This window comes from Peribacillus sp. Hz7, assembly GCF_042136355.1.
GTDB classification, from domain to species: domain Bacteria; phylum Bacillota; class Bacilli; order Bacillales; family DSM-1321; genus Peribacillus; species Peribacillus asahii_A.
On record NZ_JBHHJV010000017.1, the window covers coordinates 1 to 57,671 of the forward strand.

Below are 57,671 nucleotides of genomic sequence, written 5' to 3' on the forward strand. Positions count from 1 at the left end.
TCTGGCCCCTCGGGCCAGATACCCTAAACTCCTAATCCTCCCCTAAATATGGAAATAACTCAGAATGAAGTGGCTCGCTTTTGAAGTGATCGCTCTGGCTCAAATCAATATTGACAAAAACAGAAGAAGGCTTAGGTAAATGCAAAGCATGAACACTAAGACTTGTTCTTTTATCATTAAATGCTCTTTCGATATTATAAATTAGTGCTACTCCTTTAGCGTTATCAGATATGCCTTTAGTTGGTTCAAGTACCGTTGAACAAGGTGGAAGCTTTTCAAATACGTTTTCTGAATATGTTTTGGAAGGAAGAATAGCAAAAATAAAGACCATAACAATGCTAAAAATGAGCTTTTTCGTCTGCACACTTTGGATTAATAAATTCAATCTTTTTTCCCGCCTTCACATCTTTATCAATTTTTATCCATCCTTTATCCGTTCTCTTAAGTTTTACCATCACATTTCGACTTGATGTGTCTTTATACAAAAGATAGGAAAGATTCGGGTCTCCATTGAAAAAATAAAGACGTCTATCCCCCCTGCTACCGCCTTCGAAATATTTATATAAGCTATCAAGTTGTTTTTCTCTTTTCCCCAGTAAAACTTTGATATCGAACAAGCCCTGAGATGTAAAATATATTATATTATCATTGTCGTTTTCTTTGTTCAAATCTCTGTAAGAGTTTAATACATCTTTAAACATCTTATTATTATATTTCACATAATTTCTCTGTATTTTTTGTTCGCATTTATTAGATAATCTATGTGCCTCAACATTAGCACTACTGGTGGTAAATGTTAAAAAAATAAGCATGAAATATACAGAAATCCCGTATTTCATCTGTTTGTCATCACCTCTATCTTTAAGATGTCTTCAAAAGGGCTTCTTATGTATTTGATCCTATCTCTTCATCCCACTAGACTGCCTCATTTATTGAATAAAAAAGCGACGCCCGTATTCAAACATCGCACTCCTTTAATTGAATAAGTATTGAAATGAATGAAATATTACGTTTAGGTGATTATAAAAATATTAAAAAGAGCTTTATTATGTTTTTTACTAAAGGATGATTGTAATTATGAAAATTATTAAAATGTTTCTCATTGGTGCACTGAGCTTATCCATCGCTCCACCAACATATGCAAACTTTGATCATGATGAAACACAAAAAGCTATGTTTGATTTAGGTTATCAATCCGTTTATGATGCCATAAAAAAGAGTAATATTTATTTTAAAAATGAAATTGCATTACCCGTACAGATACCTCCCCTTCCATTTACTCATGTTTTAGGAAGGTTTAATCAAAATAAAGATCCAAAAAACAGCAGTCTTGAGATTGAATATTTAAATCAAAATGCTTCTCCTTATAGAATAACCATTTTCCCTAAAAAATCTGAATTACAATGGAATTATACAACTCAAACTTTTATATTGAAGGATGGTAGTGCAGCCCATTATTTCACCACGAAATGGCGGAATTATTTTTATTTTGAGCAAAATAAATGGAAGTATCTTATAAGTGTGCATCCCAATGTTTCGAACGTAGTAACACCAGAATTATTAGTAGAAATCGCAAATTCTATTTATTAAAATCGGATAGCAAAAAGCTTTACCTCTTCTTGAAGTAAAGCCCACATTACTTAAATAACAAACTACTTTTTAATATTCGACTTTTTCCTAAAAACAAAGGTCAAAAACAATAAAAATATAGGTATTAGTGCAATCAATCTCCAACCATTATTTACCCCATTAAAGTAATAGGCTATTGGCAGAAATGTTATAAAACTCATTAACAGTGAAATCCAAGAATTTTTTAATATACCGTAAAGGAAGGTAATGACTGAAAAGACTAAAAACAGTTGCCATAGAAAAACAACCCAATTAAATGTATTCATTCTGCTCCCTCATCTTACTAACTTCACCACAAAAGACTAATCCAAATACATTAAACTGCATTGTTACTTGAATAAAGAAAAAGCAATCTTGTTTATTCAAGAATCGCACCCGTTAGTGAAGTTAATCTAAATGCATAACAATTTCAAGACCTGTTGGCTTTTCCTTTAAGGCTTCACTATATTCTTTAAATACTAAGTCAAGCCCTGAAATATCGTCGGGTAACGGTGGTGAAACAATGAAATTACATGTATAATGCCCTGTTGAGCCTCTTCCTCCGTCCTGCCGACAATCATATTGTTCCCCTAAATCCAATTCAAAAAAATGATTATTCTTTCTATTATGCAAGTCTATTGGCAAATCTGTTGTACCATCCCAATCAATATGAAGTTGTATAACACTAGCATTCTCATACTGTTGAATAACAGTAACCGAAAAGAAACGATCACCAATTTCAATAGATTTTAATACAGGTAGATGCTTTCTAAATCCAGTCGGTTCAATACGAGCCTTAAAGATGCTCTCATATCTCATTGTCCCAAATAAGTTATATAAGTAGTCTTCATAGAGTTCGTATTTTGCAGCCCAGTTAGAGATAACATCATCAGATGGAATACCTGGATTATTGTTTGAAAGGTCTTTTCTTTGCTTTAATAAAGCACAAATTTGTTCGTCAATAGGGAGAAGCTGTTTATCATAATGGTCTGTTGGACGGGGGTTTCGCTTCATTTGGTCCTCCTCTTTTAAAAAGTTAAGAATTATCATCACTCTTAATTTAACATAAAGAGGTATATTATGTAATTAATACCCATTTTACTAACCTCCCGTTACTTTCTGTACATTTCTTCACAATGTTGAAGTTCAAACCTTTTCGATTCCCATTCCAGTAGCAACAAAATGAGGACTATTATCTTTTCGATTAAAGAACCTCCAGTGTTCACTTTGTTCATCGTCTTCCGAACTATCAGGAAATGCTTCTAATTTATAACCATCTGATAAAAAGATCTTTATTCCACTAACCTCATCGGCTTCAATTTTCTTTACCTTAAGTTGCCCTTTGTTCTTTATAAAAGTTTTAATTCGTTCATCAAATCTATTGTTACCATGAATATCCCAATCGAAGTCCTCAATGTCTCCATCCCATTCCGAACTTGGAGAATAGAAATCCCGTGAAGCTATAACAATTTTGTTATTCAAGGTAATTCTCCACGAACATTGAATATGTAGCGCGTATTCTGCTGATTCTTGGGTTTTTCCTCTTCTAACAATTTGAATTATATCGCCAAACCCCAACCAAAATAGGTTAGATGCTCTTCCTGCATCCTGTAATTTTAATCCCACTAACTTGCCTAATTCAGAAATAATTACTTCTTTCATACACGTTCTCCCTGTATTGGATTATTATTTAAGGAATGCCCCCGTTAGCCATCCATGTAGCGGAAAAATCATCGCTGCACCACAGAAAATGAAAATATAGTGAACTGTCCATACTGGTTCTTAATCCAGTCAATCCATAGATTGATGAATTGTGGTTATCTCCATTTTTTAAACGAATGAGAAGGACCTTCTTTGGTATTGTCTTTTTCGAAGTTACAGAAGTTTATTTTCATGGTAATTCAATAAGATAAAATTAGTTAAATAAATCTATTCTTAACTTAAAGAGCCAAATGACTTACTTAAACCAAGAAACCCTTGGAATTTCTTGTATCTTAAAAAGAGGTAGTTAAAAAAGCTACCTCAATCCTGTTCAATATAATTGATCTCAAAATCCTGAATTTTTTTATCCTGATTAATGGTAAGGGTAAAATCAATTTTTAAATCAATCGTGTCCGTTCCAAGATAGAAAAAGTCATCATCGCCTGGTTCCCAGCATGGGTTATACTGACTCACTTCAAATTCGGTTTCGGCAACAAAATAACCGTTAATGATTACATGGTCTAATACAACTTCTACTTTTACATTATTGCCATGTTTTAAGGTTATATCGGTGGCTTCCAATTTGACTCGGTCATAAGTTTCATAATCAACAGGAATGCGATGAGAGTTATTGTACACATAATCCCAGCACTCATCAAATACCTTATCGATCGTGTTCTGCCAAGCAATCAAATCAACGATTTCATTAGGATGCCTCTCGAAATCTTCTTCCTCTACCCAGTTAACGAGTGCCAGTACCTTTTGAAGCTCTTTGACTTCAGGACAATTTTGAATGAATTCCTGAGCATTTTTATAGAAAATAAAGTTTGTTGAGTCATCTTGTAAATCAGGATGAATTTCTCCGTTTAAGGTAAAATCATCAGTATTATTTGTAATAAAATAGCAAGGTCCCAATCGTCCAACTCTTGGTTTTACATATTGGACATAGGAAAACCAAATAATCGCATCACGAAACTCCTGCTTTTTTTCGGTGAAAGGCTTTTTTCTCTTAAGAGAGCGTTCCACAAGTTCTGGTAGCATATTATTATCAAATTCTAAAATTTCAAGATACCCGTAATCCTCAAGTTCTTCTATATGATTTTCAAGCTTATGTACATATTCTTGTACTGTATTGGTCCACTCGATTGGAGGGCGGTCATAATCGCGTAGCAGTTTTTTGATTTTACTTTCGTATTTTTGGATTTCTTCAAACTGCTTGGTAAGCTCTTTTTCAAAGTTATTAATAACTTCCTTTTTCACCACTTCAGACATGTACAAGGTGATGAGCTGTTTTTCAGCCAGTTCAATAAGCAAACGGTTATTGATATTTTTCTCCATAAAGGGATCGGTAAAGCAGACATTGGAGTCTAAAAAAACATGTAACATGTGAGCATCTCCCATATAATAATAGAAATCTATTAAATTTTATCATATTAGAAGATGACCTACATAAACCATGCCTTCTTGTCGAACTAACCTGCCCTTTAACACAATAAGAAAATCTTCTCCACTTGTTGTAGAAACGCTACCCGTTTTATTGGAGAAAAAATGCTCTTCTTTATCCAAGTAAGCTATCCTTTTAACTATGCTTCACCAGAGAATACATAAGACAATTACATTCTTACATGGCGGTTCCATTATGAGGTTTTGTAATAGTTATTTTTCTAAATGAAGTATTTCTTCAATAATCTCAGCAAAAGCATCTGCGGTTCTATACTCTTCTTCTAATGAATTTTCAACTCCACCAATGTATAAAAGGGCTGAGTTATCAAAGAGGTCTTGATTGTAGGTACTTTGTTCATTTAAATTTGATTTTGATTTAATAACTATCCCTCTTGATAGATCAGGGTATTTTTCCTCTATTTTATTGTGAAGGAGTTTTGCAAATTTCATATTTTTATCGTAATTTTTACTTGAACGGGATATAACAAATTCAATCCTTGCATAATCCGTTCCTTTTATTTTTATGGTTGTAGCATTTCTCTTTTCTGAATTCCTGTGTATATCAAATACCATTCTAATGCTGTTATTATTCCCCAAAGTATCTTTTAACGATTCTCTTGAAACTGAATATGAGTAATTAAAAGGCAGTTCTTTCTTCTCTAAAATCCCCATAATATCTCTGTGATCTCGGACATTGTTAATGTTTTTTTCCTTTAATTTCTGACTAAGTCTTTCTCCCACTAATGTAATATTCTTTGATTCGTGAGAAGCATCCTTTGATTCTTTGACCTCAATTTCTGGAATAAATGATTCATGATTATGTGAATGATAAATAAAAATGAGTGGTTTTTGTTTGTTGGCTGCGGATGAAGAGTTGATTTCATTAGGAGAGGACTGAGTATTATTTATCCCCCCTTTGCCACTAAAAGACAAAATCGATAAAATTACTATAACACATAAAATTAATCCACTAGAAACAACTGACAACCGTTTAAGGTTTCTTGTTCTATTTAACTTTCTTGCGGCTTGTCTAAGTTTAGCTTCTGTATTTGAAACAAAATCTGCCCTTGGATTAAGAGGATACGCTTTTTTAATTAGGTCAAACAAATCTTTATTATTTTGCATTTCCAAGTATCTCCTCTACCTCTATATTTAATTTCTTTTTAAGTTCTTTTAAAGCTCTGTGATAATCTACTTTAACTTTGGATTCACTACATTGAAGAATTTCCGAAGTTTCTTTTATTGAAAATTCGTTTATTCCTCTCAGTATTAGCACAGCCCTAAAATTTGGTTTTAATTTTGAGATAGCCATGTGAATAATTCTTTTTATTTCATTTTGTTCAATTAATTCACTTGGTTCCTTCTCTGTTGATACTATCTGTTTAAAGAATCCCTCCTTGAAGACAGAGATAAATTTTTTCCTTCGATAATGGTCGATAGCTATATGTTTTGCAATGGAAAATATCCAGGTTTTTAAATTGTTTACTCTGTTAAGGTTAGATAAGCTATTCAAGACACGAATAAACACTTCTTGTGTCAAATCCTCTGCATCATTTTGATTTCCCGAAAAACAAATAAGGAACCTATATACATCCAAATAATAGTGGCGGTAAATTTCACTAATCCTGTCTTCTGCGTTCTCTAGATCAAACAAAAAATCCCCCCTCAATTCTGTATTCATATATTAATCGTTTGAGCATTAGGAAAAGTTACAAGAATTTAATATTATTTTGATGACCACGAATAACCAGCCCGAATCTTCTAAGAAATGACGATTACCATTGTTCAGCAATCACAACCCAATAGTTCAAAACTATGCTGTTACTTTAGTTTAATAAGTCCTCTTACTTTAACCATCCATCAAGAACAGAATAATTCATGCTAATTCGGGAAAAATATGTCCAACTAAGACTAGGAGGGAAATGTGATAATGAACAAAGTATTTGCAATATGTCTGCTATCTCTTTTATTCATATCCTCTACAACTTTAGAGACAGCAGCTTTAACATTTGATAAATTACCGACAAAACGGACAACCAAGCAGTGGTCAGTTCAAGTAGACGAGGCTAAACAAGGTAAAGGGCTAATAAAATCAAAGAAAGGAATCTTCCATACTTATTCTTTAAAGGTTGATAACATTGGTAAAGATGTCTTATCTGCGGAAATTCATATGTTTAGAAATGAACCTAATTCTACAACGAAATATGCACTATTTGGCTGTCCTAATGAAAAGGATTGCAATAAAGACCACTTTGAAAGATCAATTTCTTTAGCAAGACAATTAAATGATGGAATCCCTTATCAATTTCACAATTTTGCTTTGGCTGAAAAAGCGACTGAATTAGAAGTAGAAATTGTTTGGACTCAAAAAGGAAGCGAAGGCAGACCATTAAAAGAAAGATTTATATTCACTGCTGAATAATAAATCAATGAAGAAGACCTATTTGTGGTCTTCTTCATTGATTTATTAACCTACATTGTTGAATAAACCCACGATTAGAGTTAATCCAGCCACCATTGATACGATTCCAAAAGAATTCAATTCAAATACCCAAAAAGCATTAGGCAAAAATGTTGCATTGGCGAAAAAGGTGGATACCGTAGGCAGATAAAATGAAATGATAAAACAAGGGGCGGTCACGCACAGCAATAATGGTTTGTTTATTTTAAACGACCACTTTTTTACGAAAAGTAGGGAAATGTAAGCGCCAAATAAAAAAGGGACAATTGAGTAAAACCAATATAGAGGCAATACATTAAAAGTTTTGTTAGTGTTTTGTTGTGTATATTGTTCAAAATGATAACCCGTAAGTATTAATCCAACTAACCCTACAATCCATATTAATTTCAAGATCCATATTGACCATTTTAGATTCATCATAAAACCTCCTTTTCAAAGACTTTAAGGAAACATTTCTTTGAGTATATCAACCTTTTTATTTCAATTATTAAATTATTGTGTTATTACCTTTTTTCTAAACTATTCTGAAACATTTGTTGAATAAGAAGAGTGATGCCTGTATCCAAGCCTCGCACTCCTTTAATTGAATAATTTCAACAGAAACGAAAAAACTAAGAAAGAGAGACATACTGTACAGAAAGGAATGTATAATCATCAGAAAGTTACCATTGTTCATTTTAATTATTTCATTCTTTCTTCTAACTGGATTCGATGGGGCAAATCAGTTAGCGCTATCAAACATTGAAACCACAATTATACAAGCGGAGAATATTCTTCGTTATGATATTAAATTAAAAAATACAGGTACTGCCCCATTTAAAAGTCATTTTGATTATCCAGGACATAACCCTTTAGGGCTTGAAGTAGTAATAAGACCCAATAAAAAGTTAGCATCTAAAATGGAAATGGATAACAGCAGCAAGTACATAAAGATGATTTCAATAGGTGGTGGAAGCGATGGATTTATTGCTCCTGGGGATGAAGGTTCTTTTCACCTTGAATACAAAATTAAACATAAAACAGACTTGAAAGACATCGAAAAATTAGCTTTTGACTCTACCTTAATAGTTTTAGATGGTATAGATATCATAAAAGAATTTCCTTTAGAAAAAATAAAAGAAAACTAATAGCACAATTCTCCTTAATATATCAGGTATTAAGGATTTTATTTTTTATTTCGTTCACTTTGAAGGCTAAACTATTCATTACAGGAATACTGCCCGTTACTTGAATAAGAACATAGCCTTATTCCTTGCTGAAGTAAAGCATCCCGTTAGCATAACAAATGATTTTAATACTGATTTTCTTTCAATAATGAAGAACTACACATTTCAATATAAAGATGTATTATCTTTGATTTCTATGTCAAGTTTTCCATTTACATCAATAGATTTTATAGTTATTACAGCATCTCCAGAATAGCCTTTTTCAAAATATCCAATAACATATTCTGTGTGTAAATTCCCTTCGTTATCCTTATACTGAAGTTTCATTGCGCCCTCATCGAAATCCTTAGCTGAATCCTCAATTGGATTTACGTTGAATTTATAATCTTTACCTGATGCAATTAAAGGGATCTTAATACCCGATTTAATATTATCATAGGTTAAATATAAACCTGATATTTCTTTATTTGTTTGATTTTTCACCTTAATATCAAATCCATCTTGTGCAAGTATATAACTTACAACTCCTATTATCATAACCGTTGTTACAACTAAAATTTTTTTCATTTATTTACCCCTTTTAGCCTAAAAATTTTTTCATTTGATATGTCTTCTGCGGGTAAATATTCTGCTCCTTATTTAAAAATCCTTCAACGTTGGTCCAATAAGAAAAGGCTACCATAATAACAGCCTTAGCCTTCAACTTCCCACCCCGTTAGGAAAAGAAAAATCATTATCATTTCTTATTACGTCGTGTAATATATACAACAATCAATAATAAGATTACAATTAGCAAAATAATATATATCTGATTATTTACTGAGTCTTTAGAGGATATCTGGTCTTCAACCATACTAACATCTGAATCAATTGATACTTGTTCAGTTGGTTTTTTACCTTTCCCTAATTCATCAAGATCCTTTTTAGCTGTCGATAAAGAAGTGGTTCTTGAACATAAACTCACTCTAAGTGCTCCATCAATCTCATGTGCATATACCAAATATTCTTTATGTAAAGTAAATTCATAGCCACAACTGGCTGAACTTCTTTCTGTATAAACAATAACCTGTGTTTGATCTAGACCCTTCCACGTTTCTTCCACTTCAAACAGAATAGCAATGGAGTCAGCAGAAGATTGCATTGACTTATTTTTGTTCTCGTCTACAATTTCAACAACTTTCCCTGAGAAAACTGCTGAATTACGCTCCAATTCTTCTTTTACAGAATCGGGCTGAACACATGAACAAGCATAACTATTATTAGCTGAATAATTCAAAAAAAAGATAACAATTATCATAAACAAAATTGCAAACTTAACTTGATTCGTTATTACACTTATTTTTTTCAAAAACTACATCCCCCCTTCGCATTTTTTTCTTCTTTTTATTTTAATAATTCTAGAATAAATAACCCAACATTATAAAAAATAACAGTTATAATCCCCCGCTAAAAGTCCCGCAAACAATCATTTTCCCCTTATTTTACCACAAAGCCCACAATCCCTTGTTAAAGTAATCTGCACTGTTGATAAAAAAGCGTCTCCACTTATTGTAGAAACGCCCCTTTTATCTTAATAAGTTAAGTAAATAATACTAAAGAAAATTTTAACCTTCATGTTATAAATACCTTATCCCCTTACTCTCATATACGCTTGTTTGGGATGATTAATTTGATCTGGATATAATAATTTTAGTTTCTCTTCTTTAACTAATTTTGAAAGATACTTTTTTTGAAGTGGATCAGGTTTCCTATTTAACAATTCACTTAATTCTTTTAGTGTCAAAGGCTTTATTTCACAAAGCCTTAATATCAAATCATTCATTTGCAAAGGATTCAACCTTTGTTTTTTCCGTGCCACTTCCGATATTTCCAACAATTCTTGCTCATTAAGTACGGAGTTCTCCTCGTTAGGTACGGAGTTCTCTTCGTTAAGTACGGAGTTCCCCTCGTTAGATACGGAGTTCTCTTCGTTAGGTACGGAGTTCTCTGCATTCTGTTGACTTTTTATAGCTAATGTATAAAAAGCACCACCTCTTGTACCATTTTGTATAATAAGCCCGTCTTGAAGTAAATATTTTAATTCCTTCGTCGCAGTTACACTATCGATGCTATTCAACTCTTGATACTCCCTATTGGTAATTCGACCGTTATTTCGGGTATAAACAAGAGCTGCTACTTGGCGGTCATTCATTGATATATCACTAATTGAGTTTAACCATTGAATCGCTTCATCATCAATAAAATTATGGTTTTTAAATGTAACAATAAAACTATTTCGCGTTTCCTTGAACTGTGGGGGTTCAAGGTGAGCCGTTTTCATTGTGTGAATCATTGTATCAATCCCTGAACCACGATTTTCAATAACTTTAAGATCTTCCAATAATGTAATGATGACGCTATTTCTCGCTTTTGAACTAGTTACTAGATTGTTAATTGTTACATCGCCATACAATGTTCCTGGGCTTTCAATCTCAATTCTATCAGGGAACATTCGTACTTGAATGTAGTTAGATTGCATTAACTCACTATAATCACGATGAATGACTGCATTTCTTACCGCTTCCCGTATTGCGTCTTCTGGATATTCCCAAATGTCTAAACGGCTTAAACCTTGAATAATTGTCTTTTGTTTCATATTACGCAAAATAAGGGTTTCTACTTCATCAATTATTTCAGGAATATTCCCCTCAATTTTTTTATTATCTAAAAATCGTTCGCCTTTCGGTCCAAGTATCCCCATCTCTTTGTGTGGAAGGACTAAAAAGGTTACTACAAGTGAAGGGAAATATTGCTGCGGATACAAGCCAAAAACAAGAAGTCCAGCTAAAGTAGGAATGAAACGTTCTCCATCCTGTTCAACTAAATTTAACTTTTTGAGTTTATGTTCATATGGAATATCTTTTATCAGCCGATAAAGTTTGGGCTTTGCAATCTTTACTTTTTCAATTAACTTCTTAATCGCTTCATGATCTAGATCTTCAAGTGTAGCATCGAAAACCAAGGCTTTATCTTCCTTTGCCTGTCCTCGCGATACAACCAAGTTATAGATTTCGTAATCATTCATGAGTTCATCGGAATCTGCCACTCGAATATACGAACCTTTGCGCATCCCTTTTGTATTTATAAAGCATGGTTTTAAATCCGCAGGACATTCTGGGACAACTACGGCAAGTACAAATTTCCCCTCTATGTCTAACGGAATAAATTCTGCCCTAACCTCGGGCTGCATCTGTTTCGTCTGATTCATTATCTGTTTTTGTAAGTCCTCAATATCATATACGCCAACAGTGTCGTAATCTTCATTTTCATCAATCCCAAAGAAAATAATGCCGCCTCCAACTTTATTGCTGAAAGAAGATAGTGTGTCCAGAACTTTTGGTGCACCTTTATGACCAGCTTTCAGTTCAACGTGATCAAATTCGCTCTTAAACGATTGTATATCCTTAATTAAATCTAATAGTTCTTCTCTATCCAATTATGGCACCTCTCTTCATTTAAGCACTTTGGCTTTATTCATTTTCAATTATGTATGCTACTAATTCTACACGAAAACATAAAATCATTTAAGCAAATAAAAAAAATCACTCATTCAAGTGATTTTCCTTATTTTTATTAAGCACCTTTGCGATACAAAGTCCCTTTTTACTAACCTTTTTTTATTTTCAACATTGAGTTAGCATTTATTTGAAATTCATACGGTACTTTCACTTCTTCAACTGTACAGCCACTATCAGCCAGATAATTTATTAATTTATCTAAATGCTCATATCTTTTTCCCTCTAAATCAACTAAAGGAAAAATACGGACTTCTTCTTTCGTAACCCTCAATAACTCATTTAACGTTTCGATGTGAAATTGATAATCTAATCTATCCGCATACATAAATAGAAAATGTGCAGAGAGAAGAATATCAAATTCTGCATTTTTAAACGGTAAAAAAGGTAAAGTGACGGGAATGTATCTTTCACTGAATTCCCTCATGTCGTTAGCACAATCTTGTAAGGCGCTTAAACGATGCTTTCTGAGACCTTCTATATCATTAAAATAATCCCATTTATAATTGTTTTGGGCTTTTTGCATATGCTCCATCGCGTGTTCAATATCCCGAAGACCTTTATTTTTTAAATCCTCGCTCGAATGATAATAGGCAATATCGCAAGCTGTTACATCTAAACCTGATTTGTTACCAATAGCAGTAAATGAACAAGCTCCTGCTGGACAATCAAGTATTTTCTTTCCTTGTAGTTCTTTCACTGAAAGCGAGAACATATCCAAATACTCTCTAAAGGTTCTACCAATAAAAACAATTCGTTCTAAATCTAACTTTGTACTCTGCTCAACTCTACTCAACTAAACTCACCTCTTCTAAAAGATTACGTTCATATTATCACAAATAATTAGTAATAATAACCTTTTTTCTTGTTCCATTAACCCACTTCTCTACTTGAATAAGAACAACTGAATTCTTTGTATAAGGAATTCACTAATTAATAAAATTTTATTGCAATATCAATGGTGGATATCCTGCTTCCCCTAAAAAGTAAGCAAAAATTGTAAAAATCAAAATAAGAACTGAAATAATGATAACTACAATGGGCAGGATTGACTTTTGTTGCTTAAACGATCGTATGCCAATGAATAAACTTAATAAACCGACAAATAAACAAATAATTGCACCTAATACATTATTTATTTTTGGTAAGATAGCCCCAAAAAATAAAATAAAGAACAATACTTGAAGACCTACTCCAACTTTCAGGAAATTATAAGCCAACAAAATCACCCTTCCACATTTTTTATTCATAAAAATCCTTGTTCCACTATTCTGCTTCGTTAGTTTAAGTGCATTCTTTCACGAACTTTACAAAAATGAATAAATCGCAAAGGACAACAGCAAAAAGCCACCCTTTTACAAAGGACGGCTACATTCAGTTATTTCATTTGACTTTAACCTTCTTCTTTTGAAATCAATAGCCTGCCACTCGATGGTTTTTACATTACTAAAAGTGATTGTCACTAAATCATATGGGGGATTGTGAGCACCTTCAAATGTTGTTGCCTGCACGGTGACATTAAATGAGTAACCGCCTTGTGGCGGCTTCTCAATTTGGATTATACTACCACATTCAATTTGTTTAATTTCGCCATATTGCTTCTCCAATTCCTGTTGAATTGAGGGATAAAGCAAAATGAAAATCAAGTCATCACGCAACTGTATATCCTTTTTAGTTACGGTTTCGGCTTGGACTGGAGAATAAGAGAAAAGAGTTAAGAAGGCAATTAATATTAAAAGGTTTTTTTTCATAAAGAACCTCGTTTATAGACTTTTTCTTATTTTGCCTCACTTTACAAAATTGTATTTATGTAAACCCCACCAAAAAAAGACTGTATTTTTTACAGTCCTTTTTTCATTAACGCACCGTTAGTTGAAGTACATTTGTTCACAATACCAGGTCTATAATCCTGATTTATTTATCCCATTATATCTTTAAGCCGATTATTTTGTTTCTTAAAGAATAGCCAAAATGCCAAAAGGATAATAAACAAAGTAAATAGTAATATTGGGGTTTGGAAAATACTCCAAGTGCTTGGTCCGTAATAGGTTAATTGGTGATGTCTCTCAATAGTCTGTTCATACGAACTTTTATATTCATATTGAATAACCCACCGATTATTCGCCATTACCACAGTTCCTAAATCATACCCACTAGGAGTAATATTGTTATTTTCCCTGAGTATCCCTTCGCTCCCAATGACTATGGCAGCTTTATTGTACTCAATAGGATAGATAGTTGTTGGTTTCTGTTTTACAGAACCATTTTCCCTTAACCAATCCTTTACATCTTCTGCTGGAAAAACAGCTAACAATTTAAGTTTATCACTATATTTTTTATAAATGGTAAGGAGTTGTTTTTGTTCATTTTCATTCACTTCTGTTGAAGAACCAAGAATATGGAATACATCATCCATAATGTCTCCTTTTTCTCGGTCTACTATTTCTAGCTTTGTTGCTTCGTCTTTTTGTTCACTATACTTTATTACAGAGTGGAATAGAAAAATTACTCCCATTACCAAGGAGAGCAGTGTAGCTAGAAGTAAATAATCCGCAAGTTTCTTTTGACCATTGAAGAACCTTGATACTTTTTGGAATGGTCTCTTTACTTCCACTTTATACACTTCATCTATTTCATCATTAAGGTCAACATCATTTTTCATACTTTCTAATACTTCTCTACATTCGGTACACGAATTTATATGTTCCTCAATAAAAACTATACTATCTTTGCTACACAAGTTATCGATATAAGATGGCAGTAAATCTCTCACTATATTGCACTTATTGCCCATTTTTATCCTTACCCCTTTCCCTTAATTTCATCTTAGCCCTGTAAAAAGTAACCCTCGCCCAGTTTTCATTTTTTAGTTGAATTTCACCAATTTCTTTGAAGCTAAGACCACCCAAAATTCTCAAAAGTACCACTTCTTTGTATGGTTCTTCAAGTAAGTGTATTATTCGGTATAGGGCAATTTTGTCTTCCGAATGAATAAATTCAGCTTCAGGAGAAGTATGTAATGTCTCATCTCGAAACATATGTCTTTGTTGTTTCTTATTACGTTCAAGATGCTTATAATAGGAGTGCTTCGCTATTTGACAAAGCCAAACTGACATTTTACATTCACCATTATATCTATCAATAGATTTTACAGCTTGATAGAAAGTTTCTTGTGTTAGTTCTTCTGATAAATCTGCGTTGTGACAAAGACACATTAGAAATTTGAATACTTCTTCAGCATAATTGCTATAAATTTCATCTAATTCTCCCAAGCCTTTTCCTCCTTTCGTCTATATATCCGATTCAAGTCAATTTCGTTACAAGAAATATATTTATTTTATTAAATTTTTTATTGGCAACAGAAAACCGCCTAACAAAATGGCGGCTAAAGTATTAACATTCAACATAATCTAAAAAAAACCTGCTATTGAACTAACCTGCCCCGTTACTTGAATAAGAAAAAGGCTTCACTCCGTATTGAAGTAAAGCTACCCTTTAGCTGGAGAAAACTATTGTTTCTATACACCTTTTAAACCACCATAATGGTCAACAATCTTTTTTAACTCCTGTAATGTAGATTCCAAATAACTTTGGTCACTTTCAAATTCAAATTGTAGAATGTTTTCTTCAGAGGCTAATTCCTGAAAATATCCTTGTATGATAATTTGACCTAACTTATTAAAATCAAGTGCAAGTTTAAGAGTTGTCTCTGAGTTAGAAAACATCGCCTTTCCTTTTAATTCACGATAACATTTTTGTAGTTGCGTGTAGAACTCAAATACCTGACCAGTAGAAAACCATAGTTCGCCATTAACATAATAGTTTCCACTCTTTATGTCGATTTTTCCTTTAACATCATAACCGCCCAAATAACTTGTTTCATTAGGAAAACCATACACTTCGTTTAATTCAATTTGTATAAATCCCTGTTTACCATCAATTTTAAATTCATGCACTTTATCACTCATTTCATCCAGAAACATTAATTTAAGGATACCAAAATCGCCCAAAACATAACAGTTCCTTCTTCCACTAACCTGCCCGTTCGTATTAGCAATATAAGAAATTGCTGTTGAATAGCATAGAGTTCAGTTGTAATGATGCTTAACTTCCATTTTATCAAGATCATTTAAGCAAATAAAAAAAATCACTCATTCAAGTGATTTCCCTTATTTTTATTAAGCACCTTTGCGAAACGAAGCCCAGCCTTCATTCATAATTTTCGTTTCTAATTGCGGCCAGAAATAAAGCATTTCTTCACGAATCATCGTCATAATATCGCGCTGCCAATCCGTTAATTCACGACTGTAGTGTTCAATAAATAGCATGATATCTTTCTCTGGTTTTGGCGGGATTTTCTTACGTCTTTTCACAGGTAACTTTTTCGGCTTATTAGCTCCATCTAATGACCATAGCTCATCATACGGAGTTGGAGACGGCTTAATTTCTTCCTCTTCCTCCTCATCATCGATTGACCAAGAAAGTTTAGGTCTCATGAGCGATGGATCAATATGCTCTTCAATAGCCAGTACCGCATCAAGAAACGTTTCAACCTCTTTTTTGCCATGAAGAATTTCGTATTCACGAATACGGTCGGCAGTCGCTGCCATACTTTCTACCATATCGCGCTTTGTATTTTGAAAACGAATATTATTTTTGAAAAAATCACAATGAGCAAGTACGTGCGCCACAATTAATTTGTTTTGAATGAGTGAATTCGAGTCTAATAAAAAGGCATAGCATGGGTTTGAATTAATCACGAGTTCATAAATTTTACTTAACCCGAAATCATACTGAAGCTTCATTTTATGAAATTGTTTTCCGAAGCTCCAATGAGAAAATCGAGTAGGCATCCCATATGCCCCAAACGTATAAATAATTTCCGATGGACAAATTTCATAACGCATCGGGTAAAAATCAAGTCCAAACCCTTTTGCAATCTCCGTTATTTCACTAATCGCATATTCTAGAGCTCTTTGCTCCGTCCGATTCATGCAGATCCCCCTCGTCTTTTCGCCTTACCATAATGTATGACCAAATAGTAGGAAAATGACGAGAATCCTTACATAAGATATCTATCGCACCTCTTGAACCGATAAATTCAATAGCTTATTATTAGATAAACTATGCTTAATTTTGACCCTTACATTAAATTCTTTTCCCTGCTCCTTCACTAAAAATAGAAAACGATCTTCTACCGTTCCTTTTTCCAGAACTTTTCGTCCTTCATATTGATAATCCGTTACCTCATCGCCCGGATAATCTGCTTGCACGACCGCTATAGCAATCCTTCCATATTTCTCATAATTGTTACCTTGTTGAACAGATATAAAACCTGCTTGAGTCAGCATCATAAACATTAACACAATAAACGACCATTTTTTTAACACTGTACTTCCTCCCTTTAGTTTACTTACGGATAGTATCGGAATTACTCACTATTTTATTCCACTGACTGCTTCCTTAACGAGCATCATTCCTACCAATCGATTGCGTTTCCACTCTTCCGGAAAAACTGATAGCGGCGGATTCGTTTCCTCCACTAAATAACTTAATTCAATGGTCATGGCCGGCCGTTCAAATTCGGTTATAAACCAATCGGTAAAACCGCTTCCAACAGCATGCTTCTCAGGCTTTGAAAGCTTATATCCGGTCAATTCCGCCGTCTTTTTTGCCAATTCATAATCTCTTGCCATATGCTCCTGTTTATTATGGTAATGCCAAAAGATTTCACGCCCTGATGTATGATAACTAACTGCAACGAGCGGTTCTATACGATAGGTGAATTGGGCTAGAGCCTGAACTTCGACTGCTTCAAATGGTTTTTTCCCTTTATAAAATTGATAAAATGGTTGGGAGACATCTGTCTTCACTTCATCCCATCCAGCTGGATATTGACGATTTAAATCGATTCCCTTTGCATTAGCTTTCCATCTCGTCCAATCCATACTGTAATTATTTCGCTGCCACGTTACTATTTTTTCATAATGAGAAAAACCGGATAAATTACCTTGTTGAATCGATACACCATCGGGATTTATCATCGGTATGAACCAAATGCTTATCTCATCTAATAATTTCGTTGAATACTCTCCAAGTTGTTTCCCTTTTTCATAAGCCGTCCCATATTGTTCAAGCATTTTCACTAATAGATGTGTCGTTAGCCATTCTCGACCATGATGAGCACCTACCAGCAAAATAGACTGCTGCCCTTTCCCAAGCTTTACTGCCCAAATATCTCTTCCTTTTTCAGATTTCCCAATTGAATGCACCTCAATAGGAAGCGTTTGCTGCAGCCTCTTTAAATCCGCTTCCATCATTTCAAAGCTATATAAATTTTTGTCTTCATTCACGACTTTTGCCATTGCATGAAACGGGAAAGCAAACAAGCTGACCAAACATACTAAGATGATTCTTCTCATATCCTCACCATATTTTTTTATTCAGGTAAATACAAACAAGCCTATCTCTACCGTATCACCACATTTTGTCTGAAAAATTTTTATCCGAAATGAACAACATACGAATAGCTCCTTATTAAGGAGGAACTTTTAATGACAACTTCTATTTACGATACAGCTTTATTTTATATCCATCGCTCAGACTGGGATCAACTACTCATTTTAATGGTCCGGACCGAGGATCAGTTCTTGTCAAAGAAGATTGAACATTTCTTACACGCTTATCATTTCGAACACGATTATCAAATTATTGAAGCAAAATTGTACGCCTTATTGCGCTACCTGGATCATGCATCAGAAAAAACAATGTCCCACTATTTGCATGAACTTCCTATCTAAAATTCATCAATAGTGTTTACAGAACAGGACATTTTATACAATAGGGATTTTACTATGGCTGGTAACCCTTATAGCGAAAAAAAGAAGGAGCAAACACAAGTATGTGTCTGCCCCTTCTTTTTATGAACTGATTATAGTAAATAAAACCTATTATTTTGTCACGGCTTGAAACGCTTTTGCATACAGGTTAAGCTCGTCAATTAATTCAGCAACAGATTTTGCAGCTGCCTCATTTAGTCCATCATGTTCATAGTCGAACTGATCTGGATCTAACGCTAATTGTTTCGGAATAACATTCGCATACACACCGCGTCCAACGGTTCTCATGGAATTTAATGCGTTAATTCCGCCTTTTCCGCCACCCGCTACTGCTAGTAAAGCAACCGGTTTATTTGTAAACTGCTCAGCACTTAAGAAGTCTAATGCATTTTTCAAAGCACCGCTCATAGAATTATGATATTCAGGAGTGGCTAAAATCACGCGATCTGCTTCTTTGATTGCTTGTTGTAATTGTACAACCTCTTCTAATTGATATTGTTCCGCTTCACCTTTATATAATGGTAATGAAGATGTGCTTAAATCAATAAGTTCCGCTCCGTATGTTCTTGAAATAAAGCGAGATGCAATACCTGTACGTCCTTCTTTACGTGGTGATCCATTAATGATAACTAATTTCATATCCAAACTCCTCCAACTTGGCCATTGCGTGAACAACTTTCATGCAACCATATAAGTTTTAATGAGATGAAGAAACATAGTTCCTCATTCATTACAATGTTCTCACTTATAAAGTATAAACAAATAAGTTAATATTTCAAAATAATAGGCTTACAAAAAATAAATAAGAATATCCAGCTGCCAGTAAAACATGTTCATAAAAAGACGAAGAGTGTATCACCCTTCGTCCGCACTTGAACAGTAAGCCCTATTAACAGAGCCTGCTATTTAAATAAGTTCTTCAATATTTTTCATGAAAATATCGGTAACCTTCGAAAGCTTTTCTTTAGCTTCTTCCATCGATTTTCCTTGAATGCCGAAGTAAAATTTAATTTTTGGTTCCGTGCCGGATGGACGCAGGCAAACCCATGTACCGTCTTCCAAAATATACTTTAGTACATTGGAATTCGGAAGTTCAATCGTTTCCTCCATTTTTGTTTCCATTGATACTCTTTTTCTACTCTTATAATCCTCTTGAATAGACACCTTTTGTCCAGCAATCTCAGTCGGAGAATTTTGGCGGAAGTGTTCGAGAATTCCTTGAATTTGTCTTCCTCCTTCAATGCCTTTCAATGTAAGCGAGCGTAACCCTTCTAAATAGAATCCATATTTTCCGAAAATATGCATTAACCCTTCATAAAGTGTCATTCCTTGCTTTTTGTAATAGGCACACACTTCAACAGCCAATACAGCCGCTTGAATGGCATCTTTATCACGCGCAAAGTCTTTAATTAAATAGCCATAACTTTCTTCATAGCCAAATAAGAAGGTATTAGAACCGCTTTCTTCATATTCATGAATCTTCTCAGCAATAAATTTAAACCCTGTTAACACGTCAACCGTAGTCAAACCATGTGTATCTGCAATCGCTCGACCAATTTCTGATGTAACAATTGTTTTCAATACAACTCCATTTTTAGGAATTGCCCCTTTTGCTTGCTTTTGTGTGAGTAAGTAATCTAAAAATAACGCTCCTGTTTGGTTCCCCGTTAAAACTACATATTCCCCGTTTTCATTTTTTACCGCAATTCCAAGACGGTCAGCATCCGGGTCCGTTGCAATTAATAAGTCCGCATCCACTTCATTCCCTACTTCAATTGCTTTTTCAAACGCAGCATGCTCTTCAGGATTCGGAGATTTCACCGTTGAGAAATTCGCATCAGGCAGTTCTTGTTCTTTAACAATATGAACATTTTGATAGCCTAAATCATGTAATGCACGACGAACCGATTTATTGGCTGTACCGTGAAGCGGAGTGAATACAAGCTTCACATCTACTTCCTCGGCAAGCTGCGGATTTTCTGGCACTGTTAATAGCTGCTGATTATACGCTCGGTCAAGCCCTTCTCCGATTATTTCAATAAGCCCTTGTTGTTTAAGTTCGTTAACCTCTCTCACTTGAATAGAAAGCTCATTTTCAATGGCTTCTACATATTGAATAACAAGATCAGCGGCTGTTGGCGGCAGCTGCGCCCCGTCTGGTCCATACACTTTATATCCATTATATTCAGGAGGATTATGACTTGCAGTAATGACAATACCCGCAAAAGCCTGCAGCTCGCGAACAGCAAATGAAAGTTGCGGCGTTGGGCGCAATTCATCGAATACATACGCTTTAATCCCTTCTGTTGCTAACGTTTTAGCTGCTTCAAACGCAAACTCCGGCGATTTATGACGTGAATCATATGCAATCACAACACCGCGCTTCTTTGCTTCCTCTCCAAACGATTGAATATAGTCGGCTAAACCTTTTGTTGCTTTGCGAACGGTATACACATTCATTCGGTTTGTTCCAACACCAATTTCTCCTCGCATACCGCCTGTACCAAACTCTAAGTTTTTATAAAAGGCTTCCTCTAATTTTGCTTCATCGTGTTTGATTGCTTCTAATGCATTTCGTAATTCTTCATCCAGATTTGAATCACTTACCCACTTTTCAAATGTTGATTTCCATGTCATATACCAACAAGCCCCTCTCCATGCCTTTAGTATTAATTCTCTTATAACTAAAATTATCATAATATTTCCAGCAAATGAAGTGAATAACCTTTAAAGGCTTTATTATATTATTATAATTTTTTCATTTTTAGACTTCACTTTCATTTATAGAGACAAATCTTAGTTCATAAAAGAACATATATTTTACACAAGCGCTTTAAACATACTATAATTTCAACAGAAAAGAATAAAACAAAAACATAAAAGAGGGTCTTATACTGAGCTATATAGTAACTTCCATTTTTAGTTCTAACGGCATTTTTCATCCTCTATCGTTATATCATTTGGAACAAATCTAAGGAGGCCTAAGCTTCATGAAAAAAATGCTGATTCTTTCAACGGCTCTGATTGCCTTTACTGCCGTTATCTTAATTACAAATACAAAACAAGAAGAACAATCCACTAGCAACCCGTATGGTAAAAAAGAACTTCATCCTGCGACTATTAAGCAATTAACAGATCCTAATTATCAAAATTTAATTTTACCAGACGAATTAGCAGCGGATCTTCACAACAAAAAAAATAAGACCGTCTATTTCTATAGCTCTAAAGATTCTCATTCTCAACACATAACACCGATTGTCGCTCCACTAGCTGAGAAAATGGGAATTGATTTAGTTCAATTTAATCTATTAGAATTTAAAGAAAGTCAAGACGACTATCATATAGATATACTGCCAACAATCGTGTATTTTAAAAACGGAGTTGAAGTGGAACGTATAGTAGGCTCTAACGAGGAAGCCACCTTTCGAAAGTGGTTTGAAAAGAATGAAATCAATTAAAATCCAGGGTTTGTTAACGATTATGGTTAATAACACGTTCTCACACAAATGAGCCCCAATCTAATACAGAAAGAGCCAGCTTATATGAAAGAAGGACAAACCTTTCCCATTCATATAAACTAGCTCTTTCTTTAACATTTAAATTAAAAATTCGTTATCCGGCTGAGTGTACATCATATTTGTATTTTCAGGACTTTCCTTTTGAATACGATTAAAATGTTTATAATAAAAAGGAAAGAAAATCCCGTATTCATTCAAAAGTGTAATATTTTGCTCAAATTGTTTAACTAACTCAGAATCAACTGAAGAAACATCCTGTTCTTTTTTCTCAAGAATAACAATCATTACTTGTAAACATGCGATAACTTGAAAAGCCGCTCTTAACGTACCGCTATACGGAAAATCACTCTTATTCACTTGTAGTACACCAATCTCTTGAAAGTGTCGAATCTCTTCTTCTGTAAAAAATTTAGGAAACACAGAATCATAGAGATACGAGACAAGGTTAGCAATTTCTTGTTCCTGTTCTACCGTTGAAGAAAGTACAATCTTCATAAAAACACCACCTTCTTTAACACATTAGACCTATAGCCATATGTATAGATAATCTGTGTAACAATGCTTTCTCTAGAATAACATAATAACTGTAAAAAAACTGTGGGAATTATCCCCACAAACAAAAGAACAATAGGTCTAACGATAGGATAAAAATCCTTATATTGTTATCGGTGTACCTGCATTCACCAAGCTATCCATATTATATTTTGAAAGTAGGAAGAAAATTGATTCATACTAGTAAAAAAGCCAACCACTTACTTATAGAGGTCCCGGAAAAATGGAGTAAACTTACAATCGAGGATCTTTTTAAACAATACTGGCAAGCTCCCAAAAAACTCATACATGAGTGGAGAATGAGTAAAGAAGTAACGATAAATAACGAACAAATGCCTTGGTCAACGAAGCTTGTAAAAGGAGACGAATTGAGCATCCCTCTTTTTACAAATAATGCAACAGAAAATGTTCCCCCTACAAATTTACATATTTCTATTTTATATGAAGATGATCATATTTTAATTGCTAATAAACCCGCGCAAATGGATACTCATCCTTCTCAAGAACATGATCATAAAACATTGATTAACGGTGTTGCTTATTATCTGCAACAAACGGGCCAAAACTGTATGATCAAGCATATCCATCGTCTAGATAAAGACACAACAGGAGCAGTTCTTTTTGCCAAAAATCGTCTTGCCGGATCCATGTTGGATAAAATGCTGGAAGAACGGAAAATCAAACGAACATATTATGCTTTAGTAGAAGGAATTATGAAGCTAAACCAAGGAACCGTTCAAGAGAAAATCGGCCGTGATCGCCATCACGCTACAAGACGCAGAGTTTCACCTACAGGTCAAACCGCCCGAACAAACTATCAAGTGTTACAGCGTTACCCAGATCAAAATAGAACGCTCGTTAGCTGTACATTAGAAAGCGGAAGAACACATCAAATTCGAGTCCATTTCAGTTATATTCACCACCCTTTAGCAGGTGATACATTATACGGCGGAAAACGAACATTCCCCCGACAGGCTTTACATGCAAGAAAAATTGAATTCATCCACCCTATTACCGAAGAAAAAATTGTATGCATAGCTCCTTTTTTAGACAAACCAGCTATCTTTCCACATATATAAAGATAAAAAGAAGAGCATCCGCCAATGAAGCGGATGCTCTTCTTCCATTATGATACGTGATCCTTTTTCTTTTCTGGTTGTTTATAACCATTCGCCCAGAAATCAGCGTTCTTAATACCGAGTTCCGTCGAGTTAAAAGTAGGATCCAGTCCTTGCTTCTTCTGTTTCTCATAGTCTCTTAATGCGATAAACGCTGGTTTAGCCAATAGAACACAGGCAATTAAGTTCAACCATACCATAATTCCAAGTCCTATATCCCCTAATGTCCATGCTAGGGCAGCTTCTTTTACAGCTCCATAGAAAACAGCTGCTAAGAAAACAATTTTTAATACTACTGAAGCTATCTTACTACTTCTACCTTTTAATAAATAAGCTACATTGGTTTCAGCAATATAGTAATAAGCCATAATTGTTGTAAAGGCAAAGAATAGTAGAGCAACGGCTACAAATCCAGATCCAAAGCCAGGGAAGATTGTTTCAATAGCTTGCTGTGTATAACCAGGTCCTTCTTCTACACCTTCAATATTTTGAACAATATATTCTCCAGACTTTTCATCAATCGTATTGTACATGCCTGTAAATAAAATCATAAAGGCAGTCGCTGTACAGATTAAGAATACATCAAGATAAATCGAGAAAGCTTGTACTAAACCTTGTTTAGCTGGATGAGATACTTCAGCTGCCGCCGCCGGGTGAGCACCTGTACCTTGTCCAGCTTCATTAGCATAAATACCACGTTTTACTCCCCAAGCAATCGCAGAACCAAGAATACCACCAAACAACGAATCTGCTCCAAAGGCACTGCTAAAAATAAGACCGAACACAGTTGGAATTTGAGAGAAATTCATAATAACAACAATAATAGCTACAAGAACGTAAGCACCAGCCATAAACGGAACAACATATTGTGCAACATTAACAATCCTTTTTACTCCACCAAAAATAATAAGAGCTAATATGACAATAATAACAATACCGACCCAAAGTTTATTGATATGAAAGGCATTGTCAATAGCTACAGCAATTGAATTGGATTGTACTCCAGGCATTAGCACCGCCATCGCAATTGTAATAGCAATGGCCATAATGACCGCAAACCATTTCAACCCTAACCCTTTTTCAATATAATACGCGGGACCACCACGATACTCTCCATCTTGCTTCTCTTTATAGATTTGAGCTAGCGTCGACTCAACGAATGCTGTCGCTGCACCTAAGAATGTAATCATCCACATCCAAAAAACAGCCCCTGGTCCACCGAACGCAATCGCTGTTGCTGTACCTGAGATATTCCCTACCCCAATACGACCAGAGAGCGCCAACGCTAATGCTTGGAAAGATGAAACACCGGCATCAGAACTTTTCCCAACAATCAACAATCGCACCATATCTTTTACATGACGAATTTGTAGAAAACCAGAACGTACACTGAAATATAATCCCACTAGCACACAAAAGATAATCAGTGGTGGGCTCCATAAAAACTCACTAATTTTCGTTACTAATTCTTCCAAAGAAATCCCTCCCTTAGCCTATTCATGTTTTATTTATAAAATCAAGTATAAAGTATATCATTATATTAATTCAATATTTTTTTCAAAAATTAACAAAATTTTCTGAAATTTTTTTCCCTTAAATTGCCTTTTATCTCCTTATAAACGAACGTTGTTAATGAATAAGAGGCGAATATTCGCCAAAATTAGACACCCTTCAATATGTAAATGAGTAAATTGAACGGAATATGGATAAATATGTATCATAAGATATCATCAATGCTTTCCGCATCCTTTATTTAATCAAAAATAACTAAAACTATTTACTGAACGAATAGAATAGTAGATACATTAACCAATAATCAATCTATTTCTACGATTATTATTTTAAAAATAGTTTTTTCTCTAAATATTCCCTTTAAAAAGCATGGATTGTACATAAATTCGGCTCCCTTCAACAATGCTGAAAGGAGCCGAACTATCCACTCATATCATGCTTTAAAAAAGCAGCTCATCTGGATTGCTTCCAACCCGTTCATTTGCATGTAATCCATCAATTTCCTTCATTTCTTCAACACTTAACTCAAAATCAAATACTTGAGCATTTTCTTCGATTCTTGCAGGTGTCACAGATTTTGGAATCACGACAATCCCATGCTGAAGATGCCATCTAATAATAACTTGAGCTGAAGTTTTACCATGTTTCTTTGCAATCTCACCAATCGTTGGATTATCTAATAAAACTCCGCGTCCTAAAGGAGACCAAGCTTCTACCTGAATATCATGCTTTTGGCAAAACTCACGAATTTCCACTTGGGTTAAACGCGGATGAAGCTCAATTTGATTAATAACCGGTTTCATTTCACTAGACTTCAACAAGTTCTCTAAATGATGAATATGAAAGTTACTCACACCAATCGCTCTTACTTTTCCTTCTTTATATAGCGTCTCCAACGCTCTCCATGTGTCTACATATTTATCTTTACCCGGCCAATGAATTAAGTATAAATCTAAATAGTCTAGCCCTAATCGTTTTAAACTAGCGTCAAAAGCGGCTAATGTCGATTCATACCCTTGATCCGTATTCCATACTTTAGACGTTACAAAAATATCTTTACGTGGAATGCCGCTCTCTCGAATCGCTTGTCCTACTCCTTCTTCATTTTGATAAATCACAGCTGTATCAATGGAGCGATATCCTACCTCTAAAGCTTTTTTCACAGATTGTACTGTCTGACTTCCATTCTCTACTTTAAATACCCCAAAACCGAGCTGTGGAATTTCCACTCCATTATGTAAGGTGATGGTTTCTTTTATATTAGAGATCATTCGAACCCCTCCTTTTTTATTTTCCAATTATATCATAAAGGCCCTTTATATCCCAACTATCCAACTTGGGATTGATGACTCATCTCCACTTTTATTAATTTTGTGTGGAGAATATTTATCCCCTTTTGATTTTTTGTAAAGTTTTATTAAGATTTTGTAAAGATTCATTAAAATCTCTTCATGTTCGATAATGTATTCGCTACAATGATTTAGCAAATACTATTGATACATAGCATTTTGCTTATACGTTTTACTAATTTTAGGGGGCTTTTAAATATGGCTTTTAAGAAAAAAGATAAGTTTGCAGTAATGCTGCTAGACATTGCACACAATATTAAAGAAGGAGCAGACTATTTCGCAGACTATAAACTACAAAATATTAGCGATTTAAAGGTATTTTCTGAAAAGATGAAAGAGTATGAACATAAAGGAGACTCTATGGTTCATACAGTCATTAAAGAATTAAATAATGCCTTTATCACACCAATTGAACGAGAAGATATTCTTGAATTAACAATGAGAATGGATGATGTGCTAGATGGCCTTGAACATTGTGCTGCTCTATTCGAAATGTATTCAATTGTAAATGCAGACGAATACATGCTGAAGTTTGTTGAAGCGATTAAACAATGTGGTGCTGAAATTGAAATAGCTGTTGATAAGCTTTCCACGAAAAAGCTAGCAGCGATTCGTGAAAACGCCATCAAAATTAAAGATTTAGAATCAGTTTGTGATGGGGTTCAACGCCAATCCATTAAAAGCTTATTTACAAATGAAAAAGATCCGATTCGCATTATTCAATATAAAGAAATTTATGAAAGTCTTGAAGACATCGCTGATGATTGCCAAGCCGTTGCCAACACATTAGAAACAATCATCATGAAAAATGCGTAAGGGGTCTTCCTAAAACATGGATACTTTATTAATTTTAACTATACTTATTGTCTTCTTTGCTTTGGCATTCGACTTTATTAACGGATTTCATGATACAGCGAACTCAATTGCTACTTCCGTTTCAACAAAAGCGTTAAAACCGCGTCACGCAATTATTTTAGCAGCTGTGATGAACTTTGTCGGTGCAATGACATTCACTGGCGTAGCAAAAACGATTACGAAGGATATTGTGGATCCATTTACTTTACCTAATGGTTCATATGTTATTCTTGCTGCCTTAATTGCGGCAATTGCATGGAATTTAATTACTTGGTATTACGGAATTCCAAGTAGTTCTTCACATGCCCTAATTGGTTCTATTGCAGGTGCAGCTATTGCAGCAGCCGGCTTCGGTGCAATTAAATGGGAAGGATTTCTTAAAATTGTCCAAGCGTTAATTATTTCACCATTACTTGCTTTCGCTGTCGGTTTTCTTGTATACAGCATCTTTAAAGTCATCTTTAAAAACAACAACTTAGCAAAAACCAATAAAAAATTCCGTATGATGCAAATTGCAACAGCCGCTTTACAATCGTATACACATGGTACAAATGACGCTCAAAAAGCGATGGGGATTATTACAATGGCCCTTATTACTAATGGATACACTACAACAACAGATATTCAACTTTGGGTTCAAGTATCCTGTGCGCTAGCTATGGGTCTTGGGACATCTGTTGGTGGTTGGAAAATCATTAAAACGGTCGGCGGTAAAATTATGAAAATCCGTCCTGTTAACGGGGTTGCTGCTGATTTAACCGGAGCAAGCGTTATTTTCGGGGCAACAGCAATTGGGGTACCAGTAAGTACAACCCATGTTATTTCATCTTCTATTCTTGGGGTAGGTTCCGCTCACCGTGTAAAAGGGGTTAAATGGGGCACTGCACAAAGAATGATTATCACATGGTTTATTACATTGCCGATTTCTGCTACTATAGCAGGGTTGACATATCTCATCATTAATTTCTTATTTTAAGTAAAAAATCCTTTCTAATTCTTTTTAGAAAGGATTTTTTTGTATGCGTAAGTATGGTAAAATCAACTAAAATTTAACTCGATAGTATAGAACGCGAGGGGCAAAACGTATGACAGAATATATGAACAACAGACATATTTTCAAAGATCTATATGGAGACTTAATGGAATTCGCTGACCGAATCAGTTCTGTTTTAGGCTGCCCAATTACAATAGAAGATGGCAATCATCGTTTACTCGCCTACAGCACCCATGAAGATACAACTGACCAAGCACGAATCTCCACGATTATCGGTCGCCGCGTCCCAGAAAAGGTCATTAATAGTTTATGGAAAGATGGCATTATTCCCGCTCTTTTAAAAGATGATACACCGATAAAGATTATGGCTATTCATGAGGTTGGTCTTGGCAACCGTGCAGCCGTCTCTATTCGGAAAAACAACGAAATTCTCGGTTTCATTTGGGCATTAGAAGCTAATAAACCATTTAACGAAGAAGATTTAAACTTCCTACAGTTTGCCGCAAAAGAAGCAAAAAACCAACTTCAACAACTTCAATTAAAGAAAAAAAGAACAGAAGCCAGTCAACAAGAATTTTTATGGCGTTTAATCACTGGACATTACCAAGATGCAGCAGAAATTACCGCTAACTTCAAGAAACTTTCGCTTTCTACACCACAAAATTTCGCCATTATCGTCTTCGAATTTCCACAGGACATTACTAGGGAAAGCGAGCGTTATATTTCCTATATGCTAACAACTTCTCAAAAAATAAAAACTTTTTTATTTACGGTTGACCAAAACAAACTCATTATTTTAACTGGCACAGAACGAACCAATGATGCTTCCCTCTCTTCATCTAGTTACGAATTTATCCCGTTTTTTATTTTAGAAATGAGGAAGCGCTTCGGTGTAGAACCTATTCTCGGGGCATCAGGTCATTGCTATCAACAGATTGAAAATGTCCGGCTTAGTTATGAGGAGGCACTATACACATTAAAATTAAAACAGATTTTCCCACTAGAATTAGCTTCGGTTCTTCACTACGAAGAATTGGGTATTTTTCAATTACTAGAAAAACTAAGCAACAAGAACGATTATCTCCCTCATCCGTGCATTCGCAAATTACAAGAATATGATGAAAAACACCAAACAGTATTATTGCATACCCTGACTGTATATTTAGAAATGGATGGAAATCCAAATGATGCATCCAAGCAACTTCATATACATGTCAATACACTTACTTATCGTTTAAAGCGCATAACGGAAATCGGGCATGTTCGACTGAAAGACCCTCTCCAAAAGATGTCGATCTTTTTAGACCTAAAGCTTGTACAATATCAACAGGCCATAAAAAAAGAGTCTTTGTGAAATTCCACAAAGACTCTTTCTTACGTTCTTTCTTTTTCACAAACACGCCTTCCTCATTTCAAGCTTATAATATTTATATTAAGAATATTCAGAACAATAGGGGGACTGAAAAATATGCGTATAGGTATTCCAAAAGAAATCAAAAATAATGAAAATCGTGTAGCCATCACTCCAGCCGGTGTCATCGCATTAGTCAGTGCCGGTCATGAAGTATTCATCGAACAAGATGCTGGACTGAGTAGTAGTTTTACAAATGAAGCTTACCAACAAGCAGGAGCTGTACTTGTTGAGGATGCGTCTAGTGTTTGGGCAAGCTCCGACATGATTTTAAAGGTAAAAGAACCAATTGCAGAAGAATATCAATATTTCCGTAAAGATTTAATTCTATTTACTTATCTGCATCTAGCAGCTGATCCAGCATTAACACAAGCATTAAAGAACAGCGGCGTTATGGCCATTGCCTATGAAACAGTATCCGTTAATCGCACCCTGCCGCTATTAACGCCAATGAGTGAAGTAGCAGGACGAATGGCAGCACAAATTGGCGCTCAATTTCTTGAAAAACCAAAAGGCGGAAAAGGGATTCTTCTCGGAGGAGTTCCCGGTGTCAAACGTGGAAAAGTCACCGTTATTGGCGGTGGAGTGGTTGGAACAAATGCAGCTAAAATTGCGATTGGCTTAGGTGCTGACGTGACGATTCTTGATTTAAACCCAGAGCGCCTTCGTCAGATTGATGATATATTCGGAAATCAACTGACTACTTTAATCTCCAACCCTTATAATATTAGCGAAGCGGTAAAAGAAGCTGACTTAGTCATTGGTGCCGTCTTGATTCCAGGAGCCAAAGCACCAAAGCTTGTCACAGAAGAAATGGTCAAATCCATGTCTCCAGGTTCAGTAATCATTGATGTAGCCATTGACCAAGGAGGCATTTTTGAAACGGTTGACCATATTACGACACACGATCATCCAACGTATGTCAAACATGGTGTTGTACATTATGCGGTTGCCAATATGCCTGGTGCAGTTCCACAAACGTCAACGACTGCATTAGCCAATGTAACCATCCCTTATGCCTTACAAATTGCTAATAAAGGCGTTGTGAAAGCGATTCTTGAAAATGAAGCACTTTCACAAGGAGTAAACGTAGCGAATGGCGAAATTACTTTCGCTGCAGTCGCACACGATCTTGGTTATACGTACGTACCTGTTCAAGATGCAGTAAATCCGAAAAATATTAGTGCTTCATGAAAGAAATAAAAACAATTTGAAATGCGGAAAACCCACTGCAAAATGAAGTGGGTTTTCCTTTTGTTTAGTTCGATTACTTACATTAAACATGTAGATAAGCCCTTTTCTAGACGTTTATCTTCGAAATTGACTATAGATTCATTAAGCGAGAATCCCTACTTTAAGCTAAGTATGTAAAAATCAATCATTCTTTAAACCTTTTGTCTTACTTGTACAAGCTTTCATCGCTTCTAAAATAGAAGCTCTAAATTGATTTTCTTCCAACGCGGCGACCGCTTGAATAGTTGAGCCAGCTGGTGTACACACATCATCTTTCAAGATACCAGGATGTTTCTCAGTCTCTAATACCATTTTAGCGGCACCTAGTACTGCTTGTGCTGCCATACGATAAGCCTGTTGTCGTGGAATCCCGTCACGAACCCCTCCATCAGCTAACGCTTCAATAAACATATATACATAAGCCGGTGAAGATCCACTAATCGCAGGTACAGCATCCATTAATGGCTCTTGAATTAACTCTGTTTTACCAAAACTACTTAATAACCGTTCTACTTCTGCTAATTCTGTTTCAGTAATTGCTTCGTTCACGCTCATTGCCGTCATACCTTCCCCAACTAATGAAGGGGTATTCGGCATTGTCCTAACAACTTTTACTTTCCTGTCTATCCCTTTTTCTATCTGTTCAATGGTTACCCCAGTAGCCATTGTAATAATCGTGACATCTTCTTTTAGAAATTCCTTTATTTCCGCCAACACTTCGTTATGAAAAGCTGGTTGAATCGCTAAGAAAAGATAATCCGCCAATTGCGCTACTTCTTGATTATTTATACTACCTTTTATATTATATTTCCGTTCAATTTTTGTAAGTGTAGAAGCTCTTGATGTACTCACTTTTAAGTTGGCTGGCTGTACGACTTCCGCTTTTAACATCCCTTCCATTATAGCCTGTCCCATTTTGCCGCAGCCGATAAATCCAATCGTCTTGTCCATCTACATTCACGTCCCATTCTTTCAATAATTCCCTCATATTATATACAAAATTTTAGAACTGTTTCACTCTTTGTTAAAATAATGTCATAACAATCAAAACTTGCAGGAGCGTATTATGGATTATTTTCAAACTCTATCTACTGATTTTTTCCAACAACCAACACTAAAGCTTGCTCAATCATTGCTTGGCTGTGTTCTCGTGAAAGAAACAGCAGAAGGAATAGCTTCTGGTTATATCGTTGAAACAGAAGCATATATGGGCCCCGAAGACCGTGCCGCACATAGTTATAACAATCGACGTACAAAACGAACAGAAGTGATGTTTGGCGAAGCAGGCTTTGTCTATACATACAAGATGCACACGCATACACTTGTGAATGTTGTCAGCGGTCCACTTGAAAAGCCAGAGGCAATCTTAATTCGCGCCGTTGAGCCTTATATAGGAATTGACTTAATGCAAAAACGACGCGGTACAGACAATCTAAAAAATTTAACGAGCGGACCAGGCAAACTAACGAAAGCATTAGGTATTACAATGGATGATTACGCACATTCTTTTTCAAAACCTCCCCTATTTATCGTCCAAGGTAAGGTTCCGAATGAGATTTCAGTTGGTCCTCGCATTGGAATTGACAATACAGGCGAAGCAAAAGAGTATCCTTGGCGATTTTGGGTTACTGGCAACCCCTTTGTATCACGCCATCAAAAAGGAGGTACCTCTAAATAGAGGCACCTCCCTTCTTAATCTTTAAGCTAATCAACATAAAAAACTTATCTAAATTATTGCTGATTGTAACAATTTAGATACGTTTGATTATTACTTCGAAGACACGCCTGCATCCGCGAAAGTTGCCATTTCTTTAAGCGCAAGTGTCGCTGCCTGCAAAATTGGAAAAGCAACAGCGGCTCCTGTCCCTTCACCTAATCTCATCCCTAAGTCAACAAGCGGTTTCTTTCCTAATAATTCAGCTGCAGCTTTGTGACCCGGCTCAACAGATTGATGACCAACAAACATATAGTTAGAAGCGCCTTCTGCAATCATATTAGCTAGTAAAGCAGAGACTGTCGCGATAAATCCATCAACGAGAATCGGTACACGATGACTAGCTGCCGCAAGCATCGCCCCTGCCATTCCCGCAATTTCTAAACCACCGATTTTTGATAACAGATCAATTGGGTCATTCGGATTTGGTTGTCTATTATTAATCGCTTGTTCAATTACTTTTTGCTTATGTAAAACACTCTCACTCACAAGTCCTGTTCCAAAGCCAACAAGTTTTTCCATATTTTGTCCACTTAAAACAGCGGTAATCGCACTGCTTGGTGTCGTATTACCGATTCCCATCTCACCAAGAATGAAGCACTTCACTCCTTTGGCAAGCATTTTTTCGCCTTCTTCATAGCCAATTTTCAGCGCTTGAATCGCTTCTTCACGCGTCATCGCTTCTTCTTTATAAAAATTTCCTGTACCACGGCGTACTTTTTTAGATGTTAATCCTTCTGCTTCAATCTCAGAATCAATGCCAATATCCACAATCGCAAACTCGGCACCAATCGCCCGGCTAAACACATTAATCGCAGCTCCACCATTTAGAAAATTACGCACCATTTGCTCCGTTACTTCTTTCGGAAATGCAGACACGCCTTCCGCTGTAATCCCATGATCCCCTGCAAACACGATGACACCTGGTTTTGTTACTTGCGGAAAAGCTTCTCCCGTCATTTTCCCAAGTTCAATCACTAATTCTTCTAATCTCCCTAAACTACCAGGCGGCTTTGTTAAAGTATCTAAATATTTCTCTACCGTTGCCCCCATCGCTTCATCAAGCGGTGGAATCTTAATCGCTGACACAAATTCTTCCGTCACTTTAATATCCTCCCATACCAAAATCCAGATAACTTGAAAACATTTTCATATACGATCTCATCTCATTTTATCATGACTCGTCAAGGAAGGTAAAACAACCACTTTGGGAAGCATTTTTCACTAATGGCTGGCGATTTCGGAGTACTACTTCTTACCTCTGCTTGCACATCCCCATCAAGCTCAATTGACTTGTGATGACATTTCCTCATTTGTTTGAACAGTTTTTAGAACAAGGATCTACGGGGATACAATCGTAAAAAATGTTAAAATCAACTTTCGTCAATTTAGTATATTGGTAAGTATTTACATACCGATTAAAACCCTTTAGATAAGGGAAAAAAGAAATGATAGGGCAATACAATTTTGGCGATAATTCTAAGGGAGGTGTGGAAAGGTGCTTAACAATGAGAAGATATCTGTACGTCAATTTAGAGTGTTGGTAACCTTGTTTACGATTGGAACAATTGCCCCTGTTGCCGAAGCAAAGCGAGATGCTTGGATTGCGGTCATATTTAGTGCGGGATTAGGACTATTGGTAATTTGGTTGCTTAATACGATTGCTTTATTATTTCCTACTATGAATTTTGTTCAAATCATTGAGACACTTTTCGGAAAATGGTTGGGAAAAGCCATTTCCCTTTTCTTTCTTTCCTTACCTTTCGTTTATACGGCTGAAATGTTATATTATTCAGGAAATTTTCTCAATACACATCTCCTGCCAGATACACCTGTAGAAGTGCTTTATATCCTGACAGCCATTATTGTCGTAATGGCTGTCCGCCACGGACTAGAGACATTTTCACGGACCGCAGAACTTTTATTTATCGCCTTTATGATTCTTTTTTTATTATTGCTATTTATTTCTCCTCAAATTAAGTTCGAAAACATACAACCTGTATTGGAGGATGGCATAAATCCTTTGCTGCACCCAACCATACAATTATTAGCGCTTTTCGCTTTCAATGCTGTTATTTTATTAATGATTTTCCCCTCCGCTGTGAATCAACCGAAAGAAGCTCAAAAATCATTTTTCATTGGAAATCTAATGGGTATTTCTATCATGTTAATTATGACCATATTATCTATTTTGGTTCTTGACCCGTATCAAATTGAAAGAAGACTATACCCTAATTATGCAATGGCCAAAATGATAAATATTGGTGACTTTCTGCAACGAATAGAAGCAGCCATAGCAACCATGTGGATTATAACAGTTTATTGTAAGACGGTTCTTTATTTTTATGCTACTTGTTTAGGGATTGCACAAGTTTTAAATTTGAAAGATTATCGACCTTTAACTTTACCTTTAGGAATGATTATTGTGACTTTTGCTTCAATGCTCTTTCCTAATGTTATTGAACAGCGATATTGGGATAGTGAAATTGGTTTTGTATTCTCTTTAGTCATTGGTGGACTTTTGCCATTATTCATGTTAGGCGTAGCCATATTCCAAAAAAAACGTACATGAGTTAATCTCTCCCAACCCATTATGAAATGTAGTTAATATAAAACAACCGGCAATAACCTAAATGTATTAAAAATTGGAAAATTGACATGCTAATAAGGAACCTAATAAGTCTACTTTCTGAAGAATCGAAAGACTAAGAAGGGGATAAAATGTATGAGTTTGTTTAAGAAACAACGCGTTAACCGCTCCTTATTCAAGAAAGACAATCAAAATAAGGAAACAAACGAAGACTTATTAAAAACAAACCTTCAAGAAAACATTCAACAGGTACAGCAACTGCTTGGAAATAGCAGTGACATCGTGATTAGAGAAATCCAAATTGGCAAAGAGCGATTCATTAGAGCCTGCATTTTTTATACGGATGGATTGGTAGACACTAATGCTATTCAGAACTTTATCATGGAATCACTCCTATTAGATATCCATACCGATCAAGAACAAATGATAGCATCTCAACAGAATGTTTTACAAGTATTGAAGGAGCGCATCCTTGCAGTTGGAGATATACGAGATGTGACGGAATTCAATTCTTTATTCACTTCCTTGTTATCGGGGGATGTTATTCTCTTATTGGATGGCTATGCACAAGGTTTTACAATCAGTATGCGTGGTGGAAAAGACCGTGGTGTAACGGAAGCTACCACAGAAACCGTCGTTCGAGGACCAAAGGAAGGTTTTACAGAGAACTTGCGTACCAATACAGCGTTAATTCGCCGAAAAATAAAAACACCCCAACTTTGGTTGGAATCGAAAAAAATTGGAAAATTGACTAAAACCGATGTAGCGATCATGTATATCGATGGAATTGTGAATGACAAAGTCGTCGAAGAAGTGCACAGGCGTCTGGATCGGATTGATATCGATGGAATTTTAGAAAGTGGTTATATCGAGGAATTGATTCAAGATGAAACATACAGTCCTTTTCCGACTATCTATTATTCGGAACGTCCTGATGTGATTGCTGCCGAGCTTTTGGAAGGGAAAGTGGCCATACTAGTCGATGGAACGCCTATTGTTCTAGTCGTCCCGGCACTGTTCGTCTCCTTTATCCAATCTCCAGAAGATTATTATCAGCGTGCAGATATTAGCAGCCTTATTCGTTTGACTCGTTTTTTTTGTATTTTTATTGCTCTACTAGGACCATCCCTATATGTCGCCATCACCACGTTTCATCAGGAAATGTTACCCACTCCACTGCTGCTAAGTTTAGCCGCTCAACGTGAAGGGGTTCCCTTCCCTGCATTCATTGAAGCTACCATTATGGAAGTGTCGTTTGAAATCTTGCGGGAAGCTGGTATACGCATGCCCAAGGCTGTAGGACAGGCTATATCTATTGTAGGGACACTCGTGATTGGGACAGCGGCTGTAGAAGCCGGAATTGTATCGGCTGCCATGGTCATCGTTGTTGCAGTCACTGCGGTTTCAAGTTTTGTACTTCCTGGCGCAACTATGTCCATGTCCGTTAGAATGCTCCGTTTCCCATTGATGGCGCTTGCCGCTTCGTTTGGCTTGTTCGGGATATTAGTCGGGGTCATTGCGCTTGTACTTCACATGTGTAGCTTGCGTTCTTTCGGGGTTCCTTATATGAGTCCTTTAGGTCCTTTTATCAGTAAGGACCTAAAAGATACGCTTATTCGGGTACCTCATTGGGGAATGTTTGCTCGCCCTCGTTTAATCAGTCAGAAAAACAACAAACGTGAACAAACGTCACCCCCGAAACCGCCGCGGAATAAAGTGTGAGATTAACAACAAAGAAAGGAGTAGTCGAAAGTAATGGCTGTTGCTGGAATCCTTCTCATCGTGGCGGTGATCATCGCGATTGATGTTCCTCCTCTGTTGAGGAAAAAATTAAAAAAGGAACTATGGATATTTTCCATTCTTCTACTATTCGGAACCGCATTAAGCATTGCCCAAGCCTTGAATATCAAGATTCCCAATCCGATAGATTGGATTACAGCCATTTATAAGCCGCTTTCCGACATGCTTGAGAAATTATTAAAGTGAAAATAGAAATAAATAAAGCGAAAGGAGTTTAATCTATGAAACGGGGCTTGACAATTCTGATCATGCTGATTGTATTTCTATTATTCACTACGGGTTGCTGGAATAGTCGTGAATTAAATGAACTTGGCATTACACTGGCCATGGGGCTAGATCGTGCAACGGACGGTCAATATCTTGTAACCTCCCAAGTAGTAAATCCAGGGGAAGTAGCCGGAAAAACCGGTGGAGCTACTGGCCATTCACCGGTCGTCATCTATCAAGCGACAGGAAAAACTGTATTTGAAGCTATTCGAAGAATGACAAAGGAATCTCCAAGAAAAATTTATCCCTCACATCTTCGAATACTCGTGATTGGAGAGTCTTTAGCAAAAGAAGGGCTTGGAAAACCATTAGATCTTCTCTCAAGAGACTGGGAACTACGATCAGATTTTAATATCGCTGTAGCTAAGGGAATGAGAGCAGAAGATATCTTGAAGGTACCCACATCTTTAGAAAAGATACCTGCCAATAGTTTATTTAGTACTCTTGAAACTTCAGCAAAAGCATGGACAGCGACAAGTGCCGTTACGTTAGATGAATTGATTGCGAATATAGTAATGGACGGAAAACAGCCAGTGTTAACTGGAATCCGCGCCGATATAAAAGGCGACAAAAAAACAGCTTTAGGCAAACAGAATGTAGAAATGATTGATTCCCCTGCTCGATTACGCTTTCAAGAATTAGCGGTATTTGATCGAGATAAATTAGTTGGCTGGTTAAATGAGAAGCAAAGCATAACGTATAGCGTCATTACCAACAAAGAGCATAGTACAACTGTGAATATAACGTGCCCTAAAGGTGGAAAAGCTGTGTATGAAGTGAAAAAATCAAACACGGAAATGAAAGGAAAGGTAAAGAACGGAAAACCGGAGATTGATCTACATATTTATGTCGAAGGCGATGTAGGCGAAGTAGAATGCCAAATCGATTTGACAAAACCAGAATCGATTGATCAATTAGAGGATAGTTATGAAAAAGGATCGGAGAAAATGTTTCAACAATCAATCAAACAAGTACAGGAAAATCATAAGGTAGACATTTTTGGATTTGGTGAGGCAATCCATCGAGCTGATCCTATAGCCTGGAAACAACTCAAAAAAGATTGGGATAAACATTTTGAGAACGTACCTGTAAATATAAAAGTACAAGGAGAAATCCGACGCGTAGGCACAATTAGTAATTCATTCCTAGACAAATTAAAGTAATAGGCTTGGTTTGGGAATTCTCTTTAATAACAAAGAACTATGATAGCACGTAACAAGAAAGGAGTATACATTGGTAAAAAACGTTAAAATCAGCTCTCGTCAATTTAGCATTTTGGTGATTTTATTTTCAATAGGAACGACCATCTTAACTATTCCAGCAGCTATCATAGGAACGACACAACAAGATGCCTGGATCTCAGCTATACTCGGTATAGGACTAGGTTTATTACTAGTAGCATTAATCACTACCTTAGCAAGCCGCTATCCGAATATGACATTGGTCGAAATCAATGAAAAACTTCTCGGAAGATGGTTAGGAAAGACCGTTTCTCTTGCGTTTGTTTTCTTTTCTTTTATCTCTGCAGCAGGACTATTATTCCAAGTTGGGACTTTTTTGACGACACAAATAATTCCTGAGACACCCATCGAAGTGATTAATTTTATTTTTACGTGTGTCGTGATTATGGGAATTCGCCTTGGACTTGAAACCTTGGCTCGTTCAGCCGAGCTTTTCTTTGCTGTTTTCATTATCCTATTTACCATTTTGGTCGTTTCTATTGCTCCTCAAATCGATTTTCAGAACATACAACCTGTATTCGAAGTGAGAATGAAACCCATTATATGGTCAAGCTTAATTTTTGTCAGCATTTTTTGTCTGCCTTCTGTTGTATTATTAATGGTTTTTCCCGTTTCAGTAAATCAACCCAAACAAGCCAAACAAGCCTTTTATTCAGGAATAATCATTGGGGGACTCTTGTTAACCATCATTATCGTTTTATGCATTTTAGTTTTAGGTGTTGATGCTTCTTCGAGACACATGTATCCAAGTTATGTGTTAGCCAGAAAAATCAATGTAGGGGATTTTTTCCAACGAATAGAAGCCCTAATGGCCATCATGTGGATTATCACGATTTATTTTAAAATGATCTTTTATTTTTACGCAGCGATTATAGGGCTTGCCCAAACATTAAATGTAAAAGACTATCGACCACTTGCTTTACCATTAGGGATGATTATGGTTGTCATGTCCCTGACCTTACATCCTGATAGCCTCGATTATAATCAATACAATAGGGGCGTTTTCATGGTACACGCTTCAACCTATGGGCTATTTCTTCCTCTATTATTGTTGGGAATCAGTCTATTACGAAAAAAAAGAAAGCCCCCTAAGTCCATATCGACTTAGGGGACTACCTCTTTATGAATAATCGTTTAAACATACTGCTGATCTTCTTGTTTCTTGAAAAAGCTCTTCATCGCATGAAAAACATCGGATTTTTGCTTTAAAATATAATAGTAAAACTTCTCATTATTAATATTTTTATAGGCAGTCATTAAGGTAGAATGGCGATTATACTGATTTACTTCCCCATATCCGAACATATTTGAAATCTTCATTAACTCCTCAACAAGCTTCACGCAACGAACATTATCTGAAGTCAAATTATCTCCATCGGAAAAATGAAACGGATAAATATTATATTTAGCGGGGTCGTACTTATCTTCTATGATTTCCAAAGCTTTACGATAAACTGAGGAGCAAATGGTGCCTCCACTTTCACCTTTTGTAAAGAAATCATCTTGTGATACTACTTTCGCTTCCGTATGATGCGCAATAAATTCAATCTCAACCGTTTCATACTTTGTCCGTAAAAATCGGGTCATCCAAAAGAAGAAACTACGTGCCATATACTTCTCCCAAAGCCCCATGGAGCCTGACGTATCCATCATCGCTAACACAACAGCTTTAGAGTCCGGCTTTTGAACCTCATTCCACGTTTTAAATTTAAAATCCTCTTTATAAATCGGATGAAAACCTGGTTTACCGCTTAACGCATTGCGTTTAAAAGCAGAAATCATCGTTTTCTTCTTATCAATATTCCCCATTAACCCTGTTTTACGAATATCATTAAATTCAATATGCTCCAATGTATGCTCTGCCTGTTCTTTTTTCTGAAGGTTTGGCAACTCTAGTTGCTTAAATAAAGCCTCTTCTAATTCCATCATAGATACTTCAGCTTCGTAATAATCTTCACCGGCTTGATCTCCTGCTCCTTTTCCTTTTCCAGGGCCGCTTTCAGATGGAGAGCCATCACGTGCAACGACATCCCCTACCTTGCTGTCCCCGCCTCCTTGACCTACATGCTTATTTTTATCGTAATTATAGCGGATCTTATATTCATCGAGAGAACGTATCGGAATCTTTACAACATCGCGACCATTAGACATAATGATACTTTCTTCAGAGATTAAATCCGGTAAATTGTTTTTGATTGCCTCCTGCACCTTTTCTTGATGACGCTGCTGATCATCATAGCCTTTTCGATGGAGGGACCAATCTTCCTTAGAAATTGCAAATTGATGGTTATTTTCTTCCTTCATCTTCTTCCCCCTCAAAAACATTATGCACCTTTTTTGGCATTCCTTCATAAGATAGGTTAGTGTGATATGAATACAATCTTTCATTTTTGCCCATGATTTCCCTTGCTCTTTCACCGTAATAAAAGAAAAGTATTACTCTATCCTATGCAATAAAATCAATAAATTTACACTATTTTTCAAGATTAGACGATTGCCTATGCTCAAATGTTAACTAAACATGAATAAATAAGAATACAAGCCCTCTAAGCAAGAAATCACTCGGCCTTACAGCCGAGTGATTTTTTACTTATTAATATTTTGCAACTTTAGGTGAAGTCCGCCTTACCATCTACTTTTAAAGGGCCAGCCATAAAAGCTTCCGTTGCACTTGAATCGTCATTTAGCAATTTGAATAAATTCTCATCTGATAGTTTTAGAGTGATTTCAGGGTGATAAGGCGTTCCCTCTAGCACTTTCACCTTACCCTCTTTAATCAGCAATTGAAATGAACCACTTTCTTCTAAATCAAACTGATACACACGTGCCCGCTTGCCAAAAGTGTGCTCTCCATTACTATTTAGCTTCTCCGCTAATTTGTTCAACTCATCTAATATACTCATGCCGGCCCTCCCTTATTGGATTACAAGTCCATAGATAAGGAAAATTTCCCCTCCTAAGCAGGCACTCTTATTTAACATACGTTTAAATAAGAAATAACCCCCCACCTCTATTTGGCAGGGGAACATCTTCTGTTAGCGATTTAACAAGCTGCCTACATATCTCAATAACTCATTAGCAGAAGTTGAGTTATAGCCATGCTCTTCAATTAATCTAGCAATCACTTCATTTACTTTCTTCAATTGACGTTCATCCGGTGTTTTGGTTGACGTTGTAATCTTCACAACATCTTTTAAGTCAGCGAATAACTTTTTCTGAATCGCTTCACGAAGACGATCATGCGAGCTATAATCAAATCGTTTTCCTTTACGAGCATAAGCAGAAATACGAATTAAAATCTCTTCTCGGAACGCTTTTTTCGCATTTTCTGAAATGCCGATTTGTTCTTCAATAGAACGCATCAGCTTTTCATCTGGATTGATCTCTTCTCCTGTTAATGGATCGCGTAATCTTGTTTTATTGCAGTAGGCCTCGACATTGTCGAGATAATTGTCCATAAGAATTTTGGCAGACTCTTCATATGAATAAACAAACGCCTTTTGAACCTCATTTTTAGCAATCGCATCATATTCCTTACGCGCAAGTGAAATAAAGTTTAAATAACGCTCCCTAAGCTCGTTCGTAATCGAGGGATGCTGATCAAGTCCATCCTTTAAGGACATTAATACATCCAGCGCATTAATCGATGGATTTTCCTTTCTTATAATCGTCGAAGAAATGCGGTTAATCACATAACGCGGATCGATTCCGCTCATTCCCTCATCTTGATGTTCTTTTTTCAATTCACGAATATCAGCTGAATTAAACCCTTCTACATTTTCCCCATCATATAGACGCATTTTCTTCACTAAATCGATATCGCCTTTTTTAGGATCCTTCAGACGTGTTAAAATACTAAACATTGCTGCAATCTTTAACGTATGCGGTGCAATATGAACATTGGAAACATCACTCTCACGAATCATTTTTTCATAAATTTTTTCTTCTTCCGACACTTTTAAGTTATATGGAATCGGCATCACAATAATCCGTGAATGAAGGGCCTCGTTTTTCTTATTAGAAATAAACGACTTATACTCTGTTTCATTCGTATGGGCAACAATTAGTTCATCCGCTGAAATTAACGCAAAGCGGCCTGCTTTAAAATTTCCTTCCTGTGTAAGAGACAATAGGTGCCATAGGAATTTCTCATCACATTTCAACATTTCCTGGAACTCCATCATCCCACGATTTGCTTTATTTAACTCCCCATCAAAACGATAGGCGCGCGGGTCAGATTCTGAACCGAACTCCGCAATTGTGGAAAAGTCAATGCTTCCTGTTAAATCGGCGATGTCTTGTGATTTAGGATCAGACGGACTAAATGTACCAATCCCTATTCGACGGTCCTCCGAAAGAAAAATTCGTTCAACCATGACATCTTCAATACGATTTCCATACTCTTTCTCCAGCCTCATTAAGTTCAATGGAGATAAGTTTCCTTCAATTCGAATACCATACTCTTCATAGAAATCCTCACGTAAGTATTGTGGAATCAAATGTAGAGGATCCTCATGCATTGGGCAGCCTTTAATCGCATAAATAGCACCTTGCTCCTTTAAGGAATATGACTCCAGCCCTCTCTTTAATAAAGAAACAAGCGTGGATTTCCCACCTGAAACAGGACCCATCAACAACAAAATTCGCTTACGAACATCTAGTCGCTTTGCCGCTGGATGAAAATATTCTTCAATCAAGCGCTCCAATGAATCTTCTAAACCAAATAATTGACCACTAAAGAAGTTATATCGCTTCACACCATTGACTTCTTCTATACCAGCATCTTTAATCATGTTATATACACGCGAATGTGCAGACTGTGCGACCAAAGGCTTTTCTTTAAGGATCTCTAAGTATTCTGCAAAAGTCCCTTCCCACTTCAGCTTCTGTTCATCTTCTCTAAACTTTTCAATTTTTCTTAAAATGTCCATTACTGGAGCCTCCCCCTATCCCTTTATAGAGAATACTTAAATCTATGCGACAACTTTGACAAACATGTGCATAGTTTCAAAAGAGGTTGTTTAAACTATGATTGAATTGCGATAAAATCAGTAAATATTCTCTAACAAATTATACAAGCAACGGTAATAAATAATTCACATTTTTTGGTAACTAAGGTATACTACATGTATAAATTTGGACAATTCAGTTTAAAGGAGGACTGCGATAATGGGCGCAGGTACAATTATCATTCTTGCTGTAATTGTGACATTTTTATCCGCTATCTTTACTGCAGGTTATAACGACAAACCGAGTGTTAAATAAAAAAAGCTGAGTTGCTTATTTTTAGCAACTCAGCTTTTTTACTTTCTTTAACGCTTTTTCAATCCTTTTCCTTCCACATACTCTTTCATGTACATACGGCTTTTCTTCCCTAACATATCAGCCATTTGCTCTGTCCATGTATCTTTACGCTTTCCTTTTGTTCTTCTATCATAATAACTTGAGATTGTTTCATTATACGCTTGTAATTGTTCAATGAATACTTGTTGGTCCGCTTGGTAGCCATTTTCATGATACACGTTAGCAAGCGGCAAACGCGGCTTCTTCTCAGAGCGATTTTTCGGATGACCGATAATAAGTGCAAATAACGGAAGCACACGATGTGGAATGTTTAAAATTTCACTAACCGCATGTAAATTATTACGAATACCACCAATATAACAAATACCAAGATCCATCGATTCCGCAGCGATTGCAGCATTTTGTGCAGCAAGAGCGGCATCTATGCAACCAACCATAAACTTCTCTGTACTTTCAATCGACTCGGATAAATCTCGTCCTTCCATCTCGGCAACCATATCATGACGGTGTAAATCAGCACAAAAAACAAACACGTGCGCGCTTTTCTCTACATATGTTTGCGGCCCAGCAAGTTCAGCTAACTGTGCTTTCTTCTCCGGATCCGATACCCCAATAATGGAATATGCTTGAATATAGCTTGAAGTGGATGCTGCTTGAGCACACTCTACGATTGTACGAATTTGTTCCTCCGTTACCGGCTTGTCCTCAAATGAACGAATAGAACGGTGATCTAGTATTTTTTCGATAATCTGATTCATCTTTATTCCCCCTGTACATTATGTATAAAAAACTGCAAGACGCCCGTAATTGGCGACAAACATAAAGCGGGTACTTCTGAAGGCGCTTTCTTCCTTTAGAAATACTTATCGAGCCACTGACATACCTAGAGCTAACTAAACACATATCAAAAGCACTTGACGCTATTGATTTCTAGCTCTCATCTTAGCGCTTTCTCTAAATACTTATAGAGAAAGCGCCCGCCGTCAACATAGTTAAAACGTGTGTGAAACCCCGATTTCACACATATGAGCGAAAAAATGAATGATGTCAGCCTTCTCTTATAATATCTAAATCACGATAATTTTGCTGTCTTAATGCTTCATATATTAAAATAGCTGCCGTATTTGATAAATTTAACGAACGCACCTTATCCGTCATCGGAACACGTAAACAACGATCCATATTCTCCTGAATTAAATCTTTCGGAAGGCCTGTTGTTTCTCTACCGAAAATAAAGAAAATTTCTTTATCTTGATCACTATAATCAAATGTCGTATGAGGCTTTTCACCAAATTTAGATAAATAGTAGAAATCCCCACCAGCATTTTTCTCAAAGAATTCATCCATAGAATCATAATAATGAATCTTTACATGTTCCCAATAATCAAGACCCGCACGCTTTAAATATTTGTCATCTGTTGAGAATCCAAGCGGACGAATTAAATGTAACGTTGTATTTGTTGCCGCACAGCTTCTTGCAACGTTTCCTGTATTTGCCGGAATTTCAGGTTGATATAAAACTACATGTATGGCCAATTCCTGTTCACCTCTAGTATGAGTGTCTCCCTTCATTATATCATTAATCAAACCGACAAAAAAACGTTTCACCTTCCATCTAAAATTCTAAAAAACTTATATACAATATTTGGAGTATAACGAGTAGAATCTTCATACGTCCAATAACGCCGACGGCTGTTTACCGTATGAGCATTCACAAGCGGCATACCGTATATATCTTTTGCTGTTACAATGAGGGAGTGATCAAAACGGCCATCTCCTTCAAAGTCAATGCATATAATGTCTCCAAGGTTTAACTCTTGTGCATACGTCACTGCTTGCGTTCGAATACCTTTACCACCTGCCAAAAGCCTATAGAAACCATGCGCAGACGTCCAACTATAACTCCAGCTTTTTCCGCCCATCCACCAGCCTTTAGTTCGATTGGGACTCCCCCACATTGGAATATTTCCCGCATGTAAGCATTGTGATATATAATTTGTACAATCATCCGCGAATTTATTATAAGCAGGATTAAACTCATTCCACCACCGCTCAGCATATTGAACCGCTTTTCTTCGATCGTACGTATACGTGATTCTTTGTACATCCTCTACCCTTTGCTCAGGCAGAAAAGTATCTTCTGAAATTAGCTCTACCTCATAATCATTCACAATGAGACCATTTTGAAACCTAGCCTCACGTTCTTCTATCTCTTCTTCAATAAAAAAAGTATCTCCTTGTTTAATTAAACATTGCAAATGAACTTGATAGACCAGTACTGTATCTTGTCGATCATAAAACAAAGAATGCACTTTACCTGCTGCATGAACTCGAACAATATCGGCCTCTCGCTTCTCTAACAATTGCTTCTTTCGTAATGGCTTCTCATCCGTTTGTTCCGCCCGCCTCTCATCACTCGATATATACTGTTCGATGCGTGTCTGTAATAATTCCTTTAATTGTTCCCTCAAGCTTAAGCCCTCCTTTATCACTCCTACTCAATATGTATGAAAGAGGGCTTGATTAAAAATACAAAAACTACATCAAGGTTTCTTATTCGCTAACGGTGTCTACAATCTAATTGTATAAAAAAAATCACTCTGAATAATACGAGTGATTTCCTCTACTTAATCCAACGCTTAACGAACAGTAAGCTCCCACTGATCGAAATTTCACTTTATCAATGTGCCGCTAGCATTAACCCCTTCTTTATTTCCGCTAACACGTCTTCATCTTTCTCTTTATCTAATGCACGTTGTAAAATGCCTTCTGCTTCTCCTCCACCAATCTTTCCGATCGCCCAAGCAGCTGTACCGCGAATGACAGGGCGAGGATCTTCTTTCATCACCTGAATTAATTCAGCCAAAGCCGTTTCATCTTTAAAATGTGCCAGCGCCAAAATTGCATTTCGTTGAATCGGCTTTTTTCCGCGCCATGATCCAGATACATGACCGTACTTCTCTTTAAATTCCTTATTCGAAATCGTCAATAAAGGCTTTAACAACGGTTTTGCAATGTCTGAGTCCGGCTCCATTTCTGCATGAATATGAAAATCGATGCCTTTATTTTTCGGACAAACGGTCTGACATGTATCACATCCATACAAACGATTCCCAATTTTAGAACGAAATTCGTCTGGCAAGAAGCCTTTTGTTTGAGTTAAAAAAGCGATACAACGCTTTGCATTTAACTGTCCGCCTTGTACAAGTGCTCCCGTTGGACAAACATCTACGCATTTATTACACGTCCCACATTGATCTTCCATCGGTTGATCGGGTTCAAAAGGTACATTCGTAATCAAATCACCTAAATATACATACGATCCAAACTCTGGAGTAATGATCATCGTGTTTTTCCCGCTCCATCCAATGCCAGCACGCTCAGCTACTGCTCGATCAGACAATTCCCCTGTATCAACCATTGATTTCGTTAATGCATTCGGTATTTTCTCTTTAATAAACGATTCGAGTAATTGTAACTTCTCTCTCAACACAACATGGTAATCCGTTCCCCAAGAAGCTCGACAAAAAATACCACGTCGTTCTCCTTTTGTACTTAACGGAGCATCCTTCATTTTAGAAGGATAGGCTAACGCAATGGAAATAATCGATTGCGGATGTTCTATAATTAACTCTGGCCTTACTCGCTTTTCAATATTGGGCTCCTCAAATCCAGACTGATAATCTAATGTTTGCTGCTCTAATAAACGATTCCTTAACGAATCAAACGTCGAAGCCGTCGTAAAACCGATTTTATCGATACCAATTTCTTTACTATAAGCAATTAGCTCTTTCTTCAATTCTTTCATATACATCTCTATTCACCTTCGTACGTAAAAGTCTGTATTATGTTCAACCATTTCCATCTATGTTAAACTATTTTCAATCATTTTTGGAGGTGAAACACTTGGAAACAACCATTGCTGACAATCTTAAAGAAAAAATTCCACACTTTAAAGTCGGAATCATTACATACAACGATATCGAAGTCGGACTATCCCCTCAAATGTTAAAAGGAAGATTGCAACTATTTCAAGAATCTTTATACTTTGATCTTCAAGAAAAAGAATGGACGGATTTCGACAAAATTCAAGAATGGAGAAATGTCTTTAAATTAATAGGAACAAACCCGTCAAGATATCGCCCATCTGCAGAAGCACTGTATCGCCGCATCCAAAAACAAAATTATTTATCACCTGTGCATTCAGCCATCGATTTAAATAACTTCTTTTCCCTTTTATTCGAAGTACCTATTGGCATCTATGACCGCGCTAAGCTTACAGGAGATATAACGATTAAAATTGGTGAACACGGGGATACATATATGGGGCTTAACGGTCGAATGAACTCTATGGAGCATATGATTACGTCCGTTGATCAAGAAGGGCCTTTCGGCAGCCCATTTGTAGATTCCGAGCGTACAAAAGTAACGGAAGAAACAAAACAAGCCTTACAAATTATTTATTTCACTCCTTCTACTTCAATAGAAGAAGCTGATAAGCAAACAAAATCTTTACTAGATATGTTTCTGCAAATTCATGGCGGAAAAGGGCATTACTCGATTTCAACTAATTAAATAAAAAAGCGTATCTCCCAAATCGATGATAAGGCGATACGCTTTTTTCCAACTATAAATATAGCAGTTTTTTACATTTATAAAATTTAAAAAACGCAAAGCTTCGTTCTCTCTATGTAACGAAACTCTGCGTTATCAACGTATGTAATGGAGCGGGTGAAGGGAATCGAACCCTCATCATCAGCTTGGAAGGCTGAGGTTTTACCACTAAACTACACCCGCATTTTGAAGGTTTATGTTGAACTTTGTCGAATCAACATAAGTAATTATATATCGAAGTTTATAAGAATGCAATAGCTTTATTAAAAAAAAGTAAAATTCACATAAAGTTTTGTAAAGCAGAGCATCTTCCACATCCTTACTTCATCGCAATGGCACATAAAAACAGATTTTAGTGAATTCTCAGCGCAGCTAAAAAAAGACTTCGGCAATCATACCGAAGTCCTTTCCTTTTATTTATTCTTTAGTTCTTCAAGAATCGGATAAAGTTCTTCCAAATGAATAATTTCATAATCTGGTACAACTTCATTGCGTTCTTTATTATGACGATTAATCCAAACTGATTTAATTCCTGTTCTTGAAGCACCAAGAATATCTGTCATTAAATTATCTCCGACCATAATAACTTCGTCTTTATTTAGACCAATTCGCTCTAAAGCATGTTCAAAAATCGTTTGATCAGGCTTTCCTCTGCCAAATGCCCCAGAAATGATAATTTCATCGAAATAAGGCACTAATTCAGGCGTAATCGTCAACTTTGTATTTTGTAAATCTGGAGAACCATTTGTTAATAGCAATAATTTATATTTACCTTTTAGCTCATCTAACACTGTAAATGTTTCATCATAAATAAAAGGTTTTTTGCGACGCTCTGCTGGGAAACGCTCTGCGAGTTCCGATCCAAATGCCTCATCGTCAATCCCTAAAGCCTTTAACCCGCGTGTCCATGCCTCTGTACGATAAGTCGGTACAATCTCCGCCATTTTACGGAAATCATCTGTATCATCTAAGAAATTTCCCCATAGCCCTTCAAAAGGATTAATACCGATCATTTGTGTAAATTCATACGTCTCATATGAAGCATACAGCTCTCTTGCTTCCTTTCGAACTGCTTCTTCAAACTCTTCAACATCTACTCCATATTTCTCTTTTGCCACAAGACATGTTGCTACAAACGCTTCTTTAACACTCTTTTGATCCCACAATAATGTATCATCTAAATCAAAAAATACTGCCTTCACCATAGCTGTAACCTCATTTCTTTCACAATAATCTCACTATTTTAATAATAAACTACACGAATGTGAAAATAAATAACTATTGAAAAAAAGATAGACGAGCTTAATGAAAGCGATGCAGAAATCCTCCTGCATAATCTCTAAAAAAGACCTCAACATAATCGTTGAAGTCCTTGATAACTCAATCATTCATTTACTATAAGGGCTATGTGATATAACACTTCACATTACCATTATCATCCAATATACCCATCATAAAAAGTAAAAGACGGCAGAAATAAAAATCCCTGTTATACACATGATTACTAAACCATACCCCATAATATCCTTTGCTTTCAAACCGGCAATGGCTAATGCTGGCAATGCATAGAATGGTTGAATCATATTCGTCCAAGCGTCTCCCCATGCAACAGCCATCGCTGTTTTCGGTAAAGAAACTCCTAAATCTTTTGCAGCCTCTAACATAACAGGAGCTTGTACAGCCCACTGTCCTCCACCTGAAGGTACAAAGAAGTTTACCAAACCTGCACTCCATAACGTGAACATATGGAATGTATTCTCATTTGAAATAGATATAAACGCATTAGATAAAATCCCAGCTAGTCCTGAAGCGGTCACAATACCCATTAACCCTGCGTAGAACGGAAACTGAATAATAATTCCACTTGCACTTTTAACTGAACTTGAAATAGCTTCTAAAAATAATCTTGGTGTTTTGTGCAATATTATTCCAATAAAAAGAAAGATAAAGTTCACAATATTAAGATTAATAACAAATCCGTTTTTCACGATATAATAGGCTAAAAAAGAAAGACCTAATAAACCAATAAGCAAAGATAATATCTTACTATTTTCTAAACGCTCAGCAGGTGTCAGTTCAGCTTGTTCTACTGCACTTGCCTGTACACTATCTACATCTTCTAATAGCTTGCGATCAATCAAAAAAGCTTGTTCTTTTGAAGGTATCATAAATCGGTTTATAATTGGAACTAAAATAAGCAGCCCGATTACAACAATTAAATTAAATGGAGAAAAAAGAGTTTCACTTGTTGGAACAATCCCTATAAGATTTTCCGTAAAATGACCAGGTGTAGCAATCGTTAATGCAACAGATGAAGATAATCCCCCGCTCCAAATAATAAATCCACTATAGGCACTTGCAATTAACAATCGATAATCGACACCATCGACCTTTTTAGCAATCTCTTTTGCAAACAACGCTCCAATGATTAGACCAAATCCCCAGTTAATCCAGCATGCAATTAGAGCTACAAGAGTAACGAGAATAATAGCTTGCCCCGGTGACTTTGGGATATTGGCTAAGTTCCCCAATAATTTCTTGAAAAATGGACTGCTCGCCATAACGTGTCCTGTTACAACAATTAAAACCATTTGCATAGAGAATTCTAATAAATTCCAAAAACCATCTCCCCAGTAACCTACAATTTGAGCAGGTGTGCTATCTGTCAAAAAAATAGCAAGACCGATGACAAAAAAGGTAAGCACAATAACAAGCAAAAATGGATCAGGCATATACCTTTGCATCAATCTGTTTGAAAATGAAATCATCGCCTTCAACTTATTCTCCCCCTTTGTTTATTTACTATAATTTTGTATATAAAAATAAGATGAAGCTGCAAAATAAAAGGTGATACATCCTTATTCATCATCCAAGAAACTATTAACAAAACATACATTTCAAATTATTTGGAAATACTAGAATTATCTTACTGGAATAACTTTACTATTTTAGTTATTATAAGTAAAATATAAAAAAAGAATAATAGTTATTAAAAAAATGAATAGAAGGGATTTTTTATGGAGATTCAACAATTAAAATGCTTAATAGCTGTCGCTGAACATCAAAGTTTCACTAAAGCTTCTTCCCATGTTCATTTATCACAACCATCATTAAGCAAAATCATTAAAAACTTAGAAGAAGAACTACAAGTCACACTATTTGATCGTACAACGCGACAATTAAAGCTTACAGACGCGGGAGAAATTGTATATGATTCGGCTCTAAAGCTTATTTCCACATTAGATGACCTTTCTGGACGTTTAGATGACTTAATGCATATGCCATCAGGTGAAATTAAAATTGGAATACCACCTTTAATCGGAACGCTATTTTTCCCTTCCATAGCTATTCCATTTAGAAAGTTTCACCCTAAAATTTCATTAAAATTAGTTGAGTTAGGAGCAAAACGTGTAGAAAGTTTAATAGATGAAGAAAAAATTGACTTAGGCATCAGTGTTCTTCCAACTAATACAGAAAAGTTTATTGTCCATCCCTTTACGAAAGATGAGTTTGTAATTTATGTCTCTCAACACCATCGACTAGCCCATAGAGACTTTGTCAGCCTACATGAATTACAGGATGAACAGTTTATTATTTTCAACGAACAATTTGCTTTACATGATCGAATAATCCAAGAGTGTCTAAGTGCTGGGTTTAGTCCTCAGATTACATACCAAAGCTCTCAATGGGATTTGATTGCCGAGCTTGTTAAAGAAGGTTTAGGGATTACGATTCTTCCAAAATCGATTTATTCAAAAATAAATCACCATAATATTAAAATGGTCCCTTTAGTCAACCCAACTCTCATGTGGGAATTGGGAGTTATCACAAAAAAGGACTGTTATATCCCATTCGCAGCAAGAAAATTACTCAACTTTTTAGTGAATAATCCAGTCAATCAGCTAAAACAACTTAATAAAAGGCTAAGTTAAACAATATTGTTTATAAAACGATTGGGGCCCCAGACCAAAATCAACAGCGTCCTATAACAAAGCCTAATAAAAATACCGATCTGAAAAAAACTACTTAAAACAGTAGCTCTTTTCAGATCGGTATTAATGTAACTGTTATATTCATAACTACTAAACTACTAATCCGCCATCCACACTTAAAATGGTTCCGTTAATATAATTTGCATCATCCGAAGCTAAAAATAAATAAGCAGCTGCAATATCTTCTGGTTTACCTATTTTTTTAAGCGGTGTCTTTTCTTTCATTGTATCAATGACTTTTTGGGGTACGGTCGAGACCATGTCTGTTGCAATGAAGCCTGGTGCTATGGCATTCACACGAATCCCTTTTGGACCAAACTCTTTTGCCCAACCTTTAGTCATTCCAATAACACCTGCTTTTGTGGCCACATAATTACTTTGACCGATATTTCCATATATCCCAACTACAGAAGAGGCATTTAAAATAACCCCTGATTTTTGATCTAACATAAATGGAGCGACAGCTTTTGTACATTTAAAAACACCTGATAAATTGACAGCAAGCACCTGTTCCCAAGCCTCTTCACTCATCTTCACAAGAAATCCATCATTTGTAATCCCTGCGTTATTAATCAAAATATCTATTCTGCCATATGTATCAATTGTTGATTGAACCATCGTTTCTACTTGTGCAGTATTCGTTACATCGACTTGAAAGAAGCTTACGTCATTACTTCCAAGGTCGGCTAATGCAGCTTGACCAGCCGCCTGGTCATAATCACAGATTACTACTTTAGCACCTTCTTCAAGAAATCTTTTGGCTGTTACTTTTCCAATCCCTTTCGCACCACCTGTAATGATGGCCACTTTCCCCGCTAACTTCACAGCCTTGCACCTCTTTTCTTAATCTTTATAAAGTGGGAGGACACTAAATCCTCCCACTCTACTTGTTTGATTATTCCATTGGCACGTTACTTAAATTTTATAAAGACTCAACGCTAGTTTTGTATTAGATTCCACTAAATCAACAAACCCTTTTTGAGCTGATTTCATTTGGTTTAAGAAATTTTCACGAAGGCTTTGTTGTTGAGTGATTCCTTTTTTAATAGAATCTTGTAATTGATCCTGGGATTGATTTAAAAGGTTAAAAGTTTCTTTCAAAGGAGTTACTGTAAATTGCTGAACACGAAGGCTCACCTCATCAAAGTGCTCATTCCATTTATCAAAAGTCTCCCCTGCTTCTTCACCGTAAAGCGTTTGAATATTTTTCTTTCCTACTACACGAAGTTCCTCAACTAATTTCTTTTGTTCTTGTTCAATTCTTGTTAAATCTTCCGTCAATTTCTCCCACACCTCTCTTTGATATCCGATTGCTTGAATTGACACATTCTCCACCTCTTTTTGCGAAGCATGAATTGTATTCAAACTATTTGTCCAGCTGTCCAGCAAAGAATCACCTAAATTACGAACATCCTTATTATTTTGATCTTTTTTGTTTACTGCCATGATAAAAACCTCCTAAAAGTAGAAATTTATTGTGATTGCAGAAATACTGCAAATTCACTTTATAAGTAAATACAACAAACATTAATTCTCCTCTTTATCATCATCGCGTTGTGATAAAGATGTAGGGAGGAACATATCCATATAGATAGTAAAAAAGCGATTTAATATGGATTGGTATTGCGTAAGCGAATCAGTGCAAGTTTGCAAATACGCCTCACCAGCCTCTGTTAATGAATAAATTCGCTTAGCTGGACCCCCTGTTGACATATCCCATTCAGATTTCACCATGTTCTCTTTTTCTAGCTTTCTTAATGTTCGATACACATTTCCTTGATCTACAGATGTAAATCCAAATCGGCTTAACTCTTGAATTAATTTGTAACCATGTAAATTCCAACCTCGAAGACTTAACAGAAGAACAGGTATCATTAAATTTTTGGGCATATTGTTCATCATACTCTCATCTTTGGCTGTCGAATCTATAGAAGTATTTTTCTTATCTGTTGTCATCTTGTATCACCCACTCAATATGTTAAATAGTCTCTATGTGTAATTTACACCTATGTGTTCCAAATGTCAATTAGTTTTGGTAAATATTTAAAAAATTACCTTTCCTTATTCTGGTTTAGTTGGTATTATAAAATTGTAATATATTTCAAACAAAACTCATGGACGGGAGAGGGCATATGAATCAGCAAAAAAACTTAAACCCATTTGAATTGTGGAAAGACCTTTTTAATCAAAGCAGTACCATTATTGATGAAAATCTGAAAGACGAATCAACTTCTAAGGTAATGGGGCAAGTCCTTGAGATGAATCTTCTATATAAGAAGATGCTAAATGAAACAACAGAACAGTATTTCGAGCAAGTTAATATTCCAACTCGCACTGATCTGTCAAATATCTCAGCCCTAATCATCAACGTGGATTCAAAAGTTGATGATTTAGAAGATTTAGTTGAAGAAACTGCCTCTAATTTAGTGAGCCAGGTAGAATTAAAGCGAGAAATGACAGATGTAAAAAATAAAATTAAAACCCTAGACACTAAACTTAATGAAATTATCAATTTATTAACAAAAGAAACTACTACTACTACTACTACTACTAATAATAAAGTAGCCAGCAAAGAAACAACTAAGGTACAGCAAGGATAACTAAGTAATCTATAAAGATCGTTTACTATCTTTATGTACATAGTAACTAAAAGGAGACTTACAAAATGACAGAGTTAACTAACAAAGTAGCTATCGTTACAGGCGGTAGCCGAGGAATTGGTGCAGCAATCGCAATGGAATTAGCAAAAAACGGAGCAAAAGTTGTTATTAACTATAACCGCAGTGCGGGATCAGCTGAGCAAGTCATCGAAAGCATTAAAAAGATTGGCGGAGAAGCCTATGCGGTTCAAGCAGATGTTTCGAATTCAGAAGAATCAGAGAATTTAATAAAAGAAACTATTAATCACTTTGGTAGATTAGATATTCTTATCAATAACGCTGGAATTACAAGAGATAGCACATTTAAGAAGCTAAGTGAGGAAGATTGGAGAACTGTTATTGATGTTAACTTAAACAGCGTTTACAATACTTCTTCTATCGCTCTTCCATATCTTTTAGAATCAGATGCAGGAAGAATCATTAACATTTCTTCCATTATTGGACAAGCTGGAGGCTTTGGACAAACAAACTATGCTGCAGCAAAAGCTGGAATTATTGGGTATACCAAATCTCTTGCTTTAGAACTTGCAAGAAGCAGTGTAACAGTAAACTCTATCTGCCCTGGATTTATCGACACAGAGATGGTTCAAGAAATTCCAGAAAATATTCGTGAAAACATTGTCGCTAAAATTCCAGCACGTCGTTTTGGACAACCGGAAGAAATTGCACGCGGAGTTGTTTTCTTATGTAAAGACGGTGGATATATTACAGGTCAACAGTTAAATATTAACGGTGGACTTTATATGTAATTGTTTGAACATGCTATAAAACTCTTCATACTACAACGAAAGGTGTGGAAAAATGAGCAATACTAGTTTAAAAGAATGGACAGAATTCGCGAATTTAACTTTAGTACCTGAGGATGTTAAAGGTCAATATGAACGCTTTACGAAAGCAACGAACGTATTGGTAAAAGAACCCGAGCCAGAAGTAGGCCAGTCACCGAAAGAAGTGATTTGGACTAGAAATAAAGCGAAGCTATATCGCTACACATCTGAACAGCCTCGAAAGCATGCTGTTCCACTTCTACTCGTTTATGCATTAATCAATAAGCCATATATTCTAGATTTAACAAAAGGCAGCAGTTTTGTTGAATACTTAGTTGACCGCGGCTTTGATGTTTATTTACTTGATTGGGGTACACCAGGCTACGAAGACAAAAATATGAAAATGGATGACTATGTTCTAGACTATATTCCTCGTGCTGTTCGAAAAGTATTGAAAGCATCCAACGCAAAGGAAGTTTCAATTCTTGGTTACTGTATGGGAGGAACATTGACATCTATCTTCGCTGCCCTTCACTCTGAATTGCCAATTCGCAACATTGTGTTTATGACGAGCCCATTTGATTTTGAAGATACAGGCTTATATGGTTCTTTCCTTGATGAGAAATACTTTGATGTCGATAAAGTCGTCGAAACTTTAGGAAATGTTCCACCAGAAATGATTGATTTCGGAAACAAAATGTTAAAACCGATGGCAAACTTCTACGGACCTTATATCAGTCTAGTTGATCGAGCTGACAACGAACAGTTTATCAAGAGCTGGAAGCTTATACAAAAATGGGTAGGCGATGGTATTCCGTTCCCAGGTGAAGCTTACCGTCAATGGATTAGAGACTTCTATCAACAAAACAAGCTGATTAAAGGAGAACTTGTCATCCGTGGTCGTAAAGTTGATTTAAAAAATATCACGGCAAATGTCCTTAATTTAGCAGCTGAAAAAGATAATATTGCTCAACCACATCAAGTAGAAGCATTGATGAATGCTATCTCTAGCAAGGATAAAAAGTATGTGCTTCTTCCTACTGGACATGCGTCTGTAGCATTTGGACCTAAAGCTTCCAAAATCACTTACCCAACCGTTGCAGATTGGTTAGAAAAACGCTCATCATAAAGCGCTAATATCATCTGAATAAAAATAAAACAAGGGACAAAGTCATATTGTACTTGTCTCTTGTTTTTTTAAGCACTTGATTGAATTACGCACATGATTTTAAAAAATCCGTAACATATTGATTAAAAAGCTCCTTCTGTTCGATATTACTTAAGTGACCTGCATTTTTTAAAATCGCTGAATGCGCTTTCCTTAAAAACGCTTTCATTAAATAAATATTTACAGACGGTGTCACTTTATCATGCGTGCTTCCAATTAGTAATACAGGTTTTTGTATAC

Annotated in this window: 60 protein-coding genes, 1 tRNA gene and 2 pseudogenes (1 of these 63 running past the window's edge); 21 read left to right on the top strand and 42 right to left on the bottom strand. The window is 36.0% G+C overall.

All coding sequences use genetic code 11. The annotated features are described in order from the left end of the window. Positions 1-31: 31 nt before the first annotated feature. Positions 32-385, bottom strand: a complete 354-nt coding sequence (locus tag ACE199_RS17985; protein ID WP_375351034.1) for a YoqH family protein — start codon at positions 383-385, stop codon at positions 32-34. Next, positions 339-839 (bottom strand): hypothetical protein, encoded by a 501-nt coding sequence (locus tag ACE199_RS17990; protein WP_375351035.1) that lies wholly within the window; start codon positions 837-839, stop codon positions 339-341. The genes ACE199_RS17985 and ACE199_RS17990 overlap by 47 nt, the downstream gene beginning before the upstream one ends. 238 nt (positions 840-1,077) lie before the next feature. On the opposite strand from ACE199_RS17990, the gene ACE199_RS17995 reads away from it, so the two are divergent. Then, a complete protein-coding gene (locus ACE199_RS17995) occupies positions 1,078-1,590 on the top strand; it encodes a hypothetical protein (RefSeq protein ID WP_375351036.1) in 513 nt (170 codons plus the stop codon). 426 nt (positions 1,591-2,016) lie between these two features. On the opposite strand, the gene ACE199_RS18000 is transcribed toward ACE199_RS17995, so the two are convergent. From ACE199_RS18000 to ACE199_RS18020, 5 genes are all read right to left on the bottom strand, one after another. Continuing rightward, on the bottom strand, positions 2,017-2,622 hold the full coding sequence (locus tag ACE199_RS18000; protein WP_375351037.1) for a hypothetical protein: 606 nt from the start codon (positions 2,620-2,622) through the stop codon (positions 2,017-2,019). A gap of 132 nt (positions 2,623-2,754) precedes the next feature. Then, entirely contained in the window at positions 2,755-3,270 is a 516-nt protein-coding gene (locus ACE199_RS18005) for a hypothetical protein (RefSeq protein ID WP_375351038.1), read from the bottom strand. A 360-nt stretch (positions 3,271-3,630) separates the two neighbouring features. Beyond that, positions 3,631-4,695, bottom strand: a complete 1,065-nt coding sequence (locus tag ACE199_RS18010) for a PIN domain-containing protein (protein WP_375351039.1) — start codon at positions 4,693-4,695, stop codon at positions 3,631-3,633. Positions 4,696-4,965: 270 nt separating this feature from the next. Continuing rightward, on the bottom strand, positions 4,966-5,877 hold the full coding sequence (gene spoIIP / locus ACE199_RS18015; protein WP_375351040.1) for a stage II sporulation protein P: 912 nt from the start codon (positions 5,875-5,877) through the stop codon (positions 4,966-4,968). Then, positions 5,867-6,406 carry an RNA polymerase sigma factor gene (locus ACE199_RS18020; protein ID WP_375351041.1) on the bottom strand — a complete coding sequence of 180 codons (540 nt, stop codon included), beginning with the start codon at positions 6,404-6,406 and terminating at the stop codon, positions 5,867-5,869. The genes spoIIP and ACE199_RS18020 overlap by 11 nt, the downstream gene beginning before the upstream one ends. Positions 6,407-6,682: 276 nt before the next feature. On the opposite strand from ACE199_RS18020, the gene ACE199_RS18025 reads away from it, so the two are divergent. Then, entirely contained in the window at positions 6,683-7,174 is a 492-nt protein-coding gene (locus ACE199_RS18025) for a hypothetical protein (RefSeq protein WP_375351042.1), read from the top strand. A gap of 45 nt (positions 7,175-7,219) precedes the next feature. Here the strand turns inward: ACE199_RS18025 and ACE199_RS18030 are convergent, their stop codons facing one another. Then, positions 7,220-7,630: a hypothetical protein gene (locus tag ACE199_RS18030; protein ID WP_375351043.1), complete on the bottom strand. Its 411-nt coding sequence runs from the start codon at positions 7,628-7,630 to the stop codon at positions 7,220-7,222. A gap of 251 nt (positions 7,631-7,881) precedes the next feature. Here ACE199_RS18030 and ACE199_RS18035 point away from each other — a divergent pair, with 251 nt between their 5' ends. Then, the gene (locus ACE199_RS18035) at positions 7,882-8,340 is read left to right on the top strand and encodes a hypothetical protein (protein ID WP_375351044.1); all 459 of its coding nucleotides are present in this window, start codon (positions 7,882-7,884) and stop codon (positions 8,338-8,340) included. Between the two features lie 204 nt (positions 8,341-8,544). Here ACE199_RS18035 and ACE199_RS18040 read toward each other — a convergent pair whose 3' ends face one another. The 13 genes and pseudogenes from ACE199_RS18040 to ACE199_RS18100 all read right to left on the bottom strand — a co-directional run bounded on the left by ACE199_RS18040 (position 8,545) and on the right by ACE199_RS18100 (position 18,355). Beyond that, positions 8,545-8,946 (bottom strand): hypothetical protein, encoded by a 402-nt coding sequence (locus ACE199_RS18040; protein WP_375351045.1) that lies wholly within the window; start codon positions 8,944-8,946, stop codon positions 8,545-8,547. Positions 8,947-9,115: 169 nt separating this feature from the next. Next, positions 9,116-9,727: a hypothetical protein gene (locus ACE199_RS18045; protein ID WP_375351046.1), complete on the bottom strand. Its 612-nt coding sequence runs from the start codon at positions 9,725-9,727 to the stop codon at positions 9,116-9,118. 279 nt (positions 9,728-10,006) lie between these two features. Further along, complete coding sequence (locus ACE199_RS18050) at positions 10,007-11,854, bottom strand: ATP-binding protein (RefSeq protein WP_375351047.1); 1,848 nt, start codon at positions 11,852-11,854, stop codon at positions 10,007-10,009. A 170-nt stretch (positions 11,855-12,024) separates the two neighbouring features. Beyond that, positions 12,025-12,729 (bottom strand): SAM-dependent methyltransferase, encoded by a 705-nt coding sequence (locus ACE199_RS18055; protein ID WP_375351048.1) that lies wholly within the window; start codon positions 12,727-12,729, stop codon positions 12,025-12,027. Between the two features lie 148 nt (positions 12,730-12,877). Then, positions 12,878-13,153, bottom strand: coding sequence for a hypothetical protein (locus tag ACE199_RS18060; protein WP_375351049.1), 276 nt, complete (start codon positions 13,151-13,153; stop codon positions 12,878-12,880). A gap of 135 nt (positions 13,154-13,288) precedes the next feature. Next, a complete protein-coding gene (locus tag ACE199_RS18065) occupies positions 13,289-13,684 on the bottom strand; it encodes a DUF3888 domain-containing protein (protein WP_375351050.1) in 396 nt (131 codons plus the stop codon). Between the two features lie 167 nt (positions 13,685-13,851). Beyond that, a complete protein-coding gene (locus ACE199_RS18070) occupies positions 13,852-14,595 on the bottom strand; it encodes a hypothetical protein (RefSeq protein WP_375351095.1) in 744 nt (247 codons plus the stop codon). A 27-nt stretch (positions 14,596-14,622) separates the two neighbouring features. Beyond that, positions 14,623-14,727: pseudogene (locus tag ACE199_RS18075) on the bottom strand (zf-HC2 domain-containing protein); the annotation flags it as partial. Continuing rightward, positions 14,717-15,205: an RNA polymerase sigma factor gene (locus ACE199_RS18080; RefSeq protein ID WP_127761327.1), complete on the bottom strand. Its 489-nt coding sequence runs from the start codon at positions 15,203-15,205 to the stop codon at positions 14,717-14,719. The gene ACE199_RS18080 and the pseudogene ACE199_RS18075, both read right to left, overlap by 11 nt. Positions 15,206-15,451: 246 nt before the next feature. Beyond that, positions 15,452-15,943, bottom strand: coding sequence for a WapI family immunity protein (locus ACE199_RS18085; protein ID WP_375351051.1), 492 nt, complete (start codon positions 15,941-15,943; stop codon positions 15,452-15,454). A 183-nt stretch (positions 15,944-16,126) separates the two neighbouring features. Then, positions 16,127-16,927 (bottom strand): annotated as a pseudogene (locus tag ACE199_RS18090) (SpoVR family protein); the annotation flags it as partial. Between the two features lie 81 nt (positions 16,928-17,008). Then, entirely contained in the window at positions 17,009-17,323 is a 315-nt protein-coding gene (locus tag ACE199_RS18095) for a DUF3889 domain-containing protein (RefSeq protein WP_375351052.1), read from the bottom strand. Positions 17,324-17,371: 48 nt separating this feature from the next. Next, positions 17,372-18,355, bottom strand: a complete 984-nt coding sequence (locus tag ACE199_RS18100; RefSeq protein WP_375351053.1) for a M14 family zinc carboxypeptidase — start codon at positions 18,353-18,355, stop codon at positions 17,372-17,374. 132 nt (positions 18,356-18,487) lie between these two features. On the opposite strand from ACE199_RS18100, the gene ACE199_RS18105 reads away from it, so the two are divergent. Next, positions 18,488-18,733 (top strand): YhdB family protein, encoded by a 246-nt coding sequence (locus ACE199_RS18105; RefSeq protein ID WP_127759149.1) that lies wholly within the window; start codon positions 18,488-18,490, stop codon positions 18,731-18,733. 150 nt (positions 18,734-18,883) lie between these two features. Here the strand turns inward: ACE199_RS18105 and ACE199_RS18110 are convergent, their stop codons facing one another. Beyond that, on the bottom strand, positions 18,884-19,411 hold the full coding sequence (locus ACE199_RS18110; RefSeq protein WP_375351054.1) for an NADPH-dependent FMN reductase: 528 nt from the start codon (positions 19,409-19,411) through the stop codon (positions 18,884-18,886). Between the two features lie 267 nt (positions 19,412-19,678). Continuing rightward, a complete protein-coding gene (locus ACE199_RS18115; RefSeq protein ID WP_375351055.1) occupies positions 19,679-21,409 on the bottom strand; it encodes a phospho-sugar mutase in 1,731 nt (576 codons plus the stop codon). Between the two features lie 353 nt (positions 21,410-21,762). On the opposite strand from ACE199_RS18115, the gene ACE199_RS18120 reads away from it, so the two are divergent. Then, the gene (locus ACE199_RS18120) at positions 21,763-22,230 is read left to right on the top strand and encodes a thioredoxin family protein (RefSeq protein WP_375351056.1); all 468 of its coding nucleotides are present in this window, start codon (positions 21,763-21,765) and stop codon (positions 22,228-22,230) included. Positions 22,231-22,368: 138 nt separating this feature from the next. Here the strand turns inward: ACE199_RS18120 and ACE199_RS18125 are convergent, their stop codons facing one another. Continuing rightward, positions 22,369-22,785: a DUF5365 family protein gene (locus tag ACE199_RS18125; RefSeq protein ID WP_375351057.1), complete on the bottom strand. Its 417-nt coding sequence runs from the start codon at positions 22,783-22,785 to the stop codon at positions 22,369-22,371. Positions 22,786-23,015: 230 nt separating this feature from the next. Between ACE199_RS18125 and ACE199_RS18130 the strand changes: the two genes are divergently transcribed. Continuing rightward, entirely contained in the window at positions 23,016-23,921 is a 906-nt protein-coding gene (locus tag ACE199_RS18130) for an RluA family pseudouridine synthase (RefSeq protein WP_375351092.1), read from the top strand. A 47-nt stretch (positions 23,922-23,968) separates the two neighbouring features. Here the strand turns inward: ACE199_RS18130 and ACE199_RS18135 are convergent, their stop codons facing one another. After that, entirely contained in the window at positions 23,969-25,435 is a 1,467-nt protein-coding gene (locus tag ACE199_RS18135; protein WP_375351058.1) for an alanine/glycine:cation symporter family protein, read from the bottom strand. Between the two features lie 477 nt (positions 25,436-25,912). After that, entirely contained in the window at positions 25,913-26,743 is an 831-nt protein-coding gene (locus ACE199_RS18140) for an aldo/keto reductase (RefSeq protein WP_375351059.1), read from the bottom strand. Positions 26,744-27,019: 276 nt separating this feature from the next. On the opposite strand from ACE199_RS18140, the gene ACE199_RS18145 reads away from it, so the two are divergent. The 4 genes from ACE199_RS18145 to ald all read left to right on the top strand — a co-directional run bounded on the left by ACE199_RS18145 (position 27,020) and on the right by ald (position 31,275). Further along, positions 27,020-27,637 (top strand): DUF47 domain-containing protein, encoded by a 618-nt coding sequence (locus ACE199_RS18145; protein WP_127759142.1) that lies wholly within the window; start codon positions 27,020-27,022, stop codon positions 27,635-27,637. A 16-nt stretch (positions 27,638-27,653) separates the two neighbouring features. Then, positions 27,654-28,652: an inorganic phosphate transporter gene (locus ACE199_RS18150; RefSeq protein ID WP_375351060.1), complete on the top strand. Its 999-nt coding sequence runs from the start codon at positions 27,654-27,656 to the stop codon at positions 28,650-28,652. 109 nt (positions 28,653-28,761) lie between these two features. Continuing rightward, the gene (locus tag ACE199_RS18155; protein WP_375351061.1) at positions 28,762-30,024 is read left to right on the top strand and encodes a helix-turn-helix domain-containing protein; all 1,263 of its coding nucleotides are present in this window, start codon (positions 28,762-28,764) and stop codon (positions 30,022-30,024) included. Positions 30,025-30,138: 114 nt separating this feature from the next. Then, positions 30,139-31,275, top strand: a complete 1,137-nt coding sequence (ald, locus tag ACE199_RS18160; RefSeq protein ID WP_375351062.1) for an alanine dehydrogenase — start codon at positions 30,139-30,141, stop codon at positions 31,273-31,275. A 180-nt stretch (positions 31,276-31,455) separates the two neighbouring features. Here the strand turns inward: ald and proC are convergent, their stop codons facing one another. After that, on the bottom strand, positions 31,456-32,265 hold the full coding sequence (gene proC / locus ACE199_RS18165; RefSeq protein ID WP_375351063.1) for a pyrroline-5-carboxylate reductase: 810 nt from the start codon (positions 32,263-32,265) through the stop codon (positions 31,456-31,458). Positions 32,266-32,380: 115 nt separating this feature from the next. On the opposite strand from proC, the gene ACE199_RS18170 reads away from it, so the two are divergent. Continuing rightward, positions 32,381-32,992: a DNA-3-methyladenine glycosylase gene (locus tag ACE199_RS18170; protein WP_375351064.1), complete on the top strand. Its 612-nt coding sequence runs from the start codon at positions 32,381-32,383 to the stop codon at positions 32,990-32,992. Between the two features lie 90 nt (positions 32,993-33,082). Here ACE199_RS18170 and cobT read toward each other — a convergent pair whose 3' ends face one another. Beyond that, a complete protein-coding gene (cobT, locus tag ACE199_RS18175) occupies positions 33,083-34,117 on the bottom strand; it encodes a nicotinate-nucleotide--dimethylbenzimidazole phosphoribosyltransferase (RefSeq protein ID WP_375351093.1) in 1,035 nt (344 codons plus the stop codon). A gap of 409 nt (positions 34,118-34,526) precedes the next feature. Between cobT and ACE199_RS18180 the strand changes: the two genes are divergently transcribed. The 5 genes from ACE199_RS18180 (at position 34,527) to ACE199_RS18200 (ending at position 40,034) form a co-directional block, all read left to right on the top strand. Continuing rightward, positions 34,527-35,600 carry a GerAB/ArcD/ProY family transporter gene (locus ACE199_RS18180; protein WP_375351065.1) on the top strand — a complete coding sequence of 358 codons (1,074 nt, stop codon included), beginning with the start codon at positions 34,527-34,529 and terminating at the stop codon, positions 35,598-35,600. A gap of 153 nt (positions 35,601-35,753) precedes the next feature. Continuing rightward, a complete protein-coding gene (locus tag ACE199_RS18185; protein ID WP_375351066.1) occupies positions 35,754-37,340 on the top strand; it encodes a spore germination protein in 1,587 nt (528 codons plus the stop codon). Between the two features lie 33 nt (positions 37,341-37,373). Next, the gene (locus tag ACE199_RS18190) at positions 37,374-37,604 is read left to right on the top strand and encodes a hypothetical protein (RefSeq protein WP_375351067.1); all 231 of its coding nucleotides are present in this window, start codon (positions 37,374-37,376) and stop codon (positions 37,602-37,604) included. A 35-nt stretch (positions 37,605-37,639) separates the two neighbouring features. Continuing rightward, a complete protein-coding gene (locus tag ACE199_RS18195) occupies positions 37,640-38,848 on the top strand; it encodes a Ger(x)C family spore germination protein (RefSeq protein ID WP_375351068.1) in 1,209 nt (402 codons plus the stop codon). 70 nt (positions 38,849-38,918) lie between these two features. Further along, positions 38,919-40,034 carry a GerAB/ArcD/ProY family transporter gene (locus ACE199_RS18200; RefSeq protein ID WP_375351069.1) on the top strand — a complete coding sequence of 372 codons (1,116 nt, stop codon included), beginning with the start codon at positions 38,919-38,921 and terminating at the stop codon, positions 40,032-40,034. A 26-nt stretch (positions 40,035-40,060) separates the two neighbouring features. On the opposite strand, the gene yhbH is transcribed toward ACE199_RS18200, so the two are convergent. The 7 genes from yhbH to queG form a co-directional block, all read right to left on the bottom strand. After that, positions 40,061-41,230, bottom strand: a complete 1,170-nt coding sequence (yhbH, locus tag ACE199_RS18205; protein WP_375351070.1) for a sporulation protein YhbH — start codon at positions 41,228-41,230, stop codon at positions 40,061-40,063. 305 nt (positions 41,231-41,535) lie between these two features. Next, complete coding sequence (locus ACE199_RS18210) at positions 41,536-41,829, bottom strand: SCP2 sterol-binding domain-containing protein (protein WP_375351071.1); 294 nt, start codon at positions 41,827-41,829, stop codon at positions 41,536-41,538. A gap of 132 nt (positions 41,830-41,961) precedes the next feature. Continuing rightward, on the bottom strand, positions 41,962-43,857 hold the full coding sequence (locus ACE199_RS18215; RefSeq protein WP_375351072.1) for a PrkA family serine protein kinase: 1,896 nt from the start codon (positions 43,855-43,857) through the stop codon (positions 41,962-41,964). 381 nt (positions 43,858-44,238) lie between these two features. Then, positions 44,239-44,988, bottom strand: a complete 750-nt coding sequence (gene nfsA, locus ACE199_RS18220) for an oxygen-insensitive NADPH nitroreductase (protein WP_127759129.1) — start codon at positions 44,986-44,988, stop codon at positions 44,239-44,241. 289 nt (positions 44,989-45,277) lie between these two features. Beyond that, entirely contained in the window at positions 45,278-45,802 is a 525-nt protein-coding gene (trmL, locus tag ACE199_RS18225) for a tRNA (uridine(34)/cytosine(34)/5-carboxymethylaminomethyluridine(34)-2'-O)-methyltransferase TrmL (RefSeq protein ID WP_375351094.1), read from the bottom strand. A gap of 32 nt (positions 45,803-45,834) precedes the next feature. Next, on the bottom strand, positions 45,835-46,701 hold the full coding sequence (locus ACE199_RS18230; RefSeq protein ID WP_375351073.1) for an amidase domain-containing protein: 867 nt from the start codon (positions 46,699-46,701) through the stop codon (positions 45,835-45,837). Positions 46,702-46,910: 209 nt separating this feature from the next. Further along, entirely contained in the window at positions 46,911-48,044 is a 1,134-nt protein-coding gene (queG, locus tag ACE199_RS18235) for a tRNA epoxyqueuosine(34) reductase QueG (RefSeq protein ID WP_375351074.1), read from the bottom strand. 92 nt (positions 48,045-48,136) lie between these two features. Here queG and ACE199_RS18240 point away from each other — a divergent pair, with 92 nt between their 5' ends. Then, complete coding sequence (locus ACE199_RS18240; protein ID WP_252293038.1) at positions 48,137-48,805, top strand: B3/B4 domain-containing protein; 669 nt, start codon at positions 48,137-48,139, stop codon at positions 48,803-48,805. Between the two features lie 148 nt (positions 48,806-48,953). On the opposite strand, the gene ACE199_RS18245 is transcribed toward ACE199_RS18240, so the two are convergent. The 3 genes from ACE199_RS18245 to ACE199_RS18255 all read right to left on the bottom strand — a co-directional run bounded on the left by ACE199_RS18245 (position 48,954) and on the right by ACE199_RS18255 (position 51,621). Next, positions 48,954-49,027, bottom strand: a tRNA-Gly gene (locus ACE199_RS18245). Positions 49,028-49,257: 230 nt separating this feature from the next. Next, positions 49,258-50,049 (bottom strand): HAD family hydrolase, encoded by a 792-nt coding sequence (locus ACE199_RS18250; protein ID WP_375351075.1) that lies wholly within the window; start codon positions 50,047-50,049, stop codon positions 49,258-49,260. Between the two features lie 246 nt (positions 50,050-50,295). Further along, entirely contained in the window at positions 50,296-51,621 is a 1,326-nt protein-coding gene (locus tag ACE199_RS18255; protein WP_127759123.1) for a short-chain fatty acid transporter, read from the bottom strand. 240 nt (positions 51,622-51,861) lie between these two features. Here ACE199_RS18255 and ACE199_RS18260 point away from each other — a divergent pair, with 240 nt between their 5' ends. Beyond that, positions 51,862-52,776, top strand: a complete 915-nt coding sequence (locus tag ACE199_RS18260; protein ID WP_375351076.1) for a LysR family transcriptional regulator — start codon at positions 51,862-51,864, stop codon at positions 52,774-52,776. 150 nt (positions 52,777-52,926) lie between these two features. Here ACE199_RS18260 and fabG read toward each other — a convergent pair whose 3' ends face one another. The 3 genes from fabG to phaQ all read right to left on the bottom strand — a co-directional run bounded on the left by fabG (position 52,927) and on the right by phaQ (position 54,792). Then, positions 52,927-53,661: a 3-oxoacyl-ACP reductase FabG gene (gene fabG, locus ACE199_RS18265; protein ID WP_375351077.1), complete on the bottom strand. Its 735-nt coding sequence runs from the start codon at positions 53,659-53,661 to the stop codon at positions 52,927-52,929. Positions 53,662-53,751: 90 nt separating this feature from the next. Continuing rightward, complete coding sequence (locus ACE199_RS18270; RefSeq protein WP_127759120.1) at positions 53,752-54,282, bottom strand: hypothetical protein; 531 nt, start codon at positions 54,280-54,282, stop codon at positions 53,752-53,754. Positions 54,283-54,363: 81 nt separating this feature from the next. Beyond that, the gene (phaQ, locus tag ACE199_RS18275) at positions 54,364-54,792 is read right to left on the bottom strand and encodes a poly-beta-hydroxybutyrate-responsive repressor (protein ID WP_127759119.1); all 429 of its coding nucleotides are present in this window, start codon (positions 54,790-54,792) and stop codon (positions 54,364-54,366) included. Between the two features lie 176 nt (positions 54,793-54,968). Between phaQ and ACE199_RS18280 the strand changes: the two genes are divergently transcribed. The 3 genes from ACE199_RS18280 to phaC all read left to right on the top strand — a co-directional run bounded on the left by ACE199_RS18280 (position 54,969) and on the right by phaC (position 57,392). Next, positions 54,969-55,436 (top strand): polyhydroxyalkanoic acid synthase subunit PhaR, encoded by a 468-nt coding sequence (locus ACE199_RS18280; protein WP_375351078.1) that lies wholly within the window; start codon positions 54,969-54,971, stop codon positions 55,434-55,436. Positions 55,437-55,501: 65 nt separating this feature from the next. Beyond that, a complete protein-coding gene (locus ACE199_RS18285; RefSeq protein WP_375351079.1) occupies positions 55,502-56,245 on the top strand; it encodes a 3-oxoacyl-ACP reductase in 744 nt (247 codons plus the stop codon). A 52-nt stretch (positions 56,246-56,297) separates the two neighbouring features. Further along, the gene (gene phaC / locus ACE199_RS18290) at positions 56,298-57,392 is read left to right on the top strand and encodes a class III poly(R)-hydroxyalkanoic acid synthase subunit PhaC (RefSeq protein ID WP_375351080.1); all 1,095 of its coding nucleotides are present in this window, start codon (positions 56,298-56,300) and stop codon (positions 57,390-57,392) included. Between the two features lie 85 nt (positions 57,393-57,477). On the opposite strand, the gene ACE199_RS18295 is transcribed toward phaC, so the two are convergent. Further along, on the bottom strand, positions 57,478-57,671 hold the final stretch of the coding sequence (locus ACE199_RS18295) for an alpha/beta fold hydrolase (RefSeq protein ID WP_375351081.1). 538 nt of this gene lie beyond the right edge of the window; only the last 194 of its 732 coding nucleotides appear in the window; its start codon lies beyond the right edge, outside the window — the gene reads right to left on this strand; the stop codon is at positions 57,478-57,480.

Coding starts and splice junctions, on each gene's coding strand:
- ACE199_RS18155 (WP_375351061.1), top strand. CDS start 28,762: ATGACAGAATATATGAACAACAGACATATTTTCAAAGATCTATATGGA.
- ACE199_RS18100 (WP_375351053.1), bottom strand. CDS start 18,355: ATGAGAAGAATCATCTTAGTATGTTTGGTCAGCTTGTTTGCTTTCCCG.
- ACE199_RS18145 (WP_127759142.1), top strand. CDS start 27,020: ATGGCTTTTAAGAAAAAAGATAAGTTTGCAGTAATGCTGCTAGACATT.
- ACE199_RS18190 (WP_375351067.1), top strand. CDS start 37,374: ATGGCTGTTGCTGGAATCCTTCTCATCGTGGCGGTGATCATCGCGATT.
- ACE199_RS18115 (WP_375351055.1), bottom strand. CDS start 21,409: ATGACATGGAAATCAACATTTGAAAAGTGGGTAAGTGATTCAAATCTG.
- ACE199_RS18215 (WP_375351072.1), bottom strand. CDS start 43,857: ATGGACATTTTAAGAAAAATTGAAAAGTTTAGAGAAGATGAACAGAAG.
- queG (WP_375351074.1), bottom strand. CDS start 48,044: ATGTATATGAAAGAATTGAAGAAAGAGCTAATTGCTTATAGTAAAGAA.
- phaQ (WP_127759119.1), bottom strand. CDS start 54,792: ATGACAACAGATAAGAAAAATACTTCTATAGATTCGACAGCCAAAGAT.
- ACE199_RS18170 (WP_375351064.1), top strand. CDS start 32,381: ATGGATTATTTTCAAACTCTATCTACTGATTTTTTCCAACAACCAACA.
- ACE199_RS18140 (WP_375351059.1), bottom strand. CDS start 26,743: ATGATCTCTAATATAAAAGAAACCATCACCTTACATAATGGAGTGGAA.
- ald (WP_375351062.1), top strand. CDS start 30,139: ATGCGTATAGGTATTCCAAAAGAAATCAAAAATAATGAAAATCGTGTA.
- ACE199_RS18195 (WP_375351068.1), top strand. CDS start 37,640: ATGAAACGGGGCTTGACAATTCTGATCATGCTGATTGTATTTCTATTA.
- ACE199_RS18030 (WP_375351043.1), bottom strand. CDS start 7,630: ATGAATCTAAAATGGTCAATATGGATCTTGAAATTAATATGGATTGTA.
- ACE199_RS18260 (WP_375351076.1), top strand. CDS start 51,862: ATGGAGATTCAACAATTAAAATGCTTAATAGCTGTCGCTGAACATCAA.
- spoIIP (WP_375351040.1), bottom strand. CDS start 5,877: ATGCAAAATAATAAAGATTTGTTTGACCTAATTAAAAAAGCGTATCCT.
- ACE199_RS18025 (WP_375351042.1), top strand. CDS start 6,683: ATGAACAAAGTATTTGCAATATGTCTGCTATCTCTTTTATTCATATCC.
- ACE199_RS18250 (WP_375351075.1), bottom strand. CDS start 50,049: ATGGTGAAGGCAGTATTTTTTGATTTAGATGATACATTATTGTGGGAT.
- ACE199_RS18105 (WP_127759149.1), top strand. CDS start 18,488: ATGACAACTTCTATTTACGATACAGCTTTATTTTATATCCATCGCTCA.
- ACE199_RS18005 (WP_375351038.1), bottom strand. CDS start 3,270: ATGAAAGAAGTAATTATTTCTGAATTAGGCAAGTTAGTGGGATTAAAA.
- yhbH (WP_375351070.1), bottom strand. CDS start 41,230: ATGAAGGAAGAAAATAACCATCAATTTGCAATTTCTAAGGAAGATTGG.
- ACE199_RS18285 (WP_375351079.1), top strand. CDS start 55,502: ATGACAGAGTTAACTAACAAAGTAGCTATCGTTACAGGCGGTAGCCGA.
- ACE199_RS18185 (WP_375351066.1), top strand. CDS start 35,754: ATGAGTTTGTTTAAGAAACAACGCGTTAACCGCTCCTTATTCAAGAAA.
- nfsA (WP_127759129.1), bottom strand. CDS start 44,988: ATGAATCAGATTATCGAAAAAATACTAGATCACCGTTCTATTCGTTCA.
- ACE199_RS18120 (WP_375351056.1), top strand. CDS start 21,763: ATGAAAAAAATGCTGATTCTTTCAACGGCTCTGATTGCCTTTACTGCC.
- ACE199_RS18040 (WP_375351045.1), bottom strand. CDS start 8,946: ATGAAAAAAATTTTAGTTGTAACAACGGTTATGATAATAGGAGTTGTA.
- ACE199_RS18065 (WP_375351050.1), bottom strand. CDS start 13,684: ATGAAAAAAAACCTTTTAATATTAATTGCCTTCTTAACTCTTTTCTCT.
- ACE199_RS18125 (WP_375351057.1), bottom strand. CDS start 22,785: ATGAAGATTGTACTTTCTTCAACGGTAGAACAGGAACAAGAAATTGCT.
- ACE199_RS18210 (WP_375351071.1), bottom strand. CDS start 41,829: ATGAGTATATTAGATGAGTTGAACAAATTAGCGGAGAAGCTAAATAGT.
- ACE199_RS18010 (WP_375351039.1), bottom strand. CDS start 4,695: ATGTTACATGTTTTTTTAGACTCCAATGTCTGCTTTACCGATCCCTTT.
- ACE199_RS17990 (WP_375351035.1), bottom strand. CDS start 839: ATGAAATACGGGATTTCTGTATATTTCATGCTTATTTTTTTAACATTT.
- phaC (WP_375351080.1), top strand. CDS start 56,298: ATGAGCAATACTAGTTTAAAAGAATGGACAGAATTCGCGAATTTAACT.
- trmL (WP_375351094.1), bottom strand. CDS start 45,802: ATGAAGGGAGACACTCATACTAGAGGTGAACAGGAATTGGCCATACAT.
- ACE199_RS17995 (WP_375351036.1), top strand. CDS start 1,078: ATGAAAATTATTAAAATGTTTCTCATTGGTGCACTGAGCTTATCCATC.
- ACE199_RS18070 (WP_375351095.1), bottom strand. CDS start 14,595: ATGAAAAATGATGTTGACCTTAATGATGAAATAGATGAAGTGTATAAA.
- ACE199_RS18280 (WP_375351078.1), top strand. CDS start 54,969: ATGAATCAGCAAAAAAACTTAAACCCATTTGAATTGTGGAAAGACCTT.
- ACE199_RS18000 (WP_375351037.1), bottom strand. CDS start 2,622: ATGAAGCGAAACCCCCGTCCAACAGACCATTATGATAAACAGCTTCTC.
- proC (WP_375351063.1), bottom strand. CDS start 32,265: ATGGACAAGACGATTGGATTTATCGGCTGCGGCAAAATGGGACAGGCT.
- ACE199_RS18270 (WP_127759120.1), bottom strand. CDS start 54,282: ATGGCAGTAAACAAAAAAGATCAAAATAATAAGGATGTTCGTAATTTA.
- ACE199_RS18110 (WP_375351054.1), bottom strand. CDS start 19,411: ATGAAATTAGTTATCATTAATGGATCACCACGTAAAGAAGGACGTACA.
- ACE199_RS18150 (WP_375351060.1), top strand. CDS start 27,654: ATGGATACTTTATTAATTTTAACTATACTTATTGTCTTCTTTGCTTTG.